The sequence below is a fragment of the Nocardia sp. NPDC101769 genome (assembly GCF_044766925.1).
In the GTDB taxonomy this organism is placed as follows: domain Bacteria; phylum Actinomycetota; class Actinomycetes; order Mycobacteriales; family Mycobacteriaceae; genus Nocardia.
Genome location: NZ_JBIWMX010000042.1, coordinates 1 through 56,815, shown reverse-complemented (window position 1 = coordinate 56,815; position 56,815 = coordinate 1). Strand labels below are relative to the sequence as shown.

Genomic DNA, 56,815 nt, shown 5'->3' with positions numbered 1-56,815 from the left:
AACGACCCATCGACATCACCCCAAAGGACGGAGGCCGTTCAGGCGCAACGGAAGTCGCCTGAAACAACCTCATCCACAGGATTTGACAATATCTCCAACTGTCTGGCAGTTGTCCATGTGCCGTATCCCACTCCGGATAGCCCATACGCCACCAGTTGCCGTTCCGAGTTGCGTTGTCGTTGAACTTGTCCACGTTGGCGTGCCACCCATGGACCCGGGCGACGTAGGTCTCTTCCTCGGTCAGCTCTTGTTCGGCGTCGAAGTAGGATGCGGCCAACAACGGCGGGGTGTCCGTCTCGGCGTCGTATGCGTACATCTCGATCAGGCGAATCGGTGATGATGCACCAGCGCCACGCATTTCAGACACCTTCTCTTCGAAGATGTGGAGAGCCTCTGTGTGGTCGTCGCCCACGAAACCGACATGTAGACCGTCTTCGTCGTAGCCGTTCCAACCATGGTCGTAGTGGACCCAGCCTGACCAATACCGTTTCGACTTGGCACCCATAGCGAAAAGGTATAACTCTGGGCGTGTGGACACGCCGATGTTGTGCGTATTGACAGTCACAGCACGTCAGACGGTATGGCGAGTGTGTGTAGTTATGTGGCAGTTGACATGTCGACGGTCGAGTTCCATCCCTGGAACTCGCGCCGCTTCGATACCGAACTCCCCGACGAATGGCGCATCGACCTCGACCCGATGCCGGACTGCCCGTGGCCGCGGGTGCAGCTGGTGGCCGGGGTGGTGCACGAGGTGCTCGACGAGCTGGGTGCGGTCGGCTGGCCGAAAACGTCCGGCGGCAAGGGATTACACGTCTACGTCCGCATCGCGCCCCGCTTCGGATTCCAGGAGGTGCGCCGGGCCGCGCTGGCCTTCGCCCGCGAGGTGGAGCGGCGCGCGCCCGCGGACGTCACGACCGCCTGGTGGCGCAAGGATCGCGATCCGGCACAGCTGTTCGTGGACTACAACCAGAACGCCCGCGACCACACCATCGCGGCGGCGTACTCGGTGCGCGGCGTGCCCGAGGCGACGGTGTCGACTCCGGTGCGCTGGAACGAGATTCCCGAAGTGCGCCCCGGCGACTTCACTATGAAGACCGTGCCCGCGCGCTACGCCGAACTCGGCGACCTGCACGCGGGCATCGACGAGGCGGTGTTCGACATCGAACCGCTGCTGGAGTGGGCCGACCGCGACCGGATCGACGTCGACCTCGACGAGGATGGCGGCGACTAGAGCTCGTCGGTGGTGATCAGGCCGTCGCGAATGGCGCGCGCCACCAGGGCCGCCTTGGTCGGGGCCGAGCGTCCGACCGCCGCGTACTTGGCGCGGATGCGCTCCAGGTACGTGTTTACCGTGCCGACCGTGATGTAGAGCTGCTGGGCGACAAGGGCTTTGGACTCGGTCTGGAACCAGGCCAGCAGCACCTCGCGCTCCCGGCCGGACAGTCGCGGCCGGTCATCGCCGTCGGCGCTCATGGCCCGGGCCATGGTCGGGCTCAGGTACGGCCGCACCTCGGCGGCGGCGTGAAGGGCGGCGATGAGGTGCTCGCGCCCTTCGGTTTTCGACAGATAGGTGACCGCGCCGAGGTCCAGGCAGTCCCGGACCAGGTGGGGTTCGGTGTACTGGGAGTAGACCACCACCCGGTGACCATGCGCGCAGATCGTCCCCAGTGCGCTCAGATCCGGTGCGCGCTGGTCGAATTGGAGATCCAGCACGATGGCGTCCAGGTCGCCGCGGTCCGGACCGCCCGCGGCCAGGAAGGTCGCCGGATCCGGATGGTCGGCCGCCACCTCTATGCGCGGCTCGGCCGCGGCGCACCAGCCGCGCACGCCGTCGCGGATCAGCGGATGGTCGTCGACTATGGCAATGCGGATCATCGGGCCCCCTCGGCCTGGAAACGGTGATGCAGTCGCGCCCACAGCAATTCGCCCGCGGTGACCACCTCGGTGTGCACCGCGCCGGCGGCGTCGAGGGCGGTGCCGGACAGCATGGACAGGCGGTTCAGCGTGTCGGCCGGGCAGTCGCCCAGCGCGCTGACGGTACAGCCCGCGGCGTCCGCGGTCACCACCACCCGGGCTCGGGAACGGCTGGCGTCCAGCATGATCCGGGTCGCCGCCACCAGATGGCCCCGGACCGCATCGGGCAGGTCGCGGTCGGCGGGCCCGATGCCGCGACCGACATCGACGTCCGCCTCGACGGTCACCGCCACCCCGCGCCGCTCGGCGGCGTCGATCCCGGTGCGCAGGTCGGACAGCAGCGGGTGGCCGAGACCGTCCTGCTGGGTGAACAGGCGGCGCAGGCGCGCGTACTCGGTGCGGGCGGCGGCCTGAACCGCCGGGTCCCCGGGATCCAGGGTGCCGTCGGCGAGACCCGCCAGCAGCGGGGTGAATTCGGTCAGCAGTTCGCGATAGCGGCGCAGGCACTCCTGCTCGGTCATGCGCCCGACCGCGTCGGCGGTGCGGTGCCGCAGTCGTTCCCGGTGCAGGGCGGCGGCCTGCCGGGTGGCTCGATCGAGGGTGGCGGCGAACCAGGCGGTCAGCATCTGCAGGAAGAAGATGGCCGCGGTGTGATACCCCAGCACCGTGAGGGTTTCGACGCCCGGCGCGCGGGCCAGCACCAGCGCGCACACCAGGACCCACCAGACACTCAGCGCGGACAGCGACAGCCGCGGCGGCAGCCGGAAGCCCAGCGCCACCACGGCCCAGCCGGACGCACCGATCGACCAGTTCGCACCCGCCAGTACGGCATCCGGCGGCAGCAGGGCAACGAGCAGCAGCGAGGCGGCGATCGCCATGCCCATGAGCGCCAGCGTCACCGATTCGCGGCGGCGCGGCGCGAGCGCCGCCAGGGCACAGGCCACGTTCACCGCGATCAGCAACGCGTTCACCGCCGCCGGGGGCGTCGCCGCGGCAGCGGTGAGGGTCGACTGCAATAGCGTGTCGGCGACCGCGATGCCCACCATGCCGTACCCGAAACTGCGCCCGAGCCGGTCGATTCCGGAGGCGGCCGCCGGTGCGCCGAACGAATGATCCTCGGCGGCAACCGGTGCGGCGACCGGCCAGCGCAGCCGGACCTCGGTGCCGCGCCCAGGGGTACCGGTGACCTCAGCGTCGCCGCCCACGGCCCGCAGGCGCTCGATGATCGAATGCCGGATGCCGTAGCGGTCCTCGCCGGGCGCGCCGTCGAATCCGATGCCGTCGTCGATGATCAGCAGCGCCCCGGGCCCGGCGCTGATCACCACCTTCGAGGCGCGGGCGTGCCGGTCGATATTGGTGAGCGCCTCCCGTGCTGCCGCGGTCACCGTCCACGCCAGCGCCCGGCGGATCGGCAGCGGACCCGGTGCGCACAGGGTGATCGGGGCCGAGCATTCGACGGTCAACTCGCGCAGCAATTCCGAGAGGTCGGCCGACGAATCATCGCCCGGCAGCGGGATTCCCGACTCCAGCACGGTGAGATCGCGCGCGGCCTGCCGGGCGATGCGCTCGCGATCGGCGGCCGCGCCCTGACCCACCATCAGCAGGGTGGCCGCGGCGGTGTCGTGCATGACCGCCCACTGCTCATGCTCGTAGCGCCGCCTGGCCGCGGCGACCTCGCCGGCGATGCGGGAGTCGGCGGCCGCCGTCACGGTCTGGTCGTGCACGGTGGCCGCGCGCAGCACCACCCGGCGCACCCCCACCGCGAGCAGCCACTCCACCAGCAGGTAGGCGACGGCCAGATCGGACAGGAAGCGCCACGGCGTGAGACCGGGCGTACCGCGATTGGCCCAGTAGAGCGCGGCGAGGACCAGCACGGTCACCGCCGCCGATATCCGCACCCGCTCAGCGATACCCACCGAGATCACCGTTGCCGCCACGACCTTCACATCGATGAGGTCTCCGGTGCCGACGCCGGACGCGGCCACACTGACCGTGCCCAGCAGGTAGATCGCCACCACCGCGACATCGGCCGCGGTCCACCACGGACCCAGGCGCCGCCCCCACAGCCGGCCGGCCGACCACATCGCCAGCAGCACGGTGACCGTCCGCCCCATGCCCGGGTCGGCGGCCCCGCCGGCCAGATGCACCACGGTGAGCAGCAGGCAGGCGGCGTGCCGGAACCGGATGGCCAGCCACGTCGCCTCCTGCGCGACCGCGGCGTGGGTCGGGTCGGCTTCGCGCAGCACCCGGTCACGGTACCGAACCGGATTCGAACCAGCATGGCATCTCTGCGGACGCCCGGGTGTCCGTCGAACATCCGACAGACAGACCCGTCGGGCTACGGAAAAGTGAACCGTGCAGCGGGGTGTGCGGGTCCGGCCCGCACACCGGCTGCGCCCGCGGCCGTTGGCGGGCGGGGAGTCAACGGCCGCCCGGGTCAGCGATCCGGGCCGGTGCGCGCGGGGTGAGTACGCTTCCAAGTGGACGGACTTAGTGCCCGAGGTGACACGGCCGGCGCAGGAGGCGCGGGATGGAGTGGTTCATCGCACCGGAATACTGGTTCGCGCGGCAGGTGATCGAGCGCGGGATCGCGGCCGTCTATCTGATCGCCTTCGTGGCGGCGGCCCGGCAGTTCCCGGCGCTGACCGGGGAACATGGCATGCTGCCGGTGCCGCGGTTCGTGGCGCGGCGGCCGTTCCGGGTGGCGCCGAGCGTCTTTCAGCTGCACTACACCGACCGGTTCTTCGCGGCGGTGGCATGGGGCGGGGCGGCGGTGTCGGCGGCCCTGGTGGCCGGGGCCGCGGATCTGCTGCCACTGTGGGCGGCCGTGCCGGTGTGGCTGCTGGTGTGGGTGCTGTATCTGTCGATCGTCAATGTGGGACAGGTCTGGTATTCGTTCGGGTGGGAGTCGCTGCTGCTGGAGGCCGGTTTCCTGGTCGCGTTTCTCGGCAACGACCGGGTGGCACCGCCGGTGCTGGTGGTGTGGCTGGCCAGGTGGCTGGTGTTCCGGGTGGAGTTCGGGGCGGGACTGATCAAACTGCGCGGTGATCGGTGCTGGCGGGATCTGACCTGCCTCTACTACCACCACGAGACCCAGCCCATGCCCGGCCCGCTGAGCTGGTTCTTCCACCGGCTGCCGAGGCCACTGCACCGGGTCGAGGCGGGGGCCAATCATGTGGCGCAATTGGTGGTGCCCTTCGGGATCTTCGCTCCACAGCCGGTCGCGAGCGTGGCCGCCGGGATCATCATCGTCACGCAGCTGTGGCTGGTGCTGTCGGGCAACTTCGCCTTCCTCAACTGGCTGGTCATCGTGCTCGCCTGGGCCGCCGTCTCCGATTCCGCCGCGGCAACGGTGTTTCCGATACCCGCGCCGCCGGCACTGCCGGACTCGCCGCTCTGGTTCACGGTGCCGGTGTTCTTCTTCGCGGCCTGCACCGTGGTGCTCAGCTACCTGCCGGTCCGCAATATGCTGTCGAGCCAGCAGCGAATGAACCAGTCCTACAATCCTTTCCATCTGATCAATACGTTCGGGGCGTTCGGCGTCGTCGACCGCATCCGCTACGAGGTGGTCGTCGAGGGCACCGACGAAGTCGCGCTCACCGCACACACCCATTGGCGCGAATACGAATTCAAGGGCAAGCCCGGCGACCCCCGTCGGCTGCCCCGCCAGTGGGCCCCGTACCACCTGCGCCTGGACTGGCTCATGTGGTTCGCGGCCCACTCGTCCAGCTATGCCCGGCCGTGGTTCGACGGCTTCCTCCAGCGCCTGCTGCGCAACGACCCCGCCACCGTGCGGCTGCTGCGCCGCAATCCATTCCCGGACGTCCCGCCCCGTTATGTCCGCGCCCGGCTCTACGAGTACCGCTTCACCAGTCCTCGCGAGCTGCTGGAGACCCATGCCTGGTGGGTTCGCACCCTGGTCGGCGAATACGCGCCGCCGATGTTCTCACCGCGCATCTCGCGCGTGACCCGGACATAATGCGGCATGGGTTTCTTCAGGCCGCGCTGCCCGGTGGGGGAGGTGGAACGGCTCTGGGTCGAGGAGATGCTGTCCTGGTGCGCCACCCAATTCGGCACCAGGACGCTGCGCACCCCCGTCATCCTCCCGACCTCCGACTACTTCCCGGACACCTACTCGGGCGCTGAATCGCAGGCGCTCGCGGTCGTGGAGCGGCTGGTCCGGTACATGGGGGTGGGGCGGGATCGCATTGTCGTGGAACTCGATTCGGCCGGTGCGGCGCCGCCCGACCAGCTCATGCAGCTGGAGGGCGCGGTCCGCGGTGAGGCCGGGCACTACCGGCTGGAGCACGGGCGGGCGGTGGTGACGCTCGAGCTGGCGCGCCTGCGCTCACCGGTCACCCTGGTGGCGACCGTCGCCCACGAGCTGGCCCACGAGCGGCTGCTCGGTGAGCAGCGGATCGCACCGGACCGGCACGACGGCGAACAACTCACCGATCTGGCCACGGTCTACCTCGGCCTCGGCGTCTTCAACGCCAATGCGGCCTTCCAGTTCTCGCAGAACAGCCGCGGTTGGCGTTCCCAACGCCTGGGCTACCTCTCCCAGCCCATGTACGGGTACGCCCTGGCCTGCTGGACGGTCATGCGCGGCGACCCTCGCCCCACCTGGGCGGCCCACCTCGACACCAACCCCCGCGTGTATATGAAGCAGTCCCTCAAATACCTGCGGGCCAACCCCGACGCCCTACCCGGCTGGCGCGCCGCGGCGTTCGAATCCTGAAGCCGGCCTTCGGATCCTGGACTCAGGATCCGAAGGCCGTGTGGCCGCGACTACGCGGTGCTGCTCGCGCTGCCGGTCTCCAGGTGACCGGCGAAGTGCCTGCGCCAGTTGGAGTTTCCGGAGAGGCTGAGCGTCAGGTCGTACCAGCCCTGGTCGAGCGGGGCGGTGATATCGCGTTTGGATCCTGCGTCGATCGTGATGGGGGAGCCGCCGCTCACCTGGACCGTCAGTGCCGAACTGCCGGAATTGCTCACGGTGACAAGGAAAGTGGGTTGGTCGGCGGTGCCACCGACAGCGGCGGTGGCGGTGAGGGCCGCGGTGTCGGCGGTGCCCGCGGCCTCGACGAGGAACCCGTTGGGGGCGTGGATCGCGAAGTCGTAGGAGCCGCCGAGCTGGAATCGCTCCTGGGCGGTGCCGCCCGGGGCCACCACGGTCTGGCGGATCGAATTGTCGTGGTAGGCAAAGGTTTGGAACGGCATCGCCACCGTGCCCTGGTTGCCGTACCGGGCCGTCGCGGCGTTTCCGGCCACCTCCACCCAGGCGACCGGCTGATAGGGCAGCGGTCGGGCCTTGGCGCGGCCCGCGTCCTGGACCGGCATCTGCTGTCCGGCGGGGGAGGGCGGGGTCGGCTTGGGCAGGTTCTTCTGACCGGCGGCCCGAGCGCGCTCGGCATTGGCGTCGGGCAGGGTGGGAATGCTGGTGTCGCGCTTGCCGAAATCGAAGCAGCTGGTGAGGTCGCCGCACACGGCGCGCCGCCAGGCCGAGATATTGGGTTCGGCGACGCCGGTCCACTGCTCCAGGAAGCGCAGCACCGAGGTGTGGTCGAACACTTGGGAATTCACGTAGCCACCACGGCTCCAGGGTGAGATGACCAGCATCGGCACCCGCGGTCCCAGGCCGATCGGCGACTGCCCGCCCAGCAGCGCCCCGGCCCGGCTGATCAGGGTGTCCATCGTCGCCGAGCCCGAGGCCAGCCCGAGCGTCGCCGAGCCGGAATTCAGGTCGGTGCCGGTGATCTCCAGCGACGGCAGGATCTCGTCGGGGGTGCCGGGCGGCGCGGTCGGCGGCACCACATGGTCGAAGAAGCCGTCGTTCTCGTCGTAGTTGACGAGCAGGACCGTCGACTCCCACAGTTTCGGGTTGTCCCACAGGGCCTGCAGAACGCGCTGGATGTAGGCGGCGCCGTCGGCGGGACGGTAGGCGGGGTGCTCGGAGTAGCCGGCGGGCGCGACCACCCAGGACACCTGCGGCAGGGTGCCGGCGGCGCAATCGGAAATGAACTGCTGCAGCACGTAATCGACATTGGTGCCGTCGGTTCCGGCCGGCGCGGGCGTCATGCCGGTGGTGGTCACCTTGGCGCGGTCGGCCAGCTGGCGGACCGCGGGATCGGACGAGGCCGCCGCGTCGTGATAGGCGCGGAACAGCCACAGCGGATTGTCGCCGAAGTCGGCGAGGAAGTCGCCGCCACTGTGCGAGTCGGCGTACACCTGCCACGAGATCCCGGCCTGCTGCAGGCGTTCCGGATAGGTGGTCCAGGTGTACACGGGCCGGTAGTCCGGGGGATTGGACACGGCGGGGCCGCCCGCCCGGCCGGCGGCGTCGATGGTGCCGGTCCAGTGGAACAGGCGGTTCGGTGTGGTGGGTCCCTGGATCGAACAGAAGTAGTGGTCGCAGATGGTGAATGCGGAGGCCAGTGCGCGATGGAACGGAATGTCGGCCTCGGTGAAGTAGCCCATGGTCATCTTGGACTTGGCCGCGATCCAGGAGTGGTAGGCGCCGTCGGCCCACGCCATGTGCGTGGTGTTCCAGTCGTGCGCCAGATCGCCGAGATCCTGCCCGTCCACCCGGCTGGTGTCGACATGCCAGGGCAGCAGGAACCCGGTGCTGCTGAAGGCATCCGGCTGATGGAACGCGTCCCGGTTGTCGCCGCCCGCCGACCCGCTGCTGCTCCCGCTGCCCGATCCGCTGCCCGAACCGCTCGCCGATCCGCTGGCGCTCCCGGTGCCCGCCGACCCGCTGCCCAGATCGGTCCCGGGCCCGCCCGCGAGGGCGGTGTCCATGGCCGCCTGCAGGATCGGGTCGTAGCCGCCGGCGGGGAGCCGCAGGGCGCGCTTGTCACCGAAACCCCGCACGCCGCTCATGGTTCCGAAGTAGTGATCGAAGGATCGGTTCTCCTGCATGAGGATCACCACGTGCTGGACCTGATCCAGGGAGCCCGAGCGCCCCGGTTCCGCCAGTGCCTCCGCCATGCCCTCCGGCAGCCCCGTCACTCCCGCCGCGCCCGCGGCCAGCATCGACCCCAGCACCGTTCGCCGATTCGTCCTGGCGAATCCACGCCCCATCAGAAGTCTCCGATCCGTCGTCTGTCCGCAGCCATCGCGGCGCCGCAGACGCTACCGGCAGGCCCGCGGGTTCGCAGCGCCCGAAACGTGTCCTGGCCAGCGCTTTTCGCTATAAGCGCGGATGGTGGAGGTGCCGTCGCCGAAAAATCGGCCCAATGAAGTTGGTCAGAGGATCACCTCGGGGTCATCTAGAGGTGCCACGGTGGTCGCGTGCGGATGGAGACACAGGCGCGCCCGGCGCGCGCGGTGCGCTGGTTCCACCTGGTGTGCGATGGGGTGGTGGCGCGGCTGCCGTTCGGGCTGGGCCGGTTCGTGGCCCCGACCTTCGTCGGCTATCTGCTGGTGAGCGGGTTCACCTTCACGCTGGATCTGGTGGTGCTGACCGCCCTGCACGGGGTCGCGGGGCTGGCGCTGCCGATCGCGGTGACCGTGGCCTACTGCACGGCATTCGGCGCGAGCTATCTGTTGAATCGGATCCTCAACTTCGAGTCGCACGCCGCGGTCGGTCCGCAGGTCGCCGTCTATGTCGTGGTGGTCGCGGTGAACTACCTGGTATTCATCCTCGGCGTGACCAGCGGTGTGGCCGCCCTCGGCATCGACTACCGGATCGCCCGTGTCCTCGGCGGTCTCGGCGAGGGTTTGTTCATGTACGCGTCGATGCGGCTGCTCGTCTTCCGGACCGGGACGCTCGGACGGTAACCGAACCGGCCGGGCGGCATCCGCGAGGACACCCGAGCCCGCGGGCGGGAACTTCGGCCAGCGAGATCAGGTCCTCGGACCCTGATGGCGGCGGGGCGCTCGGTGTGATCGTCATATTCGACGCGGTCGGCGAGTGTGTCCGGCCCGGGTTCGAGGAGTTGAGAGCAATGGACATGAACACCATGGATATGCAGTCGCCGGTGATGCGGGTGTGCTGCGCGATCATGATGTGGCTGCATCAGCAGGGCCTGATGCCCGGAATGACCATGTGAGCGACCGGCCGACGACGGTGCCGGGATGGACTGGCATGTAGGTATGGCTTACCTTGGCGGCTGTGAGTGTTGCCGAGGCTGTGCCGAATCTGCTGATCTGTCTGCGGGAGGGCCTGGAGGCGGGGCTCGTCGTGACCATCCTGCTGGCCGCCGTGCGCCGGCTGTCTACCCGAGACCGCCCGGTCTCGACCGCGCCGGTCTGGCTGGGCGTACTCGGCGCGGTCTCGGTGGCGGGGAGTTTTGCCGCCGTGCTGACGTATTCGACTGCCGCACTGACCAGTTCGGCCCGGGCCGCGGTCGCCGGTGTGCTGAGCGTGCTGGCCGTGGCCCTGGTCACCGCGATGATCTTCTGGATGCGCCGGACCGGAGCCTCGCTGTCGGGACAGCTGCGCGGCGAAGTCGCGCGGGCCGCGGGACTGGGCGCGGGCGTGCTCGCGGTGACGGCGTTCCTGGCCGTCGGGCGCGAGGGCCTGGAGACCACGCTGTTCGTGTGGACGGCCATCAAGGCGGCCGGATCGACGGCGGCCCCGCTGGTCGGCGCGGCCCTCGGACTGGGTATCGCGATCGCGCTGTGCCGGCTGCTGTTCCGGCGTGCCGTGCGGCTGAACCTCGGCGTCTTCTTCAACCGGACCGCCGTGCTGCTCATCGTGATCGCGGCGGGTGTGCTCGCCTACGGCCTCGGTGATCTGCAGGAGGCGGGCTGGCTGCCGGGCGCACGCTGGATCGCGTTCGACCTGACCGCACGCATCGACCCGAACTCGTGGTGGGTCTCGATCATCACCGGCATCACCAACCTGTCGCCGAAGATGACGGTGCTGCAGGTGGTGGTGTGGATCGCCTACCTGGCCACCGTGATTCCGCTGTTCGTCAGGGCGGGTCGCACCCCCGCGACCGAGGCCGAGCCGGCGGCGAAGCCGGAAGCCGAGCCCACCGAGAAGAAGCCGGAAACCGAGCCCGCGCACGCGGATTGGTGGGAGCGGATCGCCGGTCCGCGTCCGGTACTGGTCGGCGCGACCCTGGTGCTGGTCCCGGTGCTGGCGGCCGGCACCGCCATCGCCCTGCTGCCCTCGGGCGGTTCGAACACCACGCGCACGGTCACCGTGACCGCGGATGCGTGCGCGCCGGAATGGACCTCGGCGCATACCGGCACCCAGACCATCGCGGTGCGCAACACGTCCGGCAAGTCCGGTGAGATCGATCTGGTCGACGCGGACGGAGCGATGGCCGGTGAGATCGAGAACATCGGTCCCGGCACCACCGCCGAGTTGACCGCGACCCTGAATCCGGGCAGCTACACCATCGTCTGCCTGATGTCGGGCCGCCCGTCGCTGTCCTCGCCACGCGTGCAGGCCAGCGGTCCGCAGACCGACGCGCCCCCGGCCTTCAAACCCGCGCGCGCCAGCGAACTGCACGGGCCGAACGAGGCCTACCAGGCGTACGTGCGGGGCGTGCTGACCCGTCTGACCGGTGCCGTCGGCACGGTCGGCCGGGATCTGCGGGCACACAATATCCCCGCCGCGCAGGCCGATTGGCTGCTCGCGCTGCAGGAGTGGGAGCGGGTCGGCGCGTCGTACAACAGCTTCGGCGAGGCGGGGACCGCGGTCGACGGGCTGCCCGGCGGCCTGCCGGACGGAGCAAACGATCCGGGATTCACCGGTCTGCACCGCCTCGAGTACGGCCTCTGGCACGGCCAGGGCCCGGATCGGCTGCTGCCCGTGGTCGACAAGCTCACCGCGGATATCGCCGCGATCGGGGACAAGCTGACCGGCACCGATATCGCCGGTGATCCGGCCACCCTGCCGGTCCGTGCCCACGAGATCCTGGAAGACGCACTGCGCGACCACCTTTCGGGCCTGGACGATCAGGGTGCGGGCGCGGCCTATCCGGCGACGCTGGCCGATGTCGAGGTCACCCGCACCGTCCTGGATCAGCTCGCCGTCCCGCTGGACGAGCGCGACCCGCAGCTGCGCACCGATCTCGGGACCAAGCTGGACCGGCTGCGCGCCGCCCTGCTGACCACCCAGGACAACGGCCGCTGGCGCGCGCCCGCACAGACGCCGCAGGCGGCCCGGCAGGCGGTGCTCGCCGCGATCGGCGCGGCCCTGGAAGCGCTGGACCGGGTGCCGCGGCTGCTGGAAACCAAAGCGAACTGACTCTCTACGAAGGACCGAGGCCATCACCATGACTGTCAGCCGCCGCCGCTTCCTCTCCGGCGCCGCCGCGGGCGCCGCCGGAACCGCCCTGACCGCGGGCGTTCTCGCCGAGGGCGCCCGCGTGGACGCCGCTGCGGGCGGGCAGGCCACGACCACACCGGCCTACCCGTTCCACGGCGCACATCAGGCGGGCATTCTCACCCCGGCTCCGGCCGATCGCCAGAACGCCTCCTGCTTCGCCGCGTTCGACGTGACCGCCGCCAACCGCGCCGAACTCGCCGACCTGATGCAGACGCTCACCGAACGCGCCCGCGTCCTCACCGCCGATGGCCCGCCGCGGGATCTGGGCCCGAGCCACCCGCCCGCCGACAGCGCCGTCCTCGGCCCCGACATTCCGGCCGACGGGCTGACGGTCACCACCGGTGTCGGTGCGAGCCTGTTCGATCAGCGCTACGGGCTGGCGTCCCAGAAGCCCGCGCACCTGACGCCGATGCGGATCTTCCCCGACGACTCTCCGGAAGCGGCCTGGATGCACGGTGATCTGCTGCTGCAGCTGTGCGCCCACAACCAGGACACCATTCACCACGCCATCCGCGATCTCACCCGCCACACCCGCGGCGGGATCCAATTGCGCTGGAAGATACAGGGTTACAACTCCCCGCCGCGGCCGTCCGGCACCGGCCGCAATCTGCTCGGCTTCAAGGACGGCACCGCCAACCCGACCGGCTCCGACGCCGCCGCCCTGATCTGGGCCGACAGCCCGCAGGAGCCGGCGTGGGCCCGGGGCGGCACCTACCAGGTGGTGCGCCTCATCCGCATGCTGGTGGAGTTCTGGGACCGCGTCTCGATCGCGGAGCAGGAGAACATGTTCGGCCGCCGCCGCGAATCCGGCGCACCCCTGGACGGCACCAAGGAATTCGACGTACCCAACTACGCCGCCGATCCCGACGCCACCGTCACCCCCGCCACCGCCCACATCCGCCTGGCCAATCCCCGCACCCCCGACACCGCCGGCCAGCAGCTGCTGCGCCGCTCCTACAACTACGACCTCGGGGTCGACCCGAACGGCAATCTCGCCACCGGGCACATCTTCACCTGCTTCCAGCAGGACGTCCAGCGCCAGTTCGAGGCCATCCAGACCCGTTTGGCCGGAGAGCCTTTGACCGATTACGTCCAGCCCTTCGGCGGCGGCTACTTCTTCGTCCTCCCCGGCGTCACCGACACCGAGGACTGGTACGCCCGCACCCTGCTGAGCTGATGCGGCACCGCCCGAGCCCGGGTCAGACGGTGAGCACGGTATGGATTCGGTTGCCGGGGTCGATGGTTCGGCGCAGCGCGGCCAGGCGCGGATAGTTCTGTCCGTAGTAGCGGCTGAGGGGATCGCCGGGTTCGAGGTAGTTGGCGTAGGCGCCCACCGAGACCGGTGCGAAGAGCTGGTGGGCGGCGGTGACCCAGGCCTGGGCGGTGTCGTGCGGGATCGGTTGGTAGGCACCCCATTCGACGAGGGCGGCGTGGTTGCGCCAGGGGAAGGCGGTGGCGGTGGGCGCGGTATCGCGGATCGCGCCGTCGAGGGTGTTGATCTGCACCCAGCCGGTGCCGCCCGCGCGCGAGAATATCGTCAGGGCTTCGATGATGCGGGCGATGGCGTCGGGGGTGAGCTCGGAGACGACGTCGGAACCGTTGGTGAAACTCGCCCGCGGTGAGGTGGGGCTGCCGCCCGCCAGATACATGATGGTGTCCATGTGATCGAGGGTCTGGGTGTCGATGGTCGACGGTTGCAGACCGATCGCATCCGTCAGCGCGGCGGCGGCCTGCCCGCCGGATCCGGCCGGGCAGACCAGCTGCATCCAGCAGTCCAGGCTGCCGTTGCCGTCGGCGTCGATGCTCACATCGGCCCACTGGGAGCGGTCCGCGGACTGCAGCCAGGTGGACCAGCCGGCGATCACCTGCGCCGCGCTTTCGCCGGGAAAGGTCAGGCGCACCAGGTCTTTCGATGTCGCGGGACAGGTGTCGAAGGTCAGCGAGGTGACCACGCCGAACAGCGGGCCGCCGCCGCGCAGCGCCCAGAGCAGATCCGGGCGGGAGGTCTCCGAGACTTCGGCGACGGTGCCGTCGGGCAGCACAAGCGTCGCCCCGGCGAGCCGGTCGCAGGTGACACCGTAGGCACGGGATTCGAAGCCGAGTCCGCCGCCGAGGGTGAGTCCGCTGATACCGACGTCCGGGCACATACCGGTCGGGATGGTCAGATCCGACCTGTCGAGTTCGCTGTAGACGTCGTACAGAGTGTGACCCGGCCCCACAACCGCCTGTCCCGCATCGACACTCACGCCGGTGAGCTGCCGGACGTCGATGATCATCGCGCCGGTCGTCGTCGACACCCCCGCATAGGAGTGCCCGCCGGACCGAGCGGCCACGGGCAGGCGGTATTCGGCCGCGAAACTCATGGCGGAGACGACATCGGCGGTAGACGCGACCTGCACCACGGCGCTGGGTGTCTCGCTGTCGAAGCGGGTGTTGAAGACCTGCTTGGCCGTCTCGTAGCCGGTGTCGCCGACCCGGACGACGCGGCCGCGGATGAGCCGCTCCAGCCTGCTCCAATTCGGTTTGGCCGCACCGGGTCCGGAGGCGATCGAGACGGGATCGGCATCGGACAGGCCGGTGAATCCCCACCCGGCCAAGGCGATTCCCAGTGCGCCACACAGAAATGTGCCTCGCGAGAAGCTGGCATCCGTCGCCCGTACGGATCTCACTCTGCGCATGTGCCCTCCAGGCTCGGTGCTAGCCGGAAAACCATGGCGGGCAACAGATGCACGCCTGCCCGGGACGTCAACAATGTGTGGTTCGCCGCAATTTCCTGCGGATGATCAACAGCCGCCAGGTAATTGTGCCGACCACCCGGGTGGCGAGGCATGAGTTCGACCTACGCCTAAGACAACTCACAGGCAACCGTGACCGAATTGCTTGCGTGTCGCTCTAGGTCGTGAACTTCGAGGAGCAGTGGCCTCGGAGTGAGAGCAGTGGCTTCAGAGATAGGCCCCGCAGCTGGGCCATGCGCCCGGGCCCTGGTAGGCGAGGATTTGTTCCGCGATGCGGATCTGCTCCTCACGACTGGCGTCGGCGGGATTCCCCCTGCCGCCGTACGCATTCCAGGTGCCCTGGCTGAATTGCAGGCCACCGTAGTAGCCGTTGCCGGTATCCGCCCCCCAATCCCCGCCCGCCTCGCACTGGACGACGGCATCCCAGTCGTGCCACCCGGCGGCGAGTGCGGTGGCGGTCGGCCCGCAGGTCAAGGCCGTAATTCCAACAGCGAGAGCAAGAAGGTGTGTAGGTCTTCGAAACGAGTGCTGTCCGATCATGGCGCATCTCCGCCCTGGTAGCCGAACTCGCAGGAAAGACAACCACCCGATAGTAGCTGAAGATTTGCTAAGGATCGATAATTTTGTGTCTACCTGGTCATTAGATGGTTTGCAGGTGAAAGTCGGCGGGGTCGGGCTCGGACAGCATGGATTCCATGGTGGCGCGGTCGAACGGGAGCAGGTCGATGCTGCCGCCCTCGGTGAAGTACCAGGAGTTGCAGCCCGTGTTCCAGACCGTGGGGCCCATGGCCGCGGAGACCTCGGTCTCGAACCGGTCGGTGGCGTCCTCGGTGACCTCGACGGTGTCGAATTCGCTTGCGCTCCAGCGCTGGATCCACCGGGTGATGTAGCGGGCCGTCACCTCGGCGGCGTGGTGCAGCGGAATGGAACCGGTGGGGGAGTGGGGGCCCAGGACCGTGAAGAAGTTGGGGAAGCCGGGAATCGCGGTCATCCGGTAGGCGCGCGGGCCGTTCGCCCAGGCGTCGTCGATCGAGATGTCGTCGCGGCCGGTCAGATTCATCGGCCGCATGTAGTCGTGGGCGCGGAAGCCGGTGGCGAGGACGATCAGGTCGAGCTCGTGGTGGCGGCCGTCGGCGGTACGGATACCGGTCGGGGTCACCTCCTCGATGGCCGTGGTGATCAGCTCGGCATTGCGGGCGCGCAGCGCGCGATAGTAGGTGCCGGACAACACCTGCCGCTTGCACAGCGGCTCGTAGTCGGGCGTGAGCTGTTCGCGCAGCTCCGGCTGGAAGATCTGCGCGCGCAAGCTCAGCCGTGCGTACTCCTGAACCGCCCGTCGCCGCCAGCTCGGCCGGGTCACCACGTCGGTGAACAGCTTGGCCCCCGTCATGCCTGCCCGGTAGAGCGCGCGATTCACCTGCGGCAGCCGGTTCAGCACCGCGCCGACGATCGCGGGCTGTGGGATCTGCATCGGAGCCCAGATCACCCACTGCGGGCTGCGCACGAAGTGCGTGACGTGCTCGGCCTCCGGTTGCAGCGCCGAAACCACCTGCACGCCGGTCGAACCCGTCCCGATGACCGCGATCCGCCGTCCGGCGGTCACCACGCTGTCGTCCCAGCGCGCGGTGTGCAGCACCTCGCCGGTGAACTCGGATAGTCCGGGCAGATCAGGCGCCGCCGGATGATGCAGCACGCCGGTGGCCGCGATGACGAAGTCGGCCTCGTACCGGCTCCCGTCGCCGGTCTCGACAAGCCACCCGGATCCGGTGAAGGTCGCCGCCACCACCTCGGAGTTCAGCCGCAGATGCGGCCGCAGACCGTACTGCTCGGCCACATCGGCGAGATACCGCTGAATCTCGGGCCCGTGCGCGAAGATGTGCGACCAGTCCGGCTTCGGCGCGAACCCGAATTGGTACAGCTGAGAGGGCACGTCACAGGTCAGTCCGGGGTAGTGGTTCCAATGCCACACCCCGCCGACATCGGACCCCTTCTCCAGGATCGCGAAGTCGTCGAAACCATTGCGCTGCAACGTGATCGCACTCGCGATGCCGGATACTCCGGCTCCGATGATCACGATGCGAGGCCGCCGCGCCGCACCCATCCCAACCTCCTTGTTGGATACCCCTAGAACTCAAATACTGACGGTATTTGGAACCGGTAGGTATGTCAATCGGCCGGCGATGGGTGGTGGCGCGACGGCACCGCGATCAGCGTCAGCGGCCCCGTAGTGATGCGTGAACATCCCGGCGCGGTGCGGGAGGTCCGGGTTCGTCCTCGGTCCTGACCCTCAGCTCTGCTTGATCGAGTAGGAGCCGACGGTGTTCCCGGTCAGCTGCCAGCCGCCCGCCACCTGGGTGAGGGTGAGGTCGGAAACATTGGTGGACTGCACATTCGGGCGTGCCGAGCCGGGGTACCAGACCTCCACCCGGCCGGTGCCGGTACCGGTGAAACCGGTGGCGCCGACCGTGCTCAGAGTGCCGGGGACCGCGCGCGGGTAGGCGCGGGCCAGCGGCCGGGCGTACCCGGCGGCCTGGCCGAGTGACGCGCCCGACGGGCAGGAGATGCGGTTGAGATTGCCCTGCGGCTTGTTCGTATTGCCGTCGCGCACCGTGTGCGGGTCACCGCAGGCCTGCTTCCACGACCACCACGACCCGCCCATGCGATTGGCATCGAGCTGGTCCACGAACCGATCCACTTTGGCCGCATCGGAACTCGGATCCCCGAACCAGCCCCACTCGCCGCTCCACACCGGCACCCGGTACTTGACGGCGGCGTCGAGGGCGATCTTGAAGCCCACCTCGATGGTCGGGAAGGCGTTCACGATATTGATGGACTCGCTGTACAGGTGCGGAGAGAACACCGCCAGCGGATCGGTGATGTAGTGCGCCGGCGGCGTGGCATCGATGCCGATGGCCGACCAGATCGCACTGGGCTCGAAAATGGCCAGGTGCGGCAGGCTGCCGCGCTCAGCCTGCCGGATGGCGGCGATCACCCGCTGGTAGTACCTGCCCAGCTGGTCGGCGGCCGAGAACGGGTCGCGCAGGCCGGGATTGGGTTCATTGAGCAGGTCGTATCCGGCAATCGCGGGCTCGTCCTTGAACTCGGCGGCCAGCTTCGCCCAGGTGTCGACCAGGTGGCCCTGAATGCCCTGGGTGTCGTCGTAGAAGTTCTGGAAGGCGCGGGCCACGGCGGGCGCGGTCTCGCGGACGCCGCCGAAGTTGCAGGTGGTCCAGCCGTCGGTGAGGGTCGCCCACGCGGGCGCGCCGTCCCAGCCGATGCCGGGCTTCATGAAGGGCGGGCAGCTCTGCCCCTTGGGTGACCCGACGGCCTTGCCCCAGGCGTCCTGGTGCATGTCCAGCACGGTGTAGAGGCCGTTGGCCTTGGCGTCGTCGACGGCGGTGTGGATGCGGGCCAGGTAGGCCGGGTCGAACGCGCCGGGGGTGGGTTCGAGCGCCGACCAGGCCAGGTTCAACCGCACCACATTGAAGCCGAGCTCCGCCATCTGCGCGAAGTCGGTCCGGTCGAGCGGTGCGACGGCCGGTAGCGCCGGATCGTTCTGCGCGTAGTCGTTGAGCTGGTTGACATTCACGCCGCGCAGCAGCACCGTGCGCCCGGTGACATCGGCGATGGCGCCATTGGCGACGGTGAGCTGCGGCAGAGTCCAGCCGCCCGGCTCGGCCGTCGCTTCCCGGACCGTGAGGCCGGTGAACAGTAGCGCCGCCGCGACGACGGACGCCAGAACTCGACCTCGTATCAGCATGTCCTACCTCTCCCTGGCGCGAAATCGCGAGGATTTCTCCCGGCGGTACCCGGTGCGTGCACGGAAAACCTAGTGGCACAAGGGCTCCGAGGGAAACAGTGGTTCCGAACAGATTGACAAGGCCGGGTTGTCAATGATGTTCCCCGCTGAATGAGACCCATTGGACTGTTCTCTGACTGGTTTCCACCGGTTCATCCGGTCCGCGTAGATCTGTCTGCGATCAATTGTGTGTCACGCGTTGTCGCAGATCAGGGCGCGGGTGGCGCACACGAACAGGAGTCCGAGAGTTGTCTGTTTCATGGCGTCGTAGCGCCGCCGTTGTCGCACTGAGTGCCGGGCTGCTGGCAAGCCCATTGCTCGGGAACCTGGTGGATACCCAGCTGTCGGCGTTGCCGGCGGCGACCGCCAAGCCGAAAACTGATCAGGCCGCGGACGCGCCCCGGCTCGCCAGCGTCGACAATTTCCGCGATGTCGCGGGCACCGGCGCCGGCTACGACGCGCAGGGTGGCCACCACGTCGACAAGGGAGTGTTCTACCGCTCGAACGCGCTGACCCCCAACGATTCCGACCTGGCCACGCTGAACGGGCTGCACCTGAGCAGCGTCTTCGACCTGCGCAGCAGCAGCGAGATCGCCGCCGAGCAGGACCGCGTTCCCACCGGCGCGACGTACGTGAACATCCCGATTCTGGGCGGGGATCTGTCCAGCGCCGTGGCGAATCTGAAGTCGCCCGAGGACGCCGTCAACTTCATGCGGGACATCAACCGGCTCTTCGTCACCGGCGCGGGCGAGCGCGCGGGATTCGCGAATCTGCTGACCCAGCTCGCGGGCCAGGACGGTCCCGCGGTCTTCCACTGCACCGCGGGCAAGGACCGCACCGGCTGGGCCGCCTACCTGCTGCTGAGCATCGCCGGCGTCGACTCCGACACCATCATGAACGACTACCTGCTCACCAACCAGTACTCGGCTGCCTCCATTGCCGCCACGCTCGCCCGGATCAAGGCTGCCAAGGGCGACGCGGCCGCCGCCCTCTACCAGCCGCTGCTAGGCGTGGACCGCAGCTACCTGCAGGCCGGAATCGACCAGCTCACCGCGACTTACGGTTCGGTCGACAAGTATCTGAAGGACGGTCTGGGCCTGAAGGGCCAGACCATCGAACAGCTGAAGCACAAGCTGATCCAGTAGCCGTCCGGCGGCGGGCTGTCAGGAGTCGCCGGCGTCCAGGTGATGGAGTCGGCCCCGGGACCGGAGGATCGGCAGATGGTGCTGCATCTGCCAGTTCTCCATGGTGAGCGCGTACAGCCCGCCTCGGACCCGCAGGCGCGATTGCATATCGAGCGGCAGCGTGTAGGTCACCGCCCCGGCTTCCCACATCTGCCGGAAGTCGGGGAATCGCTTCAGCCGTTCGTGATATTCCAGCGCCCACGAGGTGTGGCCATAGCGCCCCATGAATCCTCGATGGGTGGCGACGCCGATCCCCACCTGGTCTTTCCAGTTGATCATGATTTCCCGTGCCTCGTCGGTGAACGACCACTCGAGCATGTACATCCCCGGCCGATGCGTGGGGAAGGTGTCGTAGTAGGCCTGATTCGCCGTGATCAGCCGGCGCTGCGGTGCGTAGAAGGACACGAGATCGGCTGCCGCCTCGGTCATTTCGGTGGCCATGATCGGTGTCACCGCAGTCTCGAACACCTCGAACTCGGGGATCTCCAGGGCCGGGCCGATTCCGGCGATGGACGGATAGGGCGAGGCGTAGCCGGCCAGATCGCAGATATAGCGCCACTCGTCATCGCTGGCCTGATAGGTCGTCGCCAGCACCCGCAGGATACCGACGTCGACGTGTCCGACCTCGTCGCGCTCGACTTTGGTCAGATAGCTAGCGGTGATATGCGCTTCGGCCGCAGCCTTCTCCCTGCTGAACTTCCGCGCCGCGGGAAGCTCGCCGGTCGCGTGCCTGTGGACCTCTTCGCGCTTGCGCAAAAACGTAAGATGCTGCCCCAACGACTGTTTCGTGGGTTCGTTCACCACTCTCGGGGGATCCTCTCTGGGTACTGCATGCAATGGGATTGTATATACGGGCCGGGGATGTTCGGTTCGGATCGTGCCGCACCCGCCCTGATACATTCCGAAACATGGGGTACGAGATCGGCTCTCCAGCAGACAATTTGGCGACGGAGGTCGTCGAACTGACCGATAACTTCTTCGATGACCCGCACACGGTGTACGACCAGCTGCGGGGCAGGGGAGCCGTACATCGGGTCCGCCTGCCGGATTCCGGACTCGGATGGTTGATCACCGATTACGAGGTCGCCAAGGCCGCTTTCACCGATCCCGCCATCAGCAAGGTCCTCGAGTCCCCCGGCGCCAAGGCCACGGTAGCGGGGGAGGGCGGCGACCGGCATCTCGGCGGCAGCATGTTCGCGGACATGATGGTCTTCTACGACCCGCCGGAACACACCCGCCTGCGCGGCCTGGTCAACCGGGCCTTCAGCGGACGGGCCATGGCCGAGCTGTCGCCGCGGATCAGCGAACTCTCCGACGAGCTGCTCGCCGACTTGGCTTCCGACCGTGGCGAAGTCGTGGATCTGCTGGAACGCTTCGCCGTCCCGCTCGGCATGTCGGTGATCTGCGAACTACTCGGTGTCCCCAGCAGGGACCGCGACGCCTTCCAACGCTGGTCCACCTCGCTGTTGTCCAGCGAGGAAAGCAAAGAGGCCCGCGCCACCGCGGTCATGGAATTCGCCCGCTACATCGACCAGCTGATCCGAACCAAGGACGCAACCCCCGGCCAGGACCTGCTTTCCGAACTCATCGCAGCGCGGGCGGACGACGACCGCCTCAGCCACCGCGAACTGATCAGCATGGTCTTCCTGCTCCTCGTCGCCGGCTTCGAAACCACGGTCAACCTGATCGGCAACGGCGTCGCAATCTTCCTGGCCGACAAGGACCTTCAGAAGGCCCTGCTGTCCGACCCGGACCGGATCCCCGCCTTCATCGAGGAGGTCCTCCGCTTCGAAGCCCCCGCCACCGAAGCAACCTTCCGCTACACCACCGCACCCACCGTCCTCGGCGGCATCGAAATCCCCCAGGACCAACTCATCCTGATCTCCATGGCAGCCGCCGACCGCGACCCCACCCAATTCCCCGACCCCCAGCGCTTCGACCCCGACCGCTCCCCCAACCACATAGCCTTCGGCCACGGCATCCACCGCTGCGTCGGCGCCCCCCTCGCCCGCACCGAAAGCGCCATCGCGATCACCCGCCTGCTATCCACCTATCCCAACCTCGAACTCGCCCCCGACGCGGAACTCCATTGGCGCAAAAGCCTCATCGTCAGGGGCCTCACCGCCCTCCCGGTCCAGCTGCGATAACCCCGCCGCCACCTTGCGAGCACCGACTCAGCGCGACTTGACCGGCAGGATCGCCAGTGCGCCCAGGGCCGCGATCGCCGCGACGATCGGATAGAGCGCCCCGTAGCTCCCGAAGGCGGTGACGATCGCGGCGGCGGTCATCGGGGCGATGACGTTCGGGAGGGTGGCGGCGATATTGAGGATGCCGAGATCGGTTGCGGCACTGTCCTCCCGGGGCAGCACCTGGGTGACCAGGGCCTGATCGACGGCGAGGAAGGTGCCGAATCCTATGGTGAGCACGACGATCGAGCAGATCATGCCGCCCCGGGTCGGGGAGATGACCGGGATCAGGGCCGAACCGGCGATGATCAGGCCGCCGACGAGGACGATCGGCTTGCGGCGGCCGATGCGGTCGGAGAGCGGTCCGGAGATGCTGATGGCGAGCAGGAAGCCGGGCAGGCTCGAAATACTGAGCACCGGGGCCAGATGCGTGGCGTCGTGGACGCTGAGTCCGATGTAGTCCTCGAGGATGTAGAGCTGGTAGGTCAGCACCATGTAGTAGCCGCCGCAGATGAGAAAGCGGCCGAGGAAGACCCATGAGAAATCGGGGTGCTGAACCGGATTGATCCACAACGATCGCAGAAACGAACCGATGGAGAATTCGGGCCTGCTCACACCTCGATTGTCGCGATCGGGATTGAGAACGAGAAAGGCCACCGCGATCACCAGCAGGGCGATCGCCGCCACCACATAACCGAGCGGGATCCGAGTCGCGAAACTTGCGCCGAACGCGGGCGCGAGAATGCCGGCGGTAATGGTGCCGAGGCCGGCGAGTGCGGAATACCGGCCGCGGCGGTCCACGGGTACGCGGTCGGGCTGTATGGCCGTCAGTGGCCCCTGGAACGCATTGAAGCCGACGTGCGAAGCGATCGCGGCGACCAGCAGCATCGCCACCGACCCGGAGGAGCCGGCGGCGACCAGGCCCACACAGCCGACCAGCGCGCCCACCATCATCCAGGGCGTCCGGGCTCCCCACCGGGTTCGGGTGCGATCGGAGAAGAGGCCGATGAGCGGCTGGGCCACCATCGACGCGGCGGCGATCGCGGCATGGACCATCGCGAGCTTCTCGACCTTGTTCAGGGGGTCGAAGCCCTGCACCTGCAGTGCCGCGAAGTAACCCACGATGCCGTAGGAGAACTGCGGGACGGCGCTGGCCATCGGCACGGTCGCGAACAGGCGGCGCAACCCCGGCGACTTCGGCTCCTCCTCGACAGCGTGCAGTGACGGGGTTGCCGTGGCGGGAGACGTGCTCCCGGCGGCGGAGGGCAGTGAAGTCATCGAAGTCCTTGTATCTGGGGACGATTGACAGGCTATGACATTAGTGCCATGGAGTCTGTCACTCAACTAGTGGAATACTAAGAACTTCCGAAGGGAGTGCTGTCGGATCGGCGCTCTTGCTCGACGATCGGGCAACTGTGGAGACCGGCAATTCCGCGTCATTGCGGAGGGTTCTCGTGGGTATTTTTGATGCAATTCCAAAGAATTGCATAGTATATTGCTGGAAATGATGGGCCGTGCCCCTGTCCGTGCGGGTCACGGCCTTTTTATATGGTTTTCGGCAGTCGTGCGAGTCTGGTTGGAAAACCTGGATGCGAATAATCCGAAAACCCGGTATTCGACTGTTCGGTGATCCACTCTTCGTCAGTAGCGCGCGCGACGCCCCGGGGCTGGAGCCCCGAGGGCGTCGGCGCATCCGGATCAGCGTCCGTCCGGCACGGCCGCGCCGCCGAGCTGGGCCATGACCTGCTCGGGGGTGGCTCCGAATCGGGCTGCCTGCGCGAGCATTTCGGCAGGCGGGGTGAACAGGATCATGCTCGGGGTGTAGGTCCCGTCGATGCGCGCCAGCAGATATCGCGCCGCGCCCGACACGTATTCCCCGTTGGACTGCGCGGCCGCGTCGATGGCCGCGCGGTGCGGACCGATCTGCGCATCGGAGAGAGCCGTCAGCGCCGAGAGCGCCTCGAGTCGGACCGGCCGTGGCTGTGCGGCATCCAGGTACCCGGCCAGGCGGGTGACCGCATCGGCATCCTCGGCGTAGCGGGCCAGGGTCTCCAGGCTCGGGATCATGACGAACGGATCGGTCTCGCTCGCAACGAGAGTCGGCAACCGAGACACGATCGTCTCGTCGATCGCAGCTGCGACGAGAATGCCGATGGCCGCCCAGCGGCGCACAGTGGCATCGGGATCATCGAGCGCGGTGACGAATACCTCCGCGCTGCCCGGGCGTTGTTCCGTGACCGCGTCGGCGATGTCGAGCACCCGCTCGAGCGGATAGGCACCGGGTGCGCGGCTGGCGTCGTAGCCCTCGTGCGGTGAGCCTTCGGGCAGAAACCCATTGTCGTGGACCGCGAGCAGGTGTGTGCGCAACGCCGTCGCGAGCCGATTCTCCACTCCGGCATACTGCGGGTCACCGGCAAGATTCCGCACCTGATCCGGATCGGTCTCGGTGTCGTACAACTCGATACCCGGTTTCGCCTTCCAGAAGGCGGATTGGACGGCGTTGAGCCGTCCCGCGAGATGCTCTGTCTCCCAGGACTGATAGCCGGCAGCGATCCACGCGAACGGCTGATGCTGGCCGTACGGCCGATGCGGGTGATAGTTGCGGATGTAGCGGTACCGCTCGTCGCGGACGCTGCGGATGAGGTCGTACCGTTCGTCCATCCGGCCGCGGCCTCCGAATGCGAGCGACGTGTACGGGTCGAACTCGGTGCGCGCCAGGCTGTTTCCGCGCATGTGCGCGGGCAGCTGGGCGCCGGCCAGGTCGATCACGGTGGCGGCGATGCGGTCGGTGGTGACGGCCGCGCTCACGCGAGTGCCCGGGGCCGGGAAGAGTCCCTCGAAGCGCACGGGCGCCCCGATGATGAGCGGGACCTGCAGTCCTTCGTCGTAGCAGAAGCGTTTCGACCGCGGATTGACGCCGCCGTGATCGGAGGTGTGGAGGACGATGGTCGAATCGGTGAGTCCGTCCTCGTCCAGCTGGGCGATCAGGTCACCGACGAACGCGTCCATGGCGTCGATGTAGTCGTAGTAGCGGGCGATATCGCTCCTGATCTCCGGGGTGTCCGGAAGATAGGCGGGCACGCGCACATACTCCGGGTCTACGCGGGCGGGTTCGGTCCGACGGAACACCGCGCTCTCGTGCGTGCCGTCGAAATTGAACACCGCCAGGAACGGTGTACCGGGCGCGCGGTTGCGCCAGTGCGCGGTGCGGGACGACTCGTCCCAGATCGCATCCGGATCGACGTCGGAGTTGTAGTCGGTCTTCGCGCTGTTCGTGCAGTAATAGCCCTGCTCGCGCAGGATTTCCGGATAGGTGCGCAGCCAGGACGGCATCGGCGCGGTGGCGCGCATGTGGTTGGCCGGTGCGTGGCTTTCCGGGCGCAGGCCGGTCAGCATGGCGAACCGGGAGGGGGCGCAGACCGGGCTGACACTGAAGGCGTGTTCGAACACCACGCCCTCGCGGGCCAGCCGGTCGAGGTTCGGGGTCCGGGCCAGTTCGTCTCCGTAGCAGCCGAATCGCGGTGGGCAGTCTTCGCTGACGATCCAGAGGATGTTGGGCCGGTCGTCGAGTGGCATGGGGTCCTTCCGGGGGAGCAGGATCCGCAGATGGAGAGCGGGCGCGGAATCCCTCTCGACTATGCCACAAGTGGCATAATAATTGCCGCTATCCCGGGATGTCATGCCCGGTCACGGCGCGGTCGGCGTCGCGACAGTGGTCCGTGGGTCGGCTCGTTGACCGTGGCGAGCGGTGGTGCCATAGTGTGCGTATTCGACTAGTGGAATGCATAGGGCGTCCGGTCCGAAAGAGGGAGTCCGATGAAGTTGGAGCTGCTGTTGCTCGGCATCCTCGGCATTCGGCCATCTACCGGATATGTCCTGAAGAAGTACTTCGATGAACACGGACGCTTCCTGCGTCCGAATACCCAGATGAGTCAGGTGTATCGGGCCCTGGCCAAGATGACCGAGCAGGGGTGGGTGCGCTACGAGGTGGATCCGCGACCTGGGCCGCAGGACGCCAAGACGTATTACGTGACGCCCGAGGGTATGACGGTCTTCCTGGATTGGCTGACAAGTCCCTATACGCCGCCGCCGATACCCACGGGATCGGAGTTCCATTCGCGCATAAGCTTTTCGGGATACCTGTCCGAGGAGCAGATTCTCAAGCTCGTCGATGTCGAGCTGGCTGCCCGGCATGCGCAGGTCGCGCGGTTCCGCCACCGGGACCGAAGCCTCGAGCACACCTCGGCCTTCCCCTTCGACCACGAGCTGGCGACCGCGATCGGAAATCGCCTGCACGAGTTCGGGAGCACGGAAATGGACCGCTACATCGAGTGGCTCGAACGTCTGCGGGCGGACCTGCTGAACGGCCGGGTCCGCTCCGGCGGCGAACCGCCTGCGCTGCACAGCGTTCGGTAAACGCCACTGGGGTGACCGGGTGTGGCGCACTGGCGACAATGATGCTCGGACGAGCCGGCGCCGCGTCGCGCGGCCGGACGCAGGGATCGACGATTGCGCGATCCGACTGCGTCCGGGCGCGCTCGGATCAGGGGCCGACCTGTTGGGTGGAGCGGGACAGATCGACTGCGGCCAGTTTCGCCTGCGACCACTGGACGTATTCGAACAGCGTTCCGTCGGGGTTGCGCACCATCATGTTTCGTCCAGTCGGAATGTCGGCCGGTGGCGTGACCAGGGTGGCGCCCCGGGCGAGCAGGCTCGTCTGCCATTCCTCGAGCGAATCCACCGAGATCACCATGTCCTGCCTGGGGGCGGACGCGAGTGCCTCGGCCGGGCCGCCGATCAGTACCACCGGCCCGATGGTCGCGATATCGAGATCTCCCGCCTCGAAACGGAAGTGCAGATCGCAGGCGATGCCGAGGGCCAGCTCGTAGTAGTCGAGGGTCGGTGCGAAACGCTCGCTCTCTACTCGAACCGGGGTGTATGACTTGACGATTCTCATTGTCCGCCTGACTATTTCGCCTCGGGAAAGCCGTATTCGTGCCAATTCGCGAGCACCCGCCGCTGGATCTCGGCAGGCCAGCCGTTCTCGAAACTGCCCTTGATCGGCCGTTTGCCGATCGGATAGAGGTCGGCAAGCAGGCAGTTGTAGATGACCTTGCCCGCGCTGAAACCTTGCTGTTCCTCGGGTGAGAGATAGATCCCGAGCGGATCGGTGAGCTTGCGTTCGAAATGGAATTCGCCGCGGTTCACGTCAGGGTGCGAGCGGGTGGCGAACGCCCACACCACCTGATCCAATTCGGTGATATCGATATCGTCTTCGACCAGCAGGATCTTGGGGGCGTGCACCGCGGCGGGCCCGCCGAGCACCACCTCGGCGACCTTGTCGGCCAGTTCGTGCGACGCGAGCCCCGTCGTCTCGTGCCAGTCCTGACGCACCGCCAGAGTCAGCCAGTGCACGGCGGCCTCGAAGTTGTACCAGGCCGACGAGATCGGTAGCTCGGCCTCGCGTAGCAGGTGCAGGATTTCACCTGCGGCCGCCGTGCCGGTGATAGTGTCGTCCTCCTCGACCGGCGGACCGGCCGCGACCACCGGCAGAATCGCGTTGTCCCGGTATGTGATCGCGGAGACCTCGAAGCGGGCTTTGAGCGAGCTCCCGACCGCGTTGTAGCCCGGGTATTCGTTGAAGGGGCCTTCCTCGACATCGTCGTCGAGCAGGACGTGGCCCTCGATCACGATCTCGGCGGTGGCCGGGACCGTCAAGTCGACCGTCTCGGCAGCCACGACCTCGATGCCCTCGCCGAAAAGTGCTCCCAGGTAGTGGCTTTCATCGATACCCTGGGGTAGCGGCATTCCGCTGACCACCGGCAGGCCCGGCTCGACTCCGAGGGCGACGGCGATCGGCATCGGCTTGCCCGCCTCGGTCCACATCGCCCGGATGATGCCGATCTGCTGCGACTTCGGCAGCAGGCAGGCAAGAGTTCGCTTGTCGTGCACCATCATTCGATTGACGGACCAATTCGTCCAGGATCCGTCGGGCGTCTTGACGATATTGGCACCGAAGGTCTGGATGTAGCGGCCGCCATCATTGCCGTGGATCCACGGCGTCGGGAAGGTGAATAGGTCGATGTCGTCGCCTCGCATGACGTTTTGCTTGCACGGCGCACTGTCGGCGGCGACCACCGTCGGGGGGATGCCGGGCTTGGTGCGCGCGTCGGCGAGGGCGTCGACGATCTGTTGACCTGTGGCGTCGGCCGGGAGTCCGATCGACAGTGCGAGTCGGGCCAGCCGGTGCCGTGGCGAGCTCAGTGCCGCGGGCGCGCCGAACAGCCGGAAACCACTGTCGGCGTAACCGGTCAGATTCGTGAAAAGCGGTGCCGGAGCACGTAAGTCGTAGCTGCGTCGAATGATCGCGCCGACCTCGAGATTCCAGTCCACCTCCTTGTCGATGGTCAGTACCTCGCCTATCTGCTCCAGTTGAGCGATGAATTCGCGCAGACTTCTCGCGTGGGTCACGGGGTTTCCTGTTCTACTCGCCCCAATGGGGCAGGTCGGGGACGTCGATGTCGAGAAGGTCCAGCGCACGGCCGGCGGAGTGGTCGATGATGTCCTGCACGCTGTGCGTCCCGGACCATCAGCACCAGGCGTCGCCGCTCCTGCACCGTCACATCGGCGGCGCGTGTGAGCAGGTTGTCGCCATTGGTGTAGGCGATGGCCGACAGCGGGCGGATCGAGCGCGGCGCCGCGATCATTCCAGCGGTGCGGAATGACCCGGACGCGAGGGCGGCGCCGATATCGGCGGGCCGATACGAAACATCGGCCATGTTCGCGAGATCTTGTGCGCTCACGTCGGTTTCGTACGCGCGGGTCTGCCGACCCGCGGGCGTCACGACCAGATAGGTCTCCACCCCGGGCTTGCGGGCCAGTCCAGCACCCGCATCCCATGGGCGATGCCCGTGGCGCCACTGATTCCCACGACCAGTCGGCGTGGCTTCACCTCGTCGTCGATAGCACCTTCCGGCCTCCGAATCATCGAATTCGACCGGCAGTCAGAGTGTTTCGCCAGACGAACAGCTCGAAGACTAGCGACGTAGAAGATATGGACGTAAGGACGATTGACGCCAGTGGCGTAACCGATTACGACAGAGGCCGGTCAACCTTCCAGCGACACCTCCGTGGCCCGGGCGGCCACCAGGCCATGCGCGGACCAGTTCCTGCTGCCGGTCCCGGTCAGCACAGGCGACAGCACGCTTGTCACCGCGCGCTCCTGGCGATGCACGCGCTGGAGTGGGATCCAGATTCGGGGTGATGTCTCGCTGATATCCGTATGCGCCCGTGTGATCGGCCCGCAGGGTGTCGACGTCGACATAGATGATTTTTCATTGGCGGTCCCTTCCGGCGTCCGCGCCGGCTCTGTGGCATGCATTCCAATAGTTGAGTACGATTGACTATGACACTTGTGACATAATGAGTCGATGAAACCGCAGGCAGGACTCCGACGGCCGTGACCAGAGTCCGAAAGGTGAAAGAGCCCGATGAATCCAGCCGATCACGCCCACGGTGGCTCTCGGCCGACCTGCTGCCCGCCGTCGCGTTCGAGCTCGGACAGCCCGCCGGAGGCGTTCGTCCCGGCGGTCACGCGTGGGCGATTGGACACCACCGGCATGATCGCGCTGCCGGGCGGGGAATTCCTGATGGGCACCGCCGACGCGGTCGGCTATCCGGGCGATGGTGAAGGCCCGGTGCGGCCCGTCCGGCTGTCCCCGTTCCTGATCGACGCGTGCGCTGTGACCAATGACGAATTCGCCGAGTTCATCACGGACACCGGCTACCGCACCGACGCCGACCGGCTCGGCTGGTCCTATGTCTTCGCCGGGTTCCTGCCCGCCGCGCTGCGCCGCGACGCCCCGCGCCCGGAGCGCACCCCGTGGTGGTGCGGCGTGAGCGGCGCGCAATGGGATCGGCCCGAAGGCCCCGGCAGCGATCTGGACGGCCGCGGCCGCCATCCGGTCGTCCACGTGTCCTGGAACGACGCGCACGCCTACGCCACCTGGGCGGGCAAGCGGCTGCCCACCGAAGCGGAGTGGGAGTACGCCGCTCGCGGCGGCCTGGCCGGAGCCCGCTACCCCTGGGGCGACGACCTCGACCCCGGTGGCGAATACCGGTGCAATATCTGGCGCGGCAGCTTCCCGGCCAAGAACACCGCCGCCGACGGCTACCGCGGCACCGCGCCGGTAGATGCCTTCGAGCCCAATGGATTCAGGCTCTACAACACCTGCGGCAACGTGTGGGAGTGGTGCGCCGACTGGTGGACCACCGGCCAACGGCCCGGCCTCACCATCGACCCGTCCGGCCCGAACACCGGAGACAGCAAGGTGATTCGCGGCGGCTCGCACATGTGCCACGACTCCTATTGCTTCCGCTATCGGGTCGCGGCCCGCTCGGCCAATACCCCTGACAGCTCCACCGGCCATGCCGGATTCCGTTGCGTGGCAAGCCCGGACGCGACGGCCGAAACGCTGCCGCACCGTCTTCTCCCGTTACACCCTGCAGACCAGGAGACTGCCTGTGAAAGCCATCATGGTGATGTTCGACAGCCTGAACCGGCGCATGCTGCCGCCGTACGGGTGTGATTGGACGCACGCGCCCAACTTCGCCCGGCTCGCCGAACGTGCCGTCACTTTCGACAACGCCTGGGCCGGGTCCATGCCGTGCATGCCCGCCCGCCGCGAGATCCACACCGGCCGCTACAACTTCCTGCACCGGAGCTGGGGTCCGCTGGAGCCGTTCGACGATTCCATGCCGGAACTGTTGAAGCAGAACGGGGTTCATACCCATCTGGCCAGCGATCATCCGCACTACTGGGAGGACGGCGGCGCGACCTACCACGGCCGCTACAGCACGTGGGAGTTCTTCCGCGGGCAGGAGGGCGATCCGTGGAAGGGGCAGGTCGCACCCCCGGAGATGCCGGCCGAGGATCTGAAGACCATGCGGATGCCGGCCTATCTGCAGGACTGGGTGAATCGCAGTCACATGCCGACCGAGGCGGAGCATTCGCAGACACTGACCTTCGACGCCGGTCTCGAGTTCATCCGCACCAATGCCGCCGCCGACCGCTGGTTCGTGCAGATCGAGACCTTCGATCCGCACGAGCCGTTCTTCAGCCACAAGAACTACAAGGACCTCTACCCGCACGACTACGACGGCCCGCACTTCGACTGGCCCGACTACAAGCGCGTCACCGAGACCGAAGACGAGGCGCAGCACGCTCGGTACGAATACGCGGCGCTGTTGTCGATGTGCGATCACTCGCTGGGCCGGGTGCTCGACATGATGGACGAGCTGAACCTGTGGGACGACACCATGCTGATCGTCAACACCGACCACGGCTTCCTGCTCGGCGAACGCGGCTGGTGGGGAAAGTCGGTGCAGCCCTGGTACAACGAGCTGGTGCACCTGCCGTTGTTCGCGTGGGATCCGCGCACCCGGGCCGCGGGGGAACGGCGGCAGGCGCTGGTGCAGACCATCGATCTGGCTCCCACTCTGCTCGACTTCTTCGGCGTCCGGATCCCCGCCGACACGCAGGGTGCGCCATTGCCGGTCGCCGCGGATACCGAGATCCGCGCCGGCGCGCTGTTCGGAATGTTCGGTGGCCACGTCAATGTCACCGATGGCCGCTATGTGTACATGCGTGCGAATTCGACACCGGATAACCTTCCGCTGCAGGAACATACGTTGATGCCCACACACATGCGCTGGCGCTTCTCGCCCGCCGAGCTGGCCGATCTGGAGCTGGCCGAGCCATTCGGGTTCACCAAGGGCGTTCGCACCCTGCGCATGTCCGGACACAGTCTGGTCAACTCGTATATGCACGGCACACTCCTGTTCGACCTGTCGGCCGATCCGCAACAGCTGAACCCCTTGGCGGACGACGAGATCGAACTGCGCATGGCGCAGCTCATGGTCGACCTGATGCGTGCCAATGAGGCGCCGCCGAGCCAGTTCCAGCGCCTCGGCCTGCCCGAGCACGGGCCGGTCGGGCCCGAGCATCTGCTGGCGCGCGCCCAGCGTGACCAAGCCCTGATCGCTATGGAGCAGCTGCCCCCGCGCGACGAATTCCCCGCGGGCAGGCTGTCCCTGGATTCGCCGCTGTATGTGCTCATGTCGGATCCGGCGGCGCTCGAGCTGGTGCGCAAGCACCTGCCCGCCCTCGCCGAATCGGAGTTTCTGCAGATGCTCGGGCCGCTGTCGCTGTACAACTTCGCCGCCATGGCGGCCGGTATCGCCTCGGTGGAGACGCTGCGCAATTTTGCCGCGGACCTCGCGACCGTCTGATCGACGCCGCACACTGGACGTGGTGGGCTGCTTCCGGCAGCCCACCACGGATCAGCGAGCGGCATTCTCAGTACATGCCAGCTGAACCGCAAAGCTTCTGACTCGACCGCCAACGCGGCGCGCCCGGTCTTTGAGCGTGTAGCCGAGATGCTCCGCAAGAGCCTGTTGACGTGTTCGTGAAAGGTCTTACGGGGTGGTCTGTTTCGTTGGTGAGTTTCCTCACGGCCGCCGGTTCGTTGTTGGGGGACACAGATTTACAGCCGGACATCCGGATGCCATCCGGGTGTCACCGCCGTGGCACCGTTCACGGCTGAAATGGTTCTCGCACTCGGTGCCGGTCGACGAGCCTCCAATCGTCCGGTGTCCGCATTCGACGCGAATCCTCCGTTCATGCCTCGCGTCGGCCACGGGAACCCGCGGACACCTCTGGCGCCGGGTGCACCCCTCGTCGCGCGCCTGGAGGTTCCGATGTTCGAATCGTGTTGTTCCCCTCACGAATCGGCCCATGTGCTGAGGTCGCGCTATGGACTCCCGGTGGAGATGTACGCCGACCGCCCGCTGCTCACCGTCGGCGCCGCGGTCGAGGCGCTGGCGCTGCCCGAATCACTGGGCGGCCGGGTCCGCCTGCGGCTGTCCTGGCTGCCGTCCACGCCCGTGGTCGCCGACCCCCGCGACCGCTTCTGGACCTTCCTTGTCGCACCGCCCCTCCCGTATCGCCCCGTACCTCAGCGACTTCGAACCTTCTTGCAGGAGAACGGCGTAACCATGCCGGACCGCGGCAGCCACATCATGCTGCCGACCTCCGACCATGATCCGGGTTGGCACTGGGCGAGCGAGCCGGAGCGGGGCCGGCTCGGATTGCCGCACCGAGCAGTGGTGCTTGGGGCCGTCCGGCTGTCAATCCTCCAGGGACCCGACCGCGTCCCGGCTTGAACGCCGGACACAGCAGGCGTGAGAGAGTCGCTAACAGTAAGCCCGTATGCGCATCGAGGTGCACTCAGCAGCCGCGGCATGCCGATGATCTGCCGATATCTGTGCTCTGGATCCCGATGTCAGCGGCATACGCACCAATGTGGTGCTAGCCGGGGATGTAAGCAGCCGAGGAGTCGGGGTAGGCGCGCCACGCCCATGACAGCGAGTCCAGCAGATTGCGTTTGAGCGTTCGCGCATCCCGAGTGTCGCCGGGACGTTGAACAAGGGCCTCGCGAATCATCTGCACGAACCGCCAGCGGGTGACGCCGAAGGCGACGAGTAGCTCGCCGGCGCTGGCGCCGCCTGACGGGGCCCGTCGGATGGCGAACTCGACCACGGATCTCGCGTCCGTGTCGAGCGATTTGTTCGCCGCCAGAAACTCGCAGTATGTCATCGACGAACGAACCCATCCCGGGTCGTGGGTGGTGTGTGTCGCGGGGGAAGTCACCGGCTGTGGGCTGTTCGGGTCATTCGCGGGCGGGGTGGTGCCGTGCGGGAGCCGGGGATCGGTGGAGTCGATGACGAAAACCGGGAACCGGTCCTCGGGCGGGTCGGGTTCGTATCGGACACGGATCGGCTGGTCGGACGGTGGTGGGAGCTCGCCGTCGATCGTGGAGTAGATCCAGGGGCCGTCGTCGAGTTCGACGATGGCGACCGTCGACTGCTCCCAGGTCCCGGTGTTCGATGGGTGGTGCGCCACTTTCCAGGACACGATCGACCCGGTGCCGGAGGAGGGTACCCAGTCCAGAGTGGTGGATCGGCACGATGAGCAGGTATTGGTCATCGGCGCGACCAGCGTCGCACAGTTGGTGCAACGCCGGATCATCAAGGTCGCACCGCCGTGGCGCCCGGAGGGGTCGTTGATGTGTTGTGGGTTCTCCGGCTTGTGGTCGAACATCGGAATCCTCGCCAGTTCTTGCCTGCGCTGTCACTGTCGAGCCTGCGTCACAGACGGCCCTACCCGCGACGGCAGAACTACCCATGACATACCTATTTTTGCCGCCCCCGACCAATAGAGGCATCGGTCGACAAGGGCCGGGAGGCACAAATCCGTCCGACACGACGCGGCGCGTCTGCAGGATAGGAGCCGCAGGCATTCACCTTCTGGAAGGGTCCGCTGCGTGCATGGCCGACTCGGCTGGATGGGGTGCGGTTCAGCGCCTGAGCGCAGACAGTGCCGCGGCGACCTCGCGGATAGTGGATTTCAGGTGGTCGCGGTGCCGATCGCTCGAATGTGGTCAGGGGCCCACAGGTGTCGCAGCTCGGCCCAGTCGGGCGAGGGGGCCGCCTCGCGGCGGGTTTGTCAGGCCGTCCAGGACGAGGTCCAGGCAGCGCAGGTGTAGTTCGATCATGCGCACGGCGCGTGAGCCGGCCGTCGCAACCGGCGAGCACGGCTCGGGCGCGGAATGAGAACCGACCCCGGTCACCCTCGAGCTCGGCGGCAAGAATCCGGTCGTCATCGAAGCGGCCGCCGACCATGGCTGCGCGGGGCGTGGCCGCGGCGCGCCTGGTGGACTCGCGTCAGGTCTGCCTGTGTCCGGACTACGTGTTCGTCCATGAGTCGCGGGTGGACGGGTTCGTCGCCGACGTGCTCGGCGAGTGGCGGCGGATGCTGCCGACGATCACGGCAAATGGGCTTCGATCTCCTGTTCGATCCGGCTTCTCATGCGCAAGCCTTATTCGGTACCGGGCAGACAGAGCGGGGGATGCGGCCGAGCCTCGGCCGAATCGAATGGCTGTGCCGGAGTGCCGGGAAGACCCCACGGGCAGGACTCGCGTGAATGACCGATTCGACAGAGCGATGCCGCCGGGTGAAGGGGGGAGTTTGACCCGGCGACATCGACATCGTCGGCGGCCGACAGCAGTTCAAGCTGCAACTGGCCACCATCTCGTGGGCCAACGCTGCTTGGGGGTATGCAGGTCGGCCCAGACCGAACCCTACGGGTGCCCCCCGCGTTGAGCAAGTTAGCCAAGATGATTGAAACCTGCTGGCCCGCAACGTGGCACAGCACATGCTCGATGCAACGTCAGCGGTGATCGAGCCAGCGCCGCAGTACAGCATTGAAATCGTCGAGCGCCGGTCGAGAGCGACGAAGCTGTGCACGGTCCAAACGAGGGCCCGCCTGTCACAAGATCACGTACCACACGGTTCGTAAGTGTCGCCTGCATGTCCGCCTGTGATTGAGTGTTGGAGTGGGAGACGAACTTTCAGCCTTCGACAGTCGTCGCGACACTGGTGCGAGTCGTAAGCGCCCCGTGAGCCTGGGCGGCCGCATTGACAATCTCGGCACCTATCGATTCTTATGCCCTACGGTTGGTTGCCGATGGTTTCGCGACGAGAACACCACCCAGAGCAATCCGCGTTGGCGGGAGCTGGTCGAGGCCGCGATCGACGACCACCTCGCTGCCAGCCATCCTCATTGGGTCCATTCAGAATACAACTAGATCGAACGCTTTGATATGCGGACTATGCGCGACGTATGTCGAGCAACGTGAGCTGTACCAGGCGAGAAGTGGTGTATTGCACAGCATTTCGGCTCGCCATTGCCAGGGGGACCTGGGTCGTGGATCGCGCGAAATGTGAACTTGACTAGGGTGGGCACGATGACCTTCAAGCCAGATTTGTGGAATGTCGTCCCGGGATTCGAGAACCTCACCGATATCACGTACCACCGGCACGTCGAGCAGGGCACGGTACGGATCGCCTTCGATCGCCCCGAGGTACGCAATGCCTTCCGGCCGCACACTGTCGACGAGTTGTATCGCGCTCTCGACCATGCCCGTATGAGCCCCGACGTCGGTGCGGTGCTGCTCACCGGGAACGGCCCCAGTCCCAGGGACGGCGGCTGGGCCTTCTGCTCCGGCGGCGATCAGCGCATCCGCGGGCGCAGCGGCTACCAGTACGCCTCGGGCGACACCGCCGACACCGTGGATGTGGCGCGCGCCGGGCGACTGCACATTCTCGAGGTGCAGCGGCTCATCCGTTTCATGCCCAAGGTGGTCATCGCGCTGGTCAACGGCTGGGCGGCGGGCGGCGGGCACAGCCTGCACGTCACCTGCGACCTCACCCTGGCCTCGCGCGAGCACGCGCGGTTCAAGCAGACCGACGCCGACGTGGGCAGCTTCGACGCCGGATACGGCAGTGCCTACCTCGCGAAGATGGTGGGCCAGAAGTTCGCTCGCGAGATCTTCTTCCTGGGGCGGCCCTACACCGCGCAGGAAATGCACCAGATGGGTGCGGTCAACGCGGTCGTGGATCACGAGCAGCTCGAGGACGTCGCACTGGAGTGGACCGCCGAGATTCTCGGCAAGTCGCCGCAGGCCATCCGGATGCTGAAGTACGCGTTCAATCTCACCGACGACGGACTGGTCGGCCAGCAACTCTTCGCCGGTGAAGCGACCCGCCTGGCCTACATGACCGACGAAGCGGTCGAGGGCCGCGACGCCTTCCTCGACAAGCGCGAGCCCGACTGGAAACCCTACCCCTGGTACTTCTGAACTGACCTGCGCTATTGCGGATTTCGCCATGCTGTCCGGTCGGACCCACCTCTGGACAGAGTGTGCTCGGGCCGCGACAGTAGGCCGAAAGCACGGTTACGCTACGACAATGCCGTACGTCAGTACCGATGGGGCTCGCATCTTCTACACCGACTCTGGTGGTCGCAGCAGCTCAGTCGTTGTGTTGAGCCATGGATTCTTCATGGACCTGTCGATGTTCGCACCGCAGGTGGAGTATCTGGAAGCGAAGGGCTTTCGGGTGCTGTGCTGGGATGCCCGGGGGCACGGTGGCACTGCTACAGAGCCGCATCGGTCTTTCAGCTATTGGGATTCGGCGCGCGACCTGCTGGCCGTGATGGACGCGGCCGGCGTGGACTGCGCAGTTCTGGGGGGAATGTCGCAGGGCGGTTACACGGCTTTACGCGCCGCGCTGCTCGCACCGGAGCGCGTGGAGGCACTGATCCTGCTCGACACGGAGGCCGGTGACTCGTCCGACGAGCAGAAGGCCGAGTATCGCGAGCTGTTCGACGCCTGGACGAATCCTGAAGTGCCACTTGCAAGTCTGGCAGACGGTTTGGCGCCACAGCTGATCGGCGGCACGGCGGCCGATCAGGGGCCGTGGCGCGCTAAATGGGCGGCCAGTGACCGTTCAGCGATCGTTCAGGCGGCCGCCTGCTTGACCGAACGGGAGTCTCTCCTTGACCGGTTGGGTGAGATCACCTGTCCCGCAATGGTTTTACGCGGCGAATTCGACGCCTCGAGCACTGCCGACAAGTCCGGTGCGTTGGCTGCCGGACTGACCGGGTCCGGTCCCGTGATGACGATTCCCGGTGCCGGCCACGCAGCCAATTGGACGGCCCCAGGTCTGGTCAACGATGCGATCGGCGGATTCCTCAGTCGGTTGGCGAACTCGGCGGCCCGCTGAACGACTGGCGTATGCCGATGAACCACTGAAACGGTGCATCTACGCTGGGCACATCGGTAATCCGGACCCGCACACTGTAGGGCTCTCCGGTAGCCGGGTCACGCAGGTGCATCAAGGGCTGGTGGCGTTCGAAGTCGACGCGCTCGGCTCGATACATTGCCCGGAAGGCCGCGCATGAGCTGAGCCTGCCGAGCAGATCCAGAGCCCACTGTGGATTCTGGTACCTGCCCATGTGCCATCTGAACCAGTTCACGGTCAGCCGGGCTTCGTCCTCCCATTCGATCATTACGTTGTGCGACTCCGGGACCAGGAAGAACCAGACCAGAATGTTCTCCACTTCCGATAGCCGTGGATACGCGCGGTCGTAGGCTTGGTTGGCCCACAACACATTCCATCGCTCATCGATATACCCCGACAGATGTGGAGCCAGGCCGTCGGCAGCAGCGCGTAGATCATCGGAGATCAGTTCACGCATCCTGGCGACCGGCATTGGTGTGTGGGTACGCGGGCCCGGAGTCTTAGGTGCAGCGAGATTGTGCATGTGCTGCCGTTCGGCGGGCGTCAGCCCCAGTGCGCGGGCAATCGCGTCCACCACTTCGGGACTTGGTGAGGTCTTCTCGCGCTGCTCGATCTGAGCTATGTAGCTGGCGCTCACGTCACAGAGACCGGCCAGTGCCGGACGGCTGAAGCCGCGGGGATGGTCCGGGTGCCTCGGAGTCGTGCGGTGGGTTCGGACGAAGTCGGCGAGGTTGGGGGCCAGCAACTGGTCAATCTCGGTTTCCCCCAGTGCAGTGTAGCCAGCGTTCACGGCGAGCACGATACTCCCCGGGAAGCGATACAGCCCGAATGAGTTTGAGCCCATGCACACCGGAAAACCAAGTAGGAGAGTGGGTCCCGCATATTTCGAATCGACCACTGGCCAGTGGTACCTCTGACCAGCGTGCGCCCGGCGTCTTTACCACCGCGATCCAGGCATGTTCTTATTTCCCTCGCACCGGCTCCTCGGACACCAACCTCAGAGTCGGTGAGTAGTTATTCGGCTCCGCGTATATCGGAAGCGCCCTGAATGGTGCGGAGCCCGACAGTTTCCCTGCCTCGCAGGAGGAGGACGGGGACCCCGCTGCCAGGGCTGCGCGAAGGGGGCGCAGCCCTCGCAGAAGGGCGTGCACAGGGATTGGTAAGAGATGTCCACGGTTTTGCCGTGTCCGGCGTGGTGCGTAGAGCACGACGACCCGGATCCGTTCGCACCCGGCGATGGCGGTCACCATTGTGGCCGGGAGCGGCCAGTGCTGGTCGAGATATCGGCGCGGTCCGGGCTTCCAGTGTTGTTCGTGCAGTTGAACGCTCACGACTGTCATGGGCTGCGATACAGCTGGATCGATTTGGTTGCGCCGAGCCGCGTCTATTCCGAAATGACCGCGGCACAGGCTCGGCAGCTTGCCGAAGCTCTCGTAGCCGGCGGTGATTTATGGGATTCCCGAATTCTGGCCGATGGCCTTATGCAGGCCCATCCCTGCCCTCCGTGGTGTAGACAGCACGACGAGGCGATGGACCCAAGGGCCGAACAGTGGCACAGCAGTCGGCCGTGGACGGTGCCGGTGATAGGGCCGCAACTGTCCGGTAGCAGAGTCCGAGTACAGTTGTGCGCCAAAGACACTCGCTTCGATCGCCGACTGGCTGTGGGCCTGACGGTGCGCGAAGGCGAAACAACGGAGCTGACCGGCCCTGAGGCCCGCCGCATAGCGGCAGCGCTGCTGAATGCCGCCGATGACCTCGACAGCACCCTTTAGCCCGGATCTTCAAAAATCGTACCCCCACGGAGGTGCGCCTCACTGCCTGTGTCCGACGGTTCGGCGCCGGACTCGGTTCCTTTTCGCGGATAGCGGCTGCATAGCGGCCGCGTGGCTGCCATGCTGCACTCGACACGAAGGGGGAGGGCGATGTCTGACAGCACAGTCGGTACCGACGGGCTGCTGCGCTACCGGGTCTGGATCCTGGTCGAAAGGGCCGACGGTGACGACTCGATCTCGTTCAACGCCTATGGTCCGGTGCTGCCGCGGATCGGAGAGCGGTTGGAAATCAATGGCGTGATCGGCGAGGACCTCTCGATACTCGTCACCGCTATCGACCACGACTGGTTCTTCTCCGGCGAGGACACAGACTCGCTGCCGGTGACGGTGGTCGGGGAGATCATGAACCACCACGGCCAAAAACTGGCGAATCGGCTGGTGAACGAGACAGGCGCATTGAAAGCCTGGTTGAGCCAGTTTCCTCTGCTCGAACCGGTCGAGGACGCGCCCGAGCCGTAGCCCCCCAACTTTGCATGTGACTTGCATGTAGGCACCGCTGGTGCGGCGTCGATGAGCTGTTCGACGAAAACCCGTCGGTGCTCGGTGTTCACGCATCGAATCGTACTGTGGCTCAACGACACTGGGCCGGATAAATGGCATCCGAGCTGATCTTCCGTGTTAGGTTCGACCAGTGGACGGGAGGGAAACCGCTAGACCCGGGCGAATGCCGCTGTACTGGAATTCCTCGATATGGCGGCGATTGTGGGATGTGTACCTGGTCGGGGGATGCGCGAACGCCGTTCTGGTGGTAATCCTGCTCGATCGCTACAGTCCGGGTAATCGCCTCGGTGCGGCCGCGGCCATGGCCGGCATAGCCGCGTGGTATTTCGCATTCGGACATAGCTTCCTGGAGGCCCGTGCCTTCGGTCCGCGTGCCTGGCTGTTCTCCGGCGGGCTAATCGGGCTGTACGTTCTGGGGCTGTATTTCGCGCCGGGAGCTGTCGCGGTGCAGCCCATGGTTTATCCGCTTCTATTCATGACACTGCCGCTGACCGGTGCGGTCACCATGGCGCTGCTGGTGAACGTGCTGCCGATCATTCTCGGCCTGATCACTTACGGCCTGCATTCGCCGCTGCTGCCGGTAGCCATTGCCATCTCATTGGTGGCGTTCGTCATGAGCCCGATCATCGGCGTATCGATGGTGTGGATCGGCACCCAGAGCGGTGAACAGGCAGCGCTGCTCGACGAACTCGCGGCGAGCCGCGAAGAGGTAGCGAGATTGTCCCGTGAGGCTGGCACGGCCGCCGAGCGTGCCCGGCTGGCGCGAGAGATTCACGATACGTTGGCTCAGGGTTTCGCCAGCATCGTGGCTTTGGCCCAGATCATCGAATTTGCCCTGGAACCAGAAACCTCCGGGCGACCGCCGGCGGAGTCCGAGCTCGCGACCGCCCGACGGCAGAGCAACCTGATCCGCAGCACGGCGCAAGAGAATCTGAGGGAGGCAAGGGCCATGGTCACCGAACTCACGCCGACCGCGTTGGTCCGTGGTTCGCTGGTGGAATCCATTCGACGCCACTGCGACCGGCTCACCGACGAAACCGAGATCACGGTAACCGTCACGGCCACACCGGAGTTGCCGGAGTTGCCCACTGCAGTCGAGGTGGTATTGCTGCGGGCAACTCAAGAGGCATTGGCGAATATCCGCAAGCACGCCAACGCCACCGATGTGCGAGTCGAATTGTCCTATGCCGCCGAGGTCATTCGACTTGCGGTGACGGACAATGGAATCGGCTTCGATCCCGAGCGGGACCACGATGGTTACGGATTGTCCGGGATGCGGGAGCGGGTGGCTCAGATCGGTGGGTCGGTGGTCATAGCGAGCCGGCCGGGGGCGGGCAGCTCAGTACGTTTGGAGGTGCCCGCGTGATCACTGTCATGTTGGTGGACGACCATCCCATGGTCCGAGAGGGCTTGCGCAGCATGCTCGACACCGATGCCGATATATCCGTCGTAGCGGAGGCCGGCTCGGGTGAAGAGGCACTGGCATCGATCGAAACGGTGCGGCCCGACGTGGTGCTGATGGACCTGCGCATGCCCGGTCTCGACGGAGCCACCACTACCGAGCGGATTCGGGTACTGCTTCCCAGTGCCAAGATCGTCGTAGTGACCACCTATGAGACCGATTCCGACATTCTGCGGGCAGTGGAATCAGGGGCCGTGGGCTACCTGCTGAAGGGTGCGACGCGTGCCGAGTTGACTCAGGCGGTGCGGTCGGCCGCCCGAGGCGAGACGGTGCTGGCTCCGTCCGTCGCGGGCCGCTTGTTCCAGCATGCGCGCAAACCTATTCAGGCGACGCTGTCCTCCCGTGAGCTGGAGGTGCTCACCTGCGTGGCCCGCGGCATGACGAATCTGGAGATCGGGAGTTTTCTGCACATCAGCGAGGCGACCGTCAAAACCCATCTGTCCCGGGCCTTCGCCAAGCTGGATGTCTCCGACCGCACCGCGGCCGTCACGACTGCGATCATGCGGGGGCTGCTGACCGAAGTCCACCCCAGGCCACGGTCAACGGACGCTTGAGCGTGGGCGCGCCTCGCTGGACCATTCGCCGGTCTCCCGAGAGCAGTGAGACGACGAGCATGTCGACCGTGCTCTTGCGGGCGACCGCGTCCACCAGCGTAGGCAGCCCGAAGCGCCGGTAGCGGCGAGTTCCGCCATCGCCCAGCACGATCAGATCCGCATTGGTCTCGGCGGCTGCCGAGACCAATGCTTTGTCCGGGGTGGACGCGATCGCGCAGCGCGTGACGCTACGCCCCGTCAGGGCCGCCGCCCGCTCGCCCGCCTGGCGCACCAGTTCCTCGGCCGGGGAGCCGCCGTGGATGAGGTAGGCGTCCCGCTTGAGGATGTCGTCCAGAATCGTAGGATGCCGGCTGCCGAGGTAGCCGGTGACGAGGACCAGCCGCGCATCGTTTTCGGACGCGATCAGGGCGGCGGTGTCGACCGCCAGGTCCGACGCGGCAGACCCATTGACTCCGACGACGATTGTCCGGTAATGCTTCAAAACCGCTGTCATACATCAATGTTCGCGGCCACTCGCTATCCGCCACGACGTCCATGCGGCTGAATTCGGCTGTCGGCCGAACGGCCGACAGCCTGTCCGTCGCGAGCGGCCGCAGGGCCATCGGGACTTGAGCACAAAAACCCGGTCCACGAGCCTGGGGCTCGTGTTCATGGGCACTAGAATACGTGATTGGCTGGGTTGGGGAGTGGGATCCATCCGCGGGGCAGTGTTGGTGACAATCCCTGGTGGTGGCCGTGATATTGGCTGAGGCTGGTGGAAGTCCGCTGCTCTGTGGTCGAGAAGTGTCTGGGTCGCTTGTCCAGTTTTCGTTTTACCCATGATTGAGGATTGGAAATGAGAAGGGCGCACCCCTCTTGTGGAAGATTGCCGAATGATTGCTGCGGATGGGTAAAGTGGGCAACTGCAGAGCTGCTTCCTGACCGTTCGTCAATCCCCTTGGTCGAGGTTGCCGACGGTGTCAGTTGGGGCGTGACCGCAGGTTCGATCCGTCGGGATGCCTGCCATCTGGTGATCTCCCACAGCACCTCGGCTTGACGCCGCGCTAGGGCTGTGGCCAGTCGGACGCACCCGCATGCCGAACTGAGCGTGCTGTGAAGGCTAGTTCGGGTCGGTGGATTCCTCGGGTGTTGGTGGGTTGCGGTGTGTGGGTTCGCTGCCGAGGCCGTGGTAGATGATGTCGCGGATGGTGTGGTGAGGCGGTCGAATGCTTGCGGGCGCGGGTCCCGGAGCTGATATTGGATCGCCGGCGAACGCGTGTAGGCGACGGTGACGTCGAACAGCTGCCGCGCCGGGTTGCCGACCCGGCGCAACTCACCCACGAGATCGCCGAGCGGGTAGCGCTGATGCTGCTTCAGTTGACGCACATCGGCTTTCACCGCGCCGACGAGTTCGGCAACCGTCGGGTAGGTGCCCATATCAAGGAACACCGGGAGCGTATTGGCGAAATTGCCAACGGCGGCGTTTTCGACCGAGTTGTTGCGGTTGCCGAACGGGATGCCGATGGTGATTTCTTCGGCACGAAGTACCCGAGACAGGTAGATCCCGAGCATGGCGAGAAAGTATGGGTACAGGGAGATGCCTGCGGCGCGTATACGGTTGACCAGCGCCCGGTCGAGTGTGAATGTCCTGGCAGTGGCCGACCCAACCCCATCCGTATCGTGTCGATGGCCGAATAGCGTCGGTGTGACCGAGCGTAGCCGCGGTACAACGGCATCGCGGTCGATGCGGTACTGCTCACTCGCCCGGTAGGCGCCTTCAATGGCCAGGCACTCGACGAAAGAAGCGCTCGGGAGCTCGGGCGGAGTGCCGGTCTTCGTGGTGACCGTATAGTCGGTCATGATCTGCGCGCCGAGGATGCGCAATCCGGTTGCGTCAACCGTCACGTGATGGGACGTGGTGACCAGATAGTACGACTGCGCAGCGGCTCGGATTATGGTCAGGCGGAACGGTTCCGGACCGTTGAGATCGATCGCTGAGCCGGTGAGAGCCCGAATTCGCCTGTGTGCTTCGCCTTCTGGGTCGTCACCTCCGGTGACGTCGATCAGCTGCACCGGAGGCTGCCGCTCGGGTGAAAGTTCCTGGTAAGGAATGCCGTCGACGACACCGTAACGCATGCGCACGCCGTCGTTCCGAATCAAGGTTCGCTCGACGGCCGCCATCAACTCCGCCTCGTCGACCGCGATCGTCAAATGCCATGCCGCGCAGCACAGATAGGCAGGTTGTCCGGAGTACATCTCCGCGACGGTCCAAATGTCTCGCTGGTAGGCGGTCAGTGGATAGCGGTTGGAGTTGGACATGAATTCCCCCTGGAGTGGGCGAACGACTGAAAGGGCTTGGCGCGGATCCCGTGATGACCGCGGCCGCGAACTGCGCAATCGGCGCGCCCGCACACACGCAACCCGCCCACTGCCGTGCTCAGGCGGGCGGAGGTGCTAGAAGCGTGCCCAGGACGCGGAGCTGGGCGGTGGCGCCGCCGAGACTGAACTCGGCACGTTTGGCCGCCACGAAGTAACGGTTCATCGGCCCGTCGGTGTCGATCCCGACACCGCCGTGGATATGAACGGCGGTGTGCGCCACCCGGTGCCCGGCCTCGGCGGCCCAGAACTTCGCGGTAGCGATCTCTTGCCCAGCGGGCAGGCCCGCGGCCTCCCGAGCGGCGGCCTGCCAGAGCGTCAACCGTACGGCCTCCACGTCGATGTAGGCGTCGGCCAGGCGGGTTCGCACCGCTTGGAAGGATCCGATCGGCTTGTCGAATTGCCTGCGGGTGCGGGCATACTCGGCAGTCAGCGCCAATGCCTTCTCCAATACCCCGAGCTGCCACGCGCACCACGCCAAGGTCGCGCGGCGGCGCACCCACTGGACTCCGTCCTTTCGGCTCAGCACGACGGCGGCGACATCGTCCAGCTCTAGCAACGCGGCATCGTCGGCGTCGACCAGGCGTTGCGTAGTCGTGGTGAGACCGGCTGCGGCACGATCGATCAGTACCAGGACCGGACCATCGGCTGTGGTGGCTTCGAGTAGAAAGGTGGTAGCGAAAGCACCTGCGGTGACGTTGGTTCGGCTGCCGCTGACCGTCCAACCGGCGTCGGTTTCTGTGCAGCGCAAGGGAGCTGGGCCGGTGGTGCCGTCATCAACCGAGACGGCGATGGTCGCGTCACCGCGCAGCACCGGCGCGACGTAGCGTCCGATCAGGCTGTCGTCGCCGAACTCGGCAATCGCGGAGGCGCCGACGGCGATGCTGCTCGAATACGGTGCGGGCGCGAGGGATCGGCCGATCTCGATCAGGACCGAAGCCTGCTCGAGCACGTCGAACCCGCTGCCGCCCACGGACTTCGGCAGTGCTGCGTCGAGCAGACCCGCACCGGCCAGCGTGCGCCACAGGTCCGCGTCGAAACCGGGTGCGTCGCGGAGTCCGGAAGCGGATCGTCCGCTGTTGTCGTTCTTGTCCGACCAGTCGCCGAGAATCTGCTTGGCGAGCCCGGCGAGGTCCTGCTGTGCCTCGGTGAGCTTGAAATCCATGTGATGTCCTTAACGAGTGACCGGCAGGCCGAGAGCGGTCGCGGCGATGATGTCGCGCTGAACCTCATTGGTGCCGCCGCCGAAGGTATTGATCAGCGACGCACGGTGGTACAGCTCGACGCGCCCGCGCAGCAGGGTGCCGGCCGAGTCGGATCGCACGATCGAATCGGCGCCCAGCACCTCCATCAACAGCCGGTACCCTTCGGTGGCGAATTCGGTTCCGAAGACCTTGGTCGCCGAGGCTTCGGCGGGGGCGAGTTCGCCGGTATCGGCGTCGGCGGCCATTTTCCAGCTGCGCAGCTTCTGATATTCGGTATTGGCGTGCACCCGCGCCAGGTGCATCCGTACCCACTCCTGGTCGATAACCCGTGAGCCGTCGGCGAGTTCGGTGTCCTGCGCCCACTCGTGAACCTGACGCAGCGCCTCCTGCACAGGTGCGGCGATCGAGAGTGCCACCCGTTCGTGGTTGAGCTGGTTGGTGATCAGGTTCCAGCCCTGATTGAGCCCGCCCACCATCGACGTCGCGGGAACACGGACGTCGGAGTAATAGGTGGCGCTGGTGCCCGCGCCCGCCATCGTGTGGACCTTGGTCCAGGAAAAGCCATCGGCGGTCGTCGGTACGACGAACACGCTCAGGCCCTTGTGCTTCGCGACATCGGGGTCGGTGCGCGTCGCGAGCCAGATGTAGTCGGCGTATTCGACCAGCGAGGTCCACATCTTCTGGCCGTTGATGATGTAGTCGTCGCCGTCGGCTACTGCCCGAGTCCTCAGCGAGGCGAGGTCGGTGCCGGCCTCGGGCTCGGAATACCCGATGGAGAAGTGCAATTCGCCCGCGGCGATCTTCGGCAGGAAGAAAGCCTTCTGCTCTTCGGTACCGAAACGCATGATCGTGGGGCCGACCGTGTTGACCGTCAAGAACGGTACCGGCACTCCGGCGATCGCGGCTTCCTCGGTGAAGATCATTTGGTCGATCATCGAAAGGCCTTGGCCGCCGAATTCCTTCGGCCATCCCATCACAAGGTATCCGTCGCGGCCGAGCTGGCGGACAATCTCCTTGAAGGCGTCGCCGGGGCCGTATTCGCCCTGCGGGCCGCCCGCGATCGCCTCGCGCCGCTCGTCGGTCATCAGGGTAGCGAAGTATTCTCGGAGTTCGGCCCGCAACTGTTGCTGTGCCGCAGTGAAATTGATGTCCATTGGTCCTCAGAAGTTGGCGAGGTCGTCCGCGGTGAGGACAGAGCTCAAAATGAGCGGCTCGGCGACGAGGCGCTGGGGCATCCCGGGTCCCAGCCCGATGGCCGACTCCGCGCCGAATCGGTTGACTTCGTCCAGGAGAAAGCGGACGCCGACCGGGTTGAGATAGTTGGTGAGGAAGAACTCGCGAACCTCGTCGGCGGTCTGGATGACGCCGGTCCGGTGGGGTGAGCAGAGGGTGATCTTCGGATCGTAGAAGGTCATACCGGACACGTGCTTCGCCATGAAGTCCGCCACGTGCTGCACGAGCGGGCTGTGGAAGGCACCGACGTACTCCTCGAGCATGCGGATCCGCCGCGGTTGCTCGGCAGCCAGAGCGGTCAACTCCGCTCGATATCCGGAGAGCACGATGACCCGTTTGTCGCCGCCAGGCACGACGTCGTAGTCCGCGGCCAGGTAGATCCCGGGCCGGACGGGGCCGATGTACCTCTCGATATCGTCACCCTCCGCCAGCGCGGCCACCGCCATACCCTGCGGTGGCGAGTCGGCTGGCACCTCGGGAATGAGGCGTTGGTAGTGGAGCATCTCGAACAGTTGCTGTCGATCGAGTCCGCCGGCGAGACACGCGCTCACCAAACCTCCGAGGCTGAGTCCGCCGATGGCATCCGGCCGGGTGCCGCGGTCGGCCAGCACATCGTGCATCCCGATTATCAGCGCCGCCTGGCGCACCGCACCGAAGCTCTGGACGAGCTCGCCTTCTCCGTCGAACGCGCCGACGATCAGATCGGAAGTCTCCAAGCCGGTCCGGTCCGCGGCCTGCTCGAATACCTCACGGACAGCCGGGAATCGAACGCAGAAGTCGGTGACGAATGTTTTCTCGAGCGGAATTTGCCCGCCGAGTAAGTACGCGATGGTCATGCGACGTCCCCCTTGAATGAATTAAGTCCCCGAAATGCCGACCAATGGCGAAATTCCGGAAGGTCGGCACGATCGACTCGTGTGCTGAAAGAATCCCCATCCTCTGGGCGGGACTCGCCCAGAAGGAATACGCCCGTATCACCGGAGTGGGGCACGGTCCCACGGTAGGGCATGTTCCCCCACCTCGCAACATGGCCCGGCGGCCAAAGTAGTTGCGACAGTGGGTAATAGGAGAGGCGGTGCACGGCCTCGGTGGGCGTGCCGATGGGGCGAAGATCACGGCGCCGGACGCGCCTCCCCGCTTGCGAAATCGCAGAACCTGTGTCAACGGCGCCGACTTGCGAAATGGCAAAATCTATGTCAATCGCGTCGACTTGCGAAATGGCAAAATCTATGTCAATCGCGTCGACTTGCGAAATCGCGGAAGCTGTGTCAACGCCATTGTCCCGAAATGTGATTGGTGAACCAAGCAAACGCTTGACCGCGACCGGTTGTCATGAAAGACTGCATGCGGGACATGGATGTATCACCCATTGGTCGGGTGCCATGGACTCGGGGCGGTCGGGAGAAGGTTGGGGAAATGACTTCAGATCAACAGCGCGACAATGAAGTATCCGCGAGGAACACGCTGACAGATCTCCATGGGCTCATCGGAGTTATCGAAGTCCCAGTAATGTCACTACCCGTAATTTCGACCCGCGTATATGTACTGGAAGGCGCGCAGGGGCATATTCTCATCGATGCCGGATGGGATGACGACACAGCATGGCAGGCGCTCTCCGAGGGCCTGGCCGCGCTGGGTCGGGAGGTTCGTGAGACAGAAGGCATAGTTCTGACTCACCACCATCCCGATCATTCCGGACTCGCTGGACGGGTGAAAGCCGAATCCGATGCGTGGATTGCCATGCACGAGATCGACGCCGATCTCATGGATCAGCTACGCAGCCAGGAATCAGCGGAAGCCCATTTGTCGTGGGAATTAAACAATCTCGCGGCGGCTGGGGCGCCGACGCCGGCGCTGGAGGCCTACCGGCAAGCCGGGGGAAGTTTCTCGATGGCGTACATGTCGGATGAAGTGGACCGCAGGCTCGGTGACGGTGATGTCATCACGCCTGCGGCCGGTGGTCTTACCGCCCTGTGGCTGCCGGGCCACACTGGTGGTCACATGGGTGCGATCCTCGAGCGGCAGCGGGCGGTGTTCACCGGCGACCATGTGTTGTCCAAGACCAGCCCGCATGTCGGGGAATTCGTGTTCCCGGTCGACGAGCACGATCTGCTGAACAGGTACTTGGAATCACTGGAGAAGGTGCGAACCCTGGCGGTTGAGGGTTTCTCGATCTATCCGGCCCACGAGGTCGTCGATGTCGACTGGCCTCAGAGAATAGAGGAGTTGTCCGCGCATCACCGGCGGCGGCTCGATGACGTGCGACAGGTCCTGTCCGACGGTGAGCCACGGACACTCTGGGACATCGCCCAGGAAATGAGCTGGGCCATAAAATGGGCGGATATCCCGCCGATTTCATGGCCATTGGCGCTATCGGAGTGCTCAGCACATCTCACCTACCTACTGAACCATGGCTTCGCGGAATCGCCGAAGGCGGACGAGCGGCCGATGAGGTTCGTAGCCAGGCGCTGAGCACGCTTAATATAATTATTCAATTTGGGGGGTCCGTCATGGATCAATTGGCTGTTGGGTGCCCAGTTCATCGTTTCCCACCGACGGGGCGCGATCGCTGGGCTTGGATCCGGTACTCGACGATGCGCTGAGGCAGGGTGTCCCGGTGCGACTCGACTATCCACACGGTGGGCAATGCTGGCTGGTGACAGGCTACGACGACGTCCGCACCGTCTATTCCAGCAAGAACTTCGGCCGTTCCGCAGATGCGCCACGAATCACTGCGTGCCCACTCTTTGCGGGTGGGCTCGCGACCATGGACGATTCTGTTCATCTCAAACTGCGCAGAACCGTGACCGCTGAATTGAACAAGCGAATGGGATCGATTCGGTCGAGCGCCGAATCCATTATGGCCGACCGGATGTCGGCGCTGCGAGACGGGGGCACCATCGACTATGTGGCGGAGGTGGCGAAGCCTTATTCAATTCGGGTCCTCGGTGAACTGCTGAACATTTCTGCCGATGACGACGAAAAATTGATCGAATGGGTCTGCGCCCTGCTGGCCGATGATTCGATTCCGGACGCCGCAGCACGCGCGGAGTCGGCCGGCAAGCGCTTGGGACGGCGCGTCATGGAATTGGTCACCACACGAAGTGAGAATCTCGGAGACGATGTCGTCTCGGATTTCATTCGTCATGACGCATTGAGCTATATCGATGTCGTGATGATTGTGTTCGGACTGATCATTGCGGGTTTCGAGTCCACCGCTCACATGCTGAGCAAAATGGTATTTCAACTCCTGCTCCGTCCTGACCTGTGGGCCGCTCTGCAGGAAGATCCGAGCCGTATTCCGGGGGCAGTCGAGGAACTGCTTCGAACAACTTCTCTGGGCGGCGGCGAGGCCATACCGTGGCTGACCGCGGCCCGCGTCAGCGATACTCCGGGAGTGCATGCCGCGGAGGCTGCCGCGCTGGGGATGGCACTGCTGTTTGCCGGCCACGAGACGACGGTAAACGCCATCAGCAACGGGATGTTGACGCTCCTCGACACCCCGGATCGATGGAGAAGGCTGGTCACCGAACCCGCTCTGGTGCCGAGCGCGATCGAGGAGCTGTTGCGGGTGCCGTGCCAGTCCAGCCCCGAGCTGCCCCGCTACGCGCGCACCGACATGGAAGTCGACGGCGCCACCGTGTGTCAGGGCGATCTTGTGCTCATGGATGTCAGTGCCGCAAACCTCGACCCCGAGGCGTTTCCCGAGCCGGAACGATTCGACCTGGCCCGGCGGTCGTCCGCACACCTGACGTTCGGGCACGGCCTGCGCTACTGCATCGGTGCCCCGCTAGCGCGGATCGAGCTTCAGGAAGTGTTCTCCCAGTTGATATCTCGCTTTCCCGATATGCGGCTCGCGGTTCCAGCTGCCGAATTGCGCCGCCAGGAGAACATGTTGGCCGCCGAATTGGTCGAGCTGCCCGTGACCTGGTGACCCGCCGCGCCGCACCACTTAGTACTGCTCGGAACAAAGAACAGAACAAAGAAAGGTCAATTGTGTCAACCGAACGCAACCCGTGGGCGGCGCTGGGTGCGCTGTGCGTGGGCTACTTCATGATCCTGCTGGATATGACCATCGTCGCGGTGGCGAATCCGGCGATCATGTCCGGCCTGCACACCGACTTGTCCAAGGTCATCTGGGTGACCAGCGCGTACCTGCTCACCTTCGCGGTGCCGCTGCTCATCACCGGTCGGCTCGGTGATCGGTTTGGTCCGAAATATTTGTATCTGGCGGGACTTTCGGTCTTCACGCTGGCATCGCTGTGGTGCGGCCTGGCCGGCAGCATCGATTCGCTGATCGCCGCCCGCGCGGTCCAGGGCCTCGGCGCGGCATTGATCGCGCCGCAGACGATGGCGGTGATCGGCCGAATCTTCCCGTGGGACAAGCGCGGTGCGGCCATGGGGGCGTGGGGCGGTGTCGCGGGCATCGCAGCGCTGATCGGCCCGGTCTTCGGCGGTGCGCTGGTCGACAACGGCGGTTGGCAGTGGATCTTCTACGTCAACCTGCCGATCGGAGTGATCGCGTTGGTGTTGGGCGCGCGGCTGATTCCAGTACTGCCGACCAACAAGCACCGTTTCGACATCCCGGGCATGGTGATGGTCGCGACCGGCATGACAGCGTTGGTGATCGGTATCCAGGAAGGCAACGACTATCACTGGGCAGGCTGGGTGTGGGGCCTGATTCTCGGCGGCTTGGCCGTGCTCGCGCTGTTCCTGGTGTACCAGGGCCGCAACAAGATTGAGCCGCTGATACCACTGAGCGTCTTCCGGAACCGCAACTTCTCGCTCGGAAATATCGCCACCAGCGGTCTGACCGCGGCAACCACCGCACAGATGGTGCCGTCGTTCTTCTACCTGCAGATCGTTCACGAGCTGTCCCCGACAAAGGCCGCGTTGGTCGGCTCTCCGCTGGCTCTGCTGTCCGCCTTGCTGTCTCCGGTGGTCGGCAGGCTGTCGGACAAAGTGCCGCCACGCTACCTGTTGATGTTCGGCTTTGTGATGTACGCGGCGGGGGTGTGGTGGTTCCTCTCCCTCGCGACCCCGCATGGGTCCATTCCGATGTTGGTCGTGACATCGGTCGTTTGTGGCATCGGCAGTGCTTTCATCTGGGCACCGCTGCCCGCCGCCACCATGCGGAGCCTGCCGCTGGAGCAGATGGGGGCGGCCTCGGGCATCTACGCCACCACCCGCCAGGTCGGCTCGGCACTCGGCAGTGCCGCCATTGCCTCACTGCTCGCCGCGCGCATGGCGGCACATTCGCTGCCCAGCGGTGGCTCGTCCGCGGGAGGCGGCCGTCTCCCCGACTTCGTCAAGGCGCCCTACAGCTCGGCCCTGGCCGATTCGCTCTACCTCTCGGTCGGTCTGCTGGTGGTCTGCGCCGTCGCCGCGGCGTTCTTCGTCTCCGGTGGTCAGCCCTCCGGCGTGCCGGCTCCGGTTGCGGACGAGAAAGCTGGGGTAGGCGTGGCTGACTAGTGCCTGCCTGAAAAGCGTTGCAAGTGAAGACGCAATCTTGATCATTGTGAATTGAGGCTAGGGATGAGTAAGGATTCATCGGTCGCTCAGCGACCAACGGCCCAGAATCGGCCGCCGGGACCAAGTTTGGGCACTCTATTGAAAATGGGTGTGTCCATGCGGCGGGAAACGTACGCGATCATGCCCGAAGTGGCGCGCCGCTACGGCGACGTAGTCACTTTGCCGGTACCGGGGCGTGACGCAGCACCGATGACATTGGTCAGCCACCCGGATCACATCGACCACATTCTGGTCCGGCACCATCAGCGTTACGTCAAAGGCGAGTCCTACGAGGAACTCATGGATGGTCAACCGCTGCCGTTGGCGTTCCTGGAGGGTGATGAGTGGAAGCGGGTCCGCCGACCGCTCAACCCGCACTTCTCCGGTCATGCGTTGGAGCGAGTCGCCCCCAAGCTGATCGCGGGGGTCACCGCCCGCGTCGATGCGTGGTCGAAGTACGTCGACACCGCGGAGTGGGTCGATCTCGAGCATGAACTCGGCACCGTCGTCATGGACGGGTTGATGCGTGCGGTATTCGGGGTGACCATGGCCACCGATGAATTGGACAGCTACATTCGGTCCGCACGGGACTACAGCCGCTACGCCGCCAATCGCGCGATGATGCACGATCTTCCGGCCTTCCTGCCGCGCCCTTTCCAGCGCCGGGGACAAGCCGGACTCGCCGCCGTGCACTCCGATCTCGAGCGGTATATCGCACAGCGGCGAGCAGATGGTCCCAGCGCCGAGCCGGATCTTCTGGACGCGATGTTGGAGATCAGCGCCGAGGAATGCCCACATCTGCAACACGCCAAGCTGCTCTCAGAGGTGAGTGGCATGATTTTCGCCGGATTCGAAACCACGACCGAAGCCACAGCCTGGACGCTCGCTCTGCTGCTTCGCCACCCGTCGGCGCTCGCGCGCGCGGTCGAGGAGGTCGACTCGCTGGACGGCAAGCCGATCGAATATGCAAGTGTGGAGTGTCTTTCGTATCTCAAGGCATGCTTCGATGAGGGGCAGCGCATCCAGTCCGCGATGGCCAATGTCCGCACGGCGATCGAGGACGACGAAATCGGCGGATACTTCGTTCCCAAGGGCTCGCGAGTATTGTTCTCCCCGTATGGAATCCATCGCGATCCTCGATTCTGGAACGATCCGGACAAGTTCGATCCGACCCGCTTCCTGACAGACAAGATCAACAAGAGCGCGTATCTCCCGTTCAACCTGGGTCCACGCAAATGCATCGGCTTCCGTATCGCCAATATTGAAGCCGTTGCAGCATTGGCAGCGATATTGCAACGGTACAAATTCCAACTCCGAGGGGGCTGGGAACCCCGGCATCGGATGCGCATCATCACCTCGATGGTGGATGGGCTGCCTGTGCAGATAAAGAACCGCTGATCGACGGAGTTGGTTGTAGCACAACGAGCGTGGACAACCGTCGAGGTTCCAGGTTCTCGGCGGCGGTCCTTTGCAGTCGGGTGGCGAAGGGCCGACAGAAGGCTCGCAACCCCATCCACGCGGCTGTGTGGATGGGGTCGGTAGTCGTTGTGGCATAGCTGTTTTCGGCGAGTGGGTGGGCTGGGTGCAGTTCACCCACCGCGGAAATTTCCTTACATATCATATTATCTGTTGCATTCTGTGCCGAAAACTCCAAAAGACGTAAAAGAGGTCCTCATGTACCGTCTCGAAAAGCGCCGTATCCTGGTGACCGGTGCCGGATCCGGTATCGGCCAGGCCACGGTCCTTCGCCTGCTGTCGGAGGGCGCGGTCGTCGTCGGCGCGGGCCTGAGTGCCGAAGGGCTGGCGCTGACTCGCAAGAAGGCATCCGAAGCGGGCCTCGATGCCAGATTTACCATCCTCGAGCTGAACATCGCCAGCGAGACCGAGGTCATCGCGGGGGTCGAGAGCGCGGTCGAATCCCTCGGCGGCCTAGACGCTCTCGTCAATGCCGCGGGCATGCTGCGTGCCGGCCGTACCCACGAGACGTCGCTGGATCTGTGGAACCAGATCATCAACGTAAACCTGACCGGTACGTTTCTGATGATCCGCGAGGCCCTGCCGGCCCTGCTCACCAACTCCTGCAGCACGATCGTCAATTTCAGTTCGACCTCGGCGAGCTTCGCCCACCCGTACATGGCCGCGTACTCCGCCAGCAAGGGCGGCATCCAGAGCCTCACCCACGCTCTGGCTCTCGAATACGGCAAACAGGGTCTGCGTGCGGTGAGCGTCGCGCCCGGCGGCATCAAGTCCGGCATCACCGACGCCACCCCCGGCTACCTCCCGAAGGATTCCGACTGGCGGCTTTTCGGCCGCCTGACGGCCGTTGTCCCGCAGGACAATCCGAACGAGTTGGCCGGTCCGGAGAATGTCGCCGGTGTCATCGCCATGCTGGTCTCCGATGACGGCCGCTTCATCAGTGGCACCGAAATCCGCATCGACGGTGCCGCTCACACCTGAGACCGGATCCCCCGAGTTCTGCGGGTGTCCGCGAAATCCGGCACCTGGACGGCTCGCCCAGGGGGCAACACGACTTGGGAACGGAGCCGGTCGATGTCAACTCCGGTCTATCGCTGACCCGTGGGTTCGACTTGGTCACAACAACTTGCCGCAATCTCCTGCTGCTGGTCAGGTGCGCGATTGCGGACGAGGCCCGATCGGATCGATTTGCTGACACCGAAATATGCGTGGGCGCGTAACGGCGTGGTTTTGTCCAGGAACGAGTCAACCCGGGGGTATGGGCAAGGAGCCGCGCTGCTCGATGAACAGCTGCGTTCTGAATGCCATTGCAACGCGACGGCATTCAGGCAATGTGGCGAGGTTGCCGACTTGAATCGCGTGCCCGCCACGCCGAAGGTCGGCGTGGCGCTTGGGTGCCGCCCCGGGCGGCGCGAGCATCACGTTCGAAATCACCGACACCTCAAGTTCTAGCACCCTGCCCACCAAGGTCGTCGGTAATGACCGGCAGGAAGCGTCCTTGGTTGCTCAGTGCTTGATTCGCGGCTGCTGTGGCGAGGATTTCCGGCACGTCTGCGGTCAGCAGGAAACCCGCCGCCACCGCGTTGCTGGTTGCCGCCCGAAACGCTGTTAGGTAATTGTCCGGAGCGGGACCTGGAAGTGGTCGCGTACAGCCGAACATGACCGCCGGGCCGCCTCCGTCCTGTCCGAGCCCGGACAGGACCGCCAACGGCACGTCCATCCATGGCGTGCGGACGCCGCCGAGCGCGTTGCCATGTACGTCCAGAACCAGTTTTCCGGCAGACACGCTGAGCCGATCGGCCCGCGCCGGAGCAGGTCCGCCATCGGCCCACTCCGACAGCGCCGCGATGGCTCGTTGCAGGACATAGTGATGCTGTGGCCCGGAATTGATCGGTTCGGGGAAATCGGCGCCCAGTGGATTGTGGCGCGGCGCCATTCGCTCGGCGAGTTCCGTCGCAGTCAGACTGCCCGAGTCGGTGAAGGACGCTCCTACGCTATAGGAGTCCACGTGCGCGGCGCCGGCCAATTCCCAGAGCCGGAAACAGTCGGAGTCGGACTGGCGGGCGTCGATCGAACGCATAAAGCCGACCACGTCGGTCTCGGTCTGGAGAGCGAGGACCGGCGCGGTCGAATCCACGCGCACTCGCGTACCGCCTTCCAGCGCAACGGCTCCCATACGCCCGGTCAGTGTGGCAGGGTAGCCCGGTCGCCCGTCGATGAGGTACGCATCGTAGGGCGAGCCGTGTGGCGCAATGGCATTCACATATGTCACGAGCATGGCTGCGGATTGTGACTGTCCAGCAGCGAGCAGCTGTCGGGTCCCCGGTACCAGCCTGCGGACCAGTTCTCCCGCCTGCCGGTAGATGTCATAGCAATACGCGTCACCGGGATGCGACAGATTGGCGTACCGCGCCGGAGCCGAATGCTTCAGTGACGGCCGCCGGACCGAGTCCCAGGTATCATCCTTCCCTGCCATGCCGCCACCGCCGTGAATCGGCGCGTACTGCGCGGAAACCCCAATCCAGGCGATCCGGGCGCGAATGAGATGCCGGTGTGCCAGCAGCCAGATCGGCGGCGTATCCGCGCCAGAGGAGGCATTGAGCCACTCCACGACAGCGGTTCCGTTGTAGCCCTCAACTGGGCGGTACACCACGAGCCTGGTTGTGAAGGGCTCGACCCTGTCCGGCTCCGTCGCCCACTCCCCGTCGCTAACTGCCGGGCCCGACGGGCGATAAGAGACGGCCGTGCCGGACAGGAAGTACTCCTCGGCGACGTAACCGAGTTAGAGATATTGTCAAATCCTGTGGATGAGGTTGTTTCAGGCGACTTCCGTTGCGCCTGAACGGCCTCCGTCCTTTGGGGTGATGTCGATGGGTCGTT

43 protein-coding genes and 2 pseudogenes are annotated in these 56,815 nt (G+C 65.9%); 23 read left to right on the top strand and 22 right to left on the bottom strand.

Annotated elements, in window-relative coordinates; genetic code table 11:
- Positions 1-505 (bottom strand): hypothetical protein (locus tag ACIRRA_RS40285; protein ID WP_402779714.1); only part of this gene is annotated, 505 nt, incomplete at its 3' end.
- Between the two features lie 99 nt (positions 506-604).
- Here ACIRRA_RS40285 and ACIRRA_RS40280 point away from each other — a divergent pair.
- Positions 605-1,231: pseudogene (locus ACIRRA_RS40280) on the top strand (DNA polymerase domain-containing protein); the annotation flags it as partial.
- On the opposite strand, the gene ACIRRA_RS40275 reads toward ACIRRA_RS40280, so the two are convergent.
- Positions 1,228-1,875 carry a response regulator gene (locus ACIRRA_RS40275; RefSeq protein ID WP_402779712.1) on the bottom strand — a complete coding sequence of 216 codons (648 nt, stop codon included), beginning with the start codon at positions 1,873-1,875 and terminating at the stop codon, positions 1,228-1,230. The pseudogene ACIRRA_RS40280 and the gene ACIRRA_RS40275 sit on opposite strands and share 4 nt — an antisense overlap.
- Positions 1,872-4,160, bottom strand: a complete 2,289-nt coding sequence (locus ACIRRA_RS40270; RefSeq protein WP_402779710.1) for a hypothetical protein — start codon at positions 4,158-4,160, stop codon at positions 1,872-1,874. Before ACIRRA_RS40270 ends, ACIRRA_RS40275 begins: the two co-directional genes overlap by 4 nt.
- A gap of 284 nt (positions 4,161-4,444) precedes the next feature.
- Here ACIRRA_RS40270 and ACIRRA_RS40265 point away from each other — a divergent pair, with 284 nt between their 5' ends.
- Positions 4,445-5,893, top strand: coding sequence for a lipase maturation factor family protein (locus ACIRRA_RS40265; protein WP_402779708.1), 1,449 nt, complete (start codon positions 4,445-4,447; stop codon positions 5,891-5,893).
- Between the two features lie 6 nt (positions 5,894-5,899).
- Positions 5,900-6,652: a hypothetical protein gene (locus ACIRRA_RS40260; protein ID WP_402779706.1), complete on the top strand. Its 753-nt coding sequence runs from the start codon at positions 5,900-5,902 to the stop codon at positions 6,650-6,652.
- A 50-nt stretch (positions 6,653-6,702) separates the two neighbouring features.
- Here ACIRRA_RS40260 and ACIRRA_RS40255 read toward each other — a convergent pair whose 3' ends face one another.
- Positions 6,703-8,901, bottom strand: a complete 2,199-nt coding sequence (locus ACIRRA_RS40255; protein ID WP_402779724.1) for a phosphocholine-specific phospholipase C — start codon at positions 8,899-8,901, stop codon at positions 6,703-6,705.
- A 309-nt stretch (positions 8,902-9,210) separates the two neighbouring features.
- Between ACIRRA_RS40255 and ACIRRA_RS40250 the strand changes: the two genes are divergently transcribed.
- The 3 genes from ACIRRA_RS40250 to efeB all read left to right on the top strand — a co-directional run bounded on the left by ACIRRA_RS40250 (position 9,211) and on the right by efeB (position 13,376).
- Complete coding sequence (locus tag ACIRRA_RS40250; RefSeq protein WP_402779722.1) at positions 9,211-9,693, top strand: GtrA family protein; 483 nt, start codon at positions 9,211-9,213, stop codon at positions 9,691-9,693.
- 334 nt (positions 9,694-10,027) lie between these two features.
- Positions 10,028-12,118 (top strand): iron uptake transporter permease EfeU, encoded by a 2,091-nt coding sequence (gene efeU / locus ACIRRA_RS40245; RefSeq protein ID WP_402779704.1) that lies wholly within the window; start codon positions 10,028-10,030, stop codon positions 12,116-12,118.
- Between the two features lie 28 nt (positions 12,119-12,146).
- On the top strand, positions 12,147-13,376 hold the full coding sequence (efeB, locus tag ACIRRA_RS40240) for an iron uptake transporter deferrochelatase/peroxidase subunit (protein ID WP_402779702.1): 1,230 nt from the start codon (positions 12,147-12,149) through the stop codon (positions 13,374-13,376).
- A 22-nt stretch (positions 13,377-13,398) separates the two neighbouring features.
- On the opposite strand, the gene ACIRRA_RS40235 is transcribed toward efeB, so the two are convergent.
- The 4 genes from ACIRRA_RS40235 to ACIRRA_RS40220 all read right to left on the bottom strand — a co-directional run bounded on the left by ACIRRA_RS40235 (position 13,399) and on the right by ACIRRA_RS40220 (position 18,688).
- Positions 13,399-14,796, bottom strand: coding sequence for an FAD-binding protein (locus tag ACIRRA_RS40235; RefSeq protein WP_402779700.1), 1,398 nt, complete (start codon positions 14,794-14,796; stop codon positions 13,399-13,401).
- 345 nt (positions 14,797-15,141) lie between these two features.
- Complete coding sequence (locus ACIRRA_RS40230; protein ID WP_402779698.1) at positions 15,142-15,474, bottom strand: transglycosylase family protein; 333 nt, start codon at positions 15,472-15,474, stop codon at positions 15,142-15,144.
- Positions 15,475-15,574: 100 nt separating this feature from the next.
- Entirely contained in the window at positions 15,575-17,035 is a 1,461-nt protein-coding gene (locus ACIRRA_RS40225) for a flavin-containing monooxygenase (RefSeq protein ID WP_402779696.1), read from the bottom strand.
- A gap of 186 nt (positions 17,036-17,221) precedes the next feature.
- The gene (locus ACIRRA_RS40220) at positions 17,222-18,688 is read right to left on the bottom strand and encodes a glycoside hydrolase family 5 protein (RefSeq protein WP_402779720.1); all 1,467 of its coding nucleotides are present in this window, start codon (positions 18,686-18,688) and stop codon (positions 17,222-17,224) included.
- Between the two features lie 293 nt (positions 18,689-18,981).
- Here ACIRRA_RS40220 and ACIRRA_RS40215 point away from each other — a divergent pair, with 293 nt between their 5' ends.
- A complete protein-coding gene (locus ACIRRA_RS40215; RefSeq protein WP_402779694.1) occupies positions 18,982-19,878 on the top strand; it encodes a tyrosine-protein phosphatase in 897 nt (298 codons plus the stop codon).
- An 18-nt stretch (positions 19,879-19,896) separates the two neighbouring features.
- On the opposite strand, the gene ACIRRA_RS40210 is transcribed toward ACIRRA_RS40215, so the two are convergent.
- Complete coding sequence (locus tag ACIRRA_RS40210; protein ID WP_402779692.1) at positions 19,897-20,721, bottom strand: helix-turn-helix domain-containing protein; 825 nt, start codon at positions 20,719-20,721, stop codon at positions 19,897-19,899.
- 104 nt (positions 20,722-20,825) lie between these two features.
- Between ACIRRA_RS40210 and ACIRRA_RS40205 the strand changes: the two genes are divergently transcribed.
- Positions 20,826-22,064 (top strand): cytochrome P450, encoded by a 1,239-nt coding sequence (locus ACIRRA_RS40205; protein WP_402779690.1) that lies wholly within the window; start codon positions 20,826-20,828, stop codon positions 22,062-22,064.
- A gap of 27 nt (positions 22,065-22,091) precedes the next feature.
- Here ACIRRA_RS40205 and ACIRRA_RS40200 read toward each other — a convergent pair whose 3' ends face one another.
- Positions 22,092-23,381 carry an MFS transporter gene (locus ACIRRA_RS40200; protein WP_402779688.1) on the bottom strand — a complete coding sequence of 430 codons (1,290 nt, stop codon included), beginning with the start codon at positions 23,379-23,381 and terminating at the stop codon, positions 22,092-22,094.
- Between the two features lie 420 nt (positions 23,382-23,801).
- Positions 23,802-25,679 (bottom strand): sulfatase-like hydrolase/transferase, encoded by a 1,878-nt coding sequence (locus ACIRRA_RS40195; RefSeq protein WP_402779686.1) that lies wholly within the window; start codon positions 25,677-25,679, stop codon positions 23,802-23,804.
- Positions 25,680-25,919: 240 nt separating this feature from the next.
- On the opposite strand from ACIRRA_RS40195, the gene ACIRRA_RS40190 reads away from it, so the two are divergent.
- The gene (locus ACIRRA_RS40190; protein WP_402779684.1) at positions 25,920-26,519 is read left to right on the top strand and encodes a PadR family transcriptional regulator; all 600 of its coding nucleotides are present in this window, start codon (positions 25,920-25,922) and stop codon (positions 26,517-26,519) included.
- Positions 26,520-26,646: 127 nt separating this feature from the next.
- On the opposite strand, the gene ACIRRA_RS40185 is transcribed toward ACIRRA_RS40190, so the two are convergent.
- From ACIRRA_RS40185 to ACIRRA_RS40175, 3 genes are read right to left on the bottom strand one after another with little or no spacing between them, the layout of a single operon-like run.
- Entirely contained in the window at positions 26,647-27,060 is a 414-nt protein-coding gene (locus ACIRRA_RS40185) for a VOC family protein (RefSeq protein ID WP_402779682.1), read from the bottom strand.
- A gap of 11 nt (positions 27,061-27,071) precedes the next feature.
- On the bottom strand, positions 27,072-28,574 hold the full coding sequence (locus ACIRRA_RS40180) for a UbiD family decarboxylase (RefSeq protein ID WP_402779680.1): 1,503 nt from the start codon (positions 28,572-28,574) through the stop codon (positions 27,072-27,074).
- Positions 28,571-28,948 carry a flavoprotein gene (locus ACIRRA_RS40175; RefSeq protein WP_402779718.1) on the bottom strand — a complete coding sequence of 126 codons (378 nt, stop codon included), beginning with the start codon at positions 28,946-28,948 and terminating at the stop codon, positions 28,571-28,573. Before ACIRRA_RS40175 ends, ACIRRA_RS40180 begins: the two co-directional genes overlap by 4 nt.
- A gap of 645 nt (positions 28,949-29,593) precedes the next feature.
- Here ACIRRA_RS40175 and ACIRRA_RS40170 point away from each other — a divergent pair.
- The 3 genes from ACIRRA_RS40170 (at position 29,594) to ACIRRA_RS40160 (ending at position 33,326) form a co-directional block, all read left to right on the top strand.
- The gene (locus tag ACIRRA_RS40170; RefSeq protein ID WP_402779678.1) at positions 29,594-30,691 is read left to right on the top strand and encodes a formylglycine-generating enzyme family protein; all 1,098 of its coding nucleotides are present in this window, start codon (positions 29,594-29,596) and stop codon (positions 30,689-30,691) included.
- Positions 30,627-32,393: a sulfatase-like hydrolase/transferase gene (locus ACIRRA_RS40165; RefSeq protein WP_402779676.1), complete on the top strand. Its 1,767-nt coding sequence runs from the start codon at positions 30,627-30,629 to the stop codon at positions 32,391-32,393. The genes ACIRRA_RS40170 and ACIRRA_RS40165 overlap by 65 nt, the downstream gene beginning before the upstream one ends.
- 534 nt (positions 32,394-32,927) lie before the next feature.
- Complete coding sequence (locus ACIRRA_RS40160; RefSeq protein WP_402779674.1) at positions 32,928-33,326, top strand: hypothetical protein; 399 nt, start codon at positions 32,928-32,930, stop codon at positions 33,324-33,326.
- A 145-nt stretch (positions 33,327-33,471) separates the two neighbouring features.
- Here the strand turns inward: ACIRRA_RS40160 and ACIRRA_RS40155 are convergent, their stop codons facing one another.
- On the bottom strand, positions 33,472-34,263 hold the full coding sequence (locus ACIRRA_RS40155) for a Zn-ribbon domain-containing OB-fold protein (protein ID WP_402779672.1): 792 nt from the start codon (positions 34,261-34,263) through the stop codon (positions 33,472-33,474).
- A gap of 1,706 nt (positions 34,264-35,969) precedes the next feature.
- Here ACIRRA_RS40155 and ACIRRA_RS40150 point away from each other — a divergent pair.
- Together ACIRRA_RS40150 and ACIRRA_RS40145 are read left to right on the top strand one after the other, a co-directional pair.
- The gene (locus ACIRRA_RS40150) at positions 35,970-36,863 is read left to right on the top strand and encodes a 1,4-dihydroxy-2-naphthoyl-CoA synthase (RefSeq protein WP_402779670.1); all 894 of its coding nucleotides are present in this window, start codon (positions 35,970-35,972) and stop codon (positions 36,861-36,863) included.
- 109 nt (positions 36,864-36,972) lie between these two features.
- Positions 36,973-37,788 carry an alpha/beta fold hydrolase gene (locus ACIRRA_RS40145; protein WP_402779668.1) on the top strand — a complete coding sequence of 272 codons (816 nt, stop codon included), beginning with the start codon at positions 36,973-36,975 and terminating at the stop codon, positions 37,786-37,788.
- On the opposite strand, the gene ACIRRA_RS40140 is transcribed toward ACIRRA_RS40145, so the two are convergent.
- Positions 37,757-38,596: a helix-turn-helix domain-containing protein gene (locus ACIRRA_RS40140; RefSeq protein WP_402779666.1), complete on the bottom strand. Its 840-nt coding sequence runs from the start codon at positions 38,594-38,596 to the stop codon at positions 37,757-37,759. The two genes, ACIRRA_RS40145 and ACIRRA_RS40140, sit on opposite strands and share 32 nt — an antisense overlap.
- 376 nt (positions 38,597-38,972) lie before the next feature.
- Between ACIRRA_RS40140 and ACIRRA_RS40135 the strand changes: the two genes are divergently transcribed.
- From ACIRRA_RS40135 to ACIRRA_RS40120, 4 genes are all read left to right on the top strand, one after another.
- Positions 38,973-39,578, top strand: coding sequence for a DUF6907 domain-containing protein (locus tag ACIRRA_RS40135; RefSeq protein WP_402779664.1), 606 nt, complete (start codon positions 38,973-38,975; stop codon positions 39,576-39,578).
- Positions 39,579-39,689: 111 nt separating this feature from the next.
- Positions 39,690-40,097: a hypothetical protein gene (locus ACIRRA_RS40130; protein ID WP_402779662.1), complete on the top strand. Its 408-nt coding sequence runs from the start codon at positions 39,690-39,692 to the stop codon at positions 40,095-40,097.
- A gap of 205 nt (positions 40,098-40,302) precedes the next feature.
- Positions 40,303-41,505, top strand: coding sequence for a sensor histidine kinase (locus ACIRRA_RS40125; protein ID WP_402779660.1), 1,203 nt, complete (start codon positions 40,303-40,305; stop codon positions 41,503-41,505).
- Positions 41,502-42,155, top strand: coding sequence for a response regulator (locus ACIRRA_RS40120; protein ID WP_402779658.1), 654 nt, complete (start codon positions 41,502-41,504; stop codon positions 42,153-42,155). Before ACIRRA_RS40125 ends, ACIRRA_RS40120 begins: the two co-directional genes overlap by 4 nt.
- Here ACIRRA_RS40120 and ACIRRA_RS40115 read toward each other — a convergent pair.
- From ACIRRA_RS40115 to ACIRRA_RS40095, 5 genes are all read right to left on the bottom strand, one after another.
- A complete protein-coding gene (locus tag ACIRRA_RS40115) occupies positions 42,100-42,648 on the bottom strand; it encodes a universal stress protein (protein WP_402779656.1) in 549 nt (182 codons plus the stop codon). The genes ACIRRA_RS40120 and ACIRRA_RS40115 overlap by 56 nt on opposite strands.
- Before the next feature lie 164 nt (positions 42,649-42,812).
- A complete protein-coding gene (locus tag ACIRRA_RS40110) occupies positions 42,813-44,453 on the bottom strand; it encodes a condensation domain-containing protein (protein ID WP_402779654.1) in 1,641 nt (546 codons plus the stop codon).
- 118 nt (positions 44,454-44,571) lie between these two features.
- A complete protein-coding gene (locus ACIRRA_RS40105) occupies positions 44,572-45,675 on the bottom strand; it encodes an acyl-CoA dehydrogenase family protein (RefSeq protein WP_402779652.1) in 1,104 nt (367 codons plus the stop codon).
- A 9-nt stretch (positions 45,676-45,684) separates the two neighbouring features.
- Positions 45,685-46,869 (bottom strand): acyl-CoA dehydrogenase family protein, encoded by a 1,185-nt coding sequence (locus ACIRRA_RS40100; protein ID WP_402779650.1) that lies wholly within the window; start codon positions 46,867-46,869, stop codon positions 45,685-45,687.
- A 6-nt stretch (positions 46,870-46,875) separates the two neighbouring features.
- A complete protein-coding gene (locus tag ACIRRA_RS40095) occupies positions 46,876-47,784 on the bottom strand; it encodes a hypothetical protein (RefSeq protein ID WP_402779648.1) in 909 nt (302 codons plus the stop codon).
- A gap of 580 nt (positions 47,785-48,364) precedes the next feature.
- Here ACIRRA_RS40095 and ACIRRA_RS40090 point away from each other — a divergent pair.
- From ACIRRA_RS40090 to ACIRRA_RS40070, 5 genes are all read left to right on the top strand, one after another.
- On the top strand, positions 48,365-49,420 hold the full coding sequence (locus tag ACIRRA_RS40090; protein ID WP_402779646.1) for an MBL fold metallo-hydrolase: 1,056 nt from the start codon (positions 48,365-48,367) through the stop codon (positions 49,418-49,420).
- A gap of 145 nt (positions 49,421-49,565) precedes the next feature.
- Positions 49,566-50,882 carry a cytochrome P450 gene (locus ACIRRA_RS40085; protein ID WP_402779644.1) on the top strand — a complete coding sequence of 439 codons (1,317 nt, stop codon included), beginning with the start codon at positions 49,566-49,568 and terminating at the stop codon, positions 50,880-50,882.
- A 62-nt stretch (positions 50,883-50,944) separates the two neighbouring features.
- The gene (locus tag ACIRRA_RS40080) at positions 50,945-52,420 is read left to right on the top strand and encodes an MFS transporter (RefSeq protein WP_402779716.1); all 1,476 of its coding nucleotides are present in this window, start codon (positions 50,945-50,947) and stop codon (positions 52,418-52,420) included.
- A 63-nt stretch (positions 52,421-52,483) separates the two neighbouring features.
- Positions 52,484-53,857: a cytochrome P450 gene (locus ACIRRA_RS40075; RefSeq protein ID WP_402779642.1), complete on the top strand. Its 1,374-nt coding sequence runs from the start codon at positions 52,484-52,486 to the stop codon at positions 53,855-53,857.
- Positions 53,858-54,133: 276 nt separating this feature from the next.
- Positions 54,134-54,916: an SDR family NAD(P)-dependent oxidoreductase gene (locus tag ACIRRA_RS40070; protein WP_402779640.1), complete on the top strand. Its 783-nt coding sequence runs from the start codon at positions 54,134-54,136 to the stop codon at positions 54,914-54,916.
- 460 nt (positions 54,917-55,376) lie between these two features.
- Here ACIRRA_RS40070 and ACIRRA_RS40065 read toward each other — a convergent pair.
- Positions 55,377-56,702: pseudogene (locus tag ACIRRA_RS40065) on the bottom strand (alpha/beta hydrolase domain-containing protein); the annotation flags it as partial.
- Positions 56,703-56,815 lie beyond the last annotated feature (113 nt).

What these genes read in the sequence shown, in the direction of transcription:
- ACIRRA_RS40275 (WP_402779712.1), bottom strand. Translation starts at nt 1,875, where the DNA reads ATGATCCGCATTGCCATAGTCGACGACCATCCGCTGATCCGCGACGGC.
- ACIRRA_RS40265 (WP_402779708.1), top strand. Translation starts at nt 4,445, where the DNA reads ATGGAGTGGTTCATCGCACCGGAATACTGGTTCGCGCGGCAGGTGATC.
- ACIRRA_RS40260 (WP_402779706.1), top strand. Translation starts at nt 5,900, where the DNA reads ATGGGTTTCTTCAGGCCGCGCTGCCCGGTGGGGGAGGTGGAACGGCTC.
- ACIRRA_RS40255 (WP_402779724.1), bottom strand. Translation starts at nt 8,901, where the DNA reads ATGGCGGAGGCACTGGCGGAACCGGGGCGCTCGGGCTCCCTGGATCAG.
- ACIRRA_RS40250 (WP_402779722.1), top strand. Translation starts at nt 9,211, where the DNA reads ATGGAGACACAGGCGCGCCCGGCGCGCGCGGTGCGCTGGTTCCACCTG.
- efeB (WP_402779702.1), top strand. Translation starts at nt 12,147, where the DNA reads ATGACTGTCAGCCGCCGCCGCTTCCTCTCCGGCGCCGCCGCGGGCGCC.
- ACIRRA_RS40230 (WP_402779698.1), bottom strand. Translation starts at nt 15,474, where the DNA reads ATGATCGGACAGCACTCGTTTCGAAGACCTACACACCTTCTTGCTCTC.
- ACIRRA_RS40225 (WP_402779696.1), bottom strand. Translation starts at nt 17,035, where the DNA reads ATGGGTGCGGCGCGGCGGCCTCGCATCGTGATCATCGGAGCCGGAGTA.
- ACIRRA_RS40205 (WP_402779690.1), top strand. Translation starts at nt 20,826, where the DNA reads ATGGGGTACGAGATCGGCTCTCCAGCAGACAATTTGGCGACGGAGGTC.
- ACIRRA_RS40200 (WP_402779688.1), bottom strand. Translation starts at nt 23,381, where the DNA reads ATGACTTCACTGCCCTCCGCCGCCGGGAGCACGTCTCCCGCCACGGCA.
- ACIRRA_RS40195 (WP_402779686.1), bottom strand. Translation starts at nt 25,679, where the DNA reads ATGCCACTCGACGACCGGCCCAACATCCTCTGGATCGTCAGCGAAGAC.
- ACIRRA_RS40190 (WP_402779684.1), top strand. Translation starts at nt 25,920, where the DNA reads ATGAAGTTGGAGCTGCTGTTGCTCGGCATCCTCGGCATTCGGCCATCT.
- ACIRRA_RS40185 (WP_402779682.1), bottom strand. Translation starts at nt 27,060, where the DNA reads ATGAGAATCGTCAAGTCATACACCCCGGTTCGAGTAGAGAGCGAGCGT.
- ACIRRA_RS40170 (WP_402779678.1), top strand. Translation starts at nt 29,594, where the DNA reads ATGAATCCAGCCGATCACGCCCACGGTGGCTCTCGGCCGACCTGCTGC.
- ACIRRA_RS40155 (WP_402779672.1), bottom strand. Translation starts at nt 34,263, where the DNA reads ATGTTCGACCACAAGCCGGAGAACCCACAACACATCAACGACCCCTCC.
- ACIRRA_RS40150 (WP_402779670.1), top strand. Translation starts at nt 35,970, where the DNA reads ATGACCTTCAAGCCAGATTTGTGGAATGTCGTCCCGGGATTCGAGAAC.
- ACIRRA_RS40145 (WP_402779668.1), top strand. Translation starts at nt 36,973, where the DNA reads ATGCCGTACGTCAGTACCGATGGGGCTCGCATCTTCTACACCGACTCT.
- ACIRRA_RS40135 (WP_402779664.1), top strand. Translation starts at nt 38,973, where the DNA reads ATGTCCACGGTTTTGCCGTGTCCGGCGTGGTGCGTAGAGCACGACGAC.
- ACIRRA_RS40125 (WP_402779660.1), top strand. Translation starts at nt 40,303, where the DNA reads ATGCCGCTGTACTGGAATTCCTCGATATGGCGGCGATTGTGGGATGTG.
- ACIRRA_RS40115 (WP_402779656.1), bottom strand. Translation starts at nt 42,648, where the DNA reads ATGACAGCGGTTTTGAAGCATTACCGGACAATCGTCGTCGGAGTCAAT.
- ACIRRA_RS40110 (WP_402779654.1), bottom strand. Translation starts at nt 44,453, where the DNA reads ATGTCCAACTCCAACCGCTATCCACTGACCGCCTACCAGCGAGACATT.
- ACIRRA_RS40105 (WP_402779652.1), bottom strand. Translation starts at nt 45,675, where the DNA reads ATGGATTTCAAGCTCACCGAGGCACAGCAGGACCTCGCCGGGCTCGCC.
- ACIRRA_RS40100 (WP_402779650.1), bottom strand. Translation starts at nt 46,869, where the DNA reads ATGGACATCAATTTCACTGCGGCACAGCAACAGTTGCGGGCCGAACTC.
- ACIRRA_RS40095 (WP_402779648.1), bottom strand. Translation starts at nt 47,784, where the DNA reads ATGACCATCGCGTACTTACTCGGCGGGCAAATTCCGCTCGAGAAAACA.
- ACIRRA_RS40090 (WP_402779646.1), top strand. Translation starts at nt 48,365, where the DNA reads ATGACTTCAGATCAACAGCGCGACAATGAAGTATCCGCGAGGAACACG.
- ACIRRA_RS40075 (WP_402779642.1), top strand. Translation starts at nt 52,484, where the DNA reads ATGAGTAAGGATTCATCGGTCGCTCAGCGACCAACGGCCCAGAATCGG.
- ACIRRA_RS40070 (WP_402779640.1), top strand. Translation starts at nt 54,134, where the DNA reads ATGTACCGTCTCGAAAAGCGCCGTATCCTGGTGACCGGTGCCGGATCC.